Raw genomic sequence first — 57,295 nt, forward strand, 5'->3', positions numbered from 1 at the left:
CCGACGCCGTATTCAGCAGGCCCAGGAGACGGAAGTGCTGGATGCCTACAAAGAACTCAATGCCAAGCTCAAGGAAATGATCACTGCCGTAGAGAAGCGCATCGCCGCGCAGAGCGCACAAGTCGATGCCAAACTGATGGAGCGTCTTCGCTCGATCAAAGGGCTCGGCCCGGTGACGATCAGCAGCCTGTTCTGCTATCTGCCTGAGCTGGGTGATCTGAGTAGTGGCCAAGTGGCCGCGTTGGCTGGCGTGGCGCCCTACAACAATGACAGTGGGGCCAAACAAGGCATCCGACGGATCTACGGCGGAAGATCCAGACTACGTCGAGCGGTGTACATGACCGTGTTGGTGATGATCCGCTACAACGAAGATTTCAAAGCCCGTTACGCCCGCCTGCGGGCGAATGGGAAATGCGCAAAGGTTGCTTTGGTCGCGTGCATGCGCGTGTTGCTGGTCAGGTTAAATGCCATGGTCCGCACTGGCGAACCATGGAAAGACCAACTGGCCGTTGATCGAAGGGGGAGTTAAAGACAGTTGGCTCACTCCCATAGGTAAGCAGTCCACCGGTATCTGCTGTCAGGCCCTTTCTACTCCTTGTAAGCCGTCCCCTGCCGATCCAGCTCGCGAATCAGCGCATTCCAGTGACGCGCCACGCCAGGCCCGTTGCCGTCCTGAAAAACCTTGGCCTGTTCCTCGACCTTCTTCACCACTTCCTGGGGCGGGAAAATCAGCTCGGCATTGCCCGACGCCTGCGCGGCGATCTGGATGTTGCAGGCGTATTCCAGGTTATGCAGTTGCTTGAATGCGTGTTCGACACTGATACCCGCCGTCAACAAGCCGTGATTCCTCAGGATCATCACGCTCTTGTCGCCCAGATCCGCCACCAGCCGTTCACGTTCGCCCAGATCCTGAGCGATCCCTTCATAGCCGTGATAGGCCACGCGCCCCGAAAACCCCAACGAATGCTGGGAAATCAACAGCAGCCCGTTCTTCTGCGCCGACACCGCTACCCCATCCCGGGTGTGGGTGTGCAAGACCGCTTGCAGATCGGGGCGAGCAGCATGGATAGCGCTGTGGATCACATAGCCTGCGTTGTTGATGCCCAAACCGGTAGGGTCATCGACGATGGTGCCGTCGATGTCGACCTTGACCAGATTCGACGCGGTGATTTCGTCGAACAGCAAACCAAAGGCGTTGATCAAAAAATGCTCGTCAGGCCCCGGGACCCGCGCCGAGAAGTGGGTGTAGATGTGGTCGGTCCAGCGCTTGAGTGCGGCGATGCGATAGGCCGCCGCAAGCTTGACCCGCACCTCCCACTCTTCCGGGGTCACCCGATCGCGGACACTGCGGGTACTGGCTGGAACGGGCAAAGAACTGACACTGCTCATGCATGACTCCCTGACGGTCTCGACTAGACGAATCAGGGCAGCCTATGCGCGATGGAAAATGTTTAAAAAGCACATTTTCCTCTAAGCTAATTATCAATATTTTTTATTTAGCGCCGCGCCTGCTTCACGCCGCCTCGCGCGCCTGCCGTAACGCATCGGCCACCAGACGCCCAAAGGAAGCCACCGGGCCTTGTAAATTCCCGAGGAATCGTGGGTAGATCAGCCACAGGTCCATCACCGGTTTGAAGTCCTTGAGCGGCACTACCGCTAACTGATCATGGTGCACGCTGCGTTCGAATAAAGGCCGCGGCACCAGTCCTAATCCCATGCCGTCCGCCACCAGACCCAATTGAAGCTCAGTGCCGAAGGTCTCCAGATTGACCTTGAGCCCCAGGCCTTGATCGGCCAACGTGCGTTGCAACCCCGCACGAAAACCGCAACCGTCCGGGTTGAGAACGAAGCCCTGGTCGTAGCAATCCGCGAGTTTGATTGCCTTTTTCGGCTGATGCTCCTTGGCGCAGACCACCACCAACTCCATCTTGCCGATGGATTCGCCAATGATGCCTTCGGGGAAAATCTTGCCCGCCGGGAACAATGCGGCGGCGGCATCGAGCTCGCCGTTTTCGATCTTGCCGATCAGATGACTGCCCCACCCCGTGACGACCTGGGCACGCAATTCAGGGAACTGCCCGCGCAGATGCTTGAGCGCATCGAGCAGCACCACGTCGCCGATGGTTTGCGGCACACCCAAACGCAACAGGCCGCTGGGCGGGGTGTCGCTGGCAACGAGTTCACGCAACGAATCCATTTCCCGCAGAATCGCCAGACATTTCTGATACACCTGCACGCCCATGGCCGTCGGCTTGAGGGGCTTGGTATTACGGTCGAACAGCTCGACGCCCAAGGCCTGCTCGAAGTTCTGCACGCGACGGGTGATCGCAGGCTGTGTCAGGTCCAGGGTTTCAGCGGCATGGCTGATCGACTGGCAGCGAATCACCGCCACAAAGGCGTCGATGTCATCAATTTTCATTCGGTTCGCACATGAAAAACGGAGGGAAGATAGGCAAAAAGCATAATTCCAAATGTGCCGGATGGATACCCCGCGAATGTGCCGTGCGGTTATCAAATGCTTTTTCGTTATAACCTAATCATCAATAAATAGCATATTAAGCGCGGGCATTATGCTTATATTGTCTACTCAAACCTGCCGTGGAGCCTCTATGACTCAACCCCGACACCCCGAGCGCCTGCGGGAATTCATTGGCGCGCTCGCTGAATTGATCGACAGCAACCCACGCGAAGGTGACCTGCTGCACCGGGGTGGCAAACTGCTGGGTCAACTGGTGCGCTACGACGACTGGCTGCCGGATGAATTCGCCATCCCCGATCCTACGCGCTACCAGCAATTTCTGCTGCACGCCGATTCCCGTCAGCGTTTTTCCATCGTCAGTTTCGTCTGGGGGCCGGGTCAGAGTACGCCCATTCATGACCATCGCGTCTGGGGGCTGATCGGTATGTTGCGGGGCGCTGAATACTCGCAGGGCTTCGCCCGCAGCGCGGCGGGACGGCTGGAGCAGGAAGGCCCGGCGATTCGTCTCGAGCCCGGTCATGTCGAAGCACTGTCCCCGCGCAACAACGACATTCATCAGGTCAGCAACGCGTTCGATGACCAAGTGTCGATCAGCATTCATGTGTATGGCGCCAATATTGGTGCTGTTAAACGCGCTGTCTATCAACCGGACGGCAGCGAGAAACTGTTCATTTCCGGCTATTCAAATGCCTATCTCCCGAACATCTGGGACCTGTCCAAAGAGAACCACGCCCAATGACCCCTAGCACCCGATCATTCGCTGACATCCGCAACGCCTTGCTGAATAAAGAAGAAGTCGCGCTGGTGGACGTGCGCGAAGAAGCGCCTTTCGCCGAAGCTCACCCGCTGTTTGCGGCCAATATCCCGCTGTCGAAACTGGAGTTGGAAGTGTTGTCACGCATCCCACGCCGTGACACCGCAATTACCCTCTATGACAACGGCGAAGGCTTGGTGCAGCCGGCCCTCTCGCGCTTGTGGGACCTGGGCTACACCCACGTCGCGCTGCTCGAAGGCGGTCTGCAAGGCTGGCGCGAAGCGGGCGGCGAACTGTTCATCGATGTCAACGTCCCGAGCAAGGCTTTTGGCGAACTGGTCGAACATCACCGTCACACCCCGTCGCTGGCCGCCGAGGAAGTCAAAGCGCTGCTCGACAGCAAAGCCGACGTGGTGGTGCTGGATGCCCGCCGCTATGACGAATACCAGACCATGAGCATTCCCACCGGCGTCAGCGTGCCGGGCGCCGAGCTGGTGCTGCGCGCTCGCGAACTGGCACCGGACCCCAATACCCGCATCATCGTCAACTGCGCCGGACGCACCCGTAGCATCATCGGCACGCAGTCGCTGGTGAACGCAGGTCTGCCGAACCCGGTTTCCGCCCTGCGCAATGGCACCATCGGCTGGCTGCTGGCGGGCCAGACGCTGGATCACGGCCAGTCGCGACGCTTTGCCGAGGTCAGCGAGCAGACCTTGGCGGTCGCTCGCGAAGACGCTCGCAAGGTGGCCGACAAAGCCGGGGTAAAACGCGGCGAGCGTTCGAACCTGCAGACGTGGCAAGCCGAGGCCGCGCGGACGACATACCTGTTCGACGTGCGCACCCCCGAGGAATTCGAGAGCGGCCACTTGCCGGGCGCGCGTTCAACCCCGGGTGGCCAGTTGGTGCAGGAAACCGATCACTACGCCAGCGTGCGCGGGGCGCGCATTGTGCTGGTCGATGACGACGGCGTCAGGGCCAACATGTCGGCGTCATGGCTGGCGCAGCTGGGCTGGGAGGTCTACGTGCTCGACGATCTGCGCCCGCAGGATTTCAGCGAGAAAGGCGCCTGGAATGCGCCGATCCCGACGCCCTGGCAGGCCGAAGAAATCACCCCTGACACCCTCCGCCACTGGCAGGCGCACGGCAGCGTCGCGGTGCTGGATTTTACCGCCAGCGCCAATTACGTGAAGCAACATATCCCGGGCGCCTGGTGGACCTTGCGTGCCGACCTGTCAAACGCGCTGCGTAAAATCCCTGCCGCTGAGCAGTACGTCCTCACCTGCGGCAGCAGCAAGCTGGCGCGACTGGCCGTGCCGGAGGTCGAAGCGCTCACCGGCAAGCCGGTGTTTCTGCTCAAGGACGGCACTGCCAGCTGGGTCAACGCCGGATTCGAACTGGAAAGCGGTGAAACCCGCCTCGCCTCCCCGCGTATCGATCGCTATCGCCGTCCCTATGAAGGCACCGATGCGCCGCGCGAAGCGATGCAGGCGTATCTGGATTGGGAGTTTGGCCTGGTGGAGCAACTAGGCCGGGATGGCACCCATGGGTTCAAGGTGATTTAAACGGTACTGCCGTTCCGTAGGAGCGCGCCTGCCCGCGCGCTCCTGCGATCTGGCGTGCATGTTGAAACCACACTTAATTAAAATATTGCATATTAAAGACTTCGAAAATTACCCAATTACATAATTAGCATATAACCAAACGATTCTTCTCAAGCGTTTCTTATAGGCATAAGGTCATAACCCTGAGGCCGACCCCCTGCCAGGCGGAGGCAACGAACCCTTTCCGAGCCTGGAGACACGCTTCATGTCCGCCCCTATTTTCAAATCGCTGCACCTCAAAAAGCTCCTGTTGGGTGCGCTGTTGACGTTGTCTGTCGGTCAATACAGCCAAGCGGCCGACGCGTTGCAACCGCTGCTGGTCGCCAATCAGAAATCCGCACTGAAGGTCTTGCTGGAAGTTTCCGGCGAGCTGAAAAACGTGCCCTACGAAATCAAATTCTCCGAATTCCCGTCTGCCTCCCCCTTGGGTGAGGCTCTGAACGCCGGTGCGGTGGATGTCGGTGCTCTGGGCGATGCGCCCTACGTATTCGCGCTGGGGGCTGGCGGCCCGTTGAAGGTGATCAGCATTACCCACGTCGACGGCCGCTACACCACTGCACTGATCGTGCGCAACGACTCGCCGGTTAAATCCGTGGCCGACCTCAAGGGCAAACGTATTGTCACCGGCCGCGGATCGATTGGCCATTACCTGGCGATTCGCGCCCTCAACGAAGCAGGCTTGAAAACCGGCGACGTCAACTTCGTTTATCTGCTGCCAAGCGAGTCGCGGCTGATCCTCGACAACGGCGACGCTGACGCCTGGGCCACGTGGGCGCCCTACACCACCGTCGCCACGCAGAACGGCGCGCGCATTTTGCCCAATGGCCCGGACCTGCTGACCAATCATTCCTACCTCGCGGCTACCAGCAAGGCGATCAGCGAAAAACGCGCGCAGCTGGACGATTTCGTCGTGCGTCTCGATCGCGCCTACCGCTGGGTCAACGCCCATCCCAAGGAATACGCCGCCGCTCAGACCAAAGTCACCGGCCTGCCGGTCGAGGTCCATCTGGCGGTCAACCAAGACACCAAAATGGAGCGAGTCAGCATTGACGACAGCGTGATCAAGGGCCTGCAGAACACCGCAGACATCTACCAACGCGAGGGCATTCTCAACAAACACGTCGACGTGTCCCACGGTTTCGACTCCAGTTTCAACGCCATTCGCCTCGCCGCTGAACAGGCCGCCGAGAAAACCGATGCCCAGGCGGCGCGCTAAGCGACCGACATTCAGGAGAGCATTCCCATGAGCACACCTCGACAACTCAAATTCGGCGCCATGGTTCATGGCGTGGGTCATGGCTGGGGTGAATGGCGTCACCCCGATGCCCAGGCCGACGCCAGCACCAATTTCCAGTGGTACAAGGGCCAGGCGCGCCTGGCCGAAGACGCGAAATTCGACTTCGTGTTCATCGCCGATAGCCTGCACATTCACGAGAAATCCAGCCCGCATTACCTCAACCGTTTCGAGCCGCTGACGATCCTTTCCGCACTGGCCGCGACCACCTCGAAGATCGGCCTGGTGGCGACGGTCACCGTCAGTTATACCGAGCCGTTCCAGGTCGCTCGCCAATTCTCGTCGCTGGACCACATCAGCGGTGGTCGCGCTGGCTGGAACATCGTCACGTCGTGGCTCAGCGGCACTGCGGAAAACTTCAGCAAAAGCGAGCACCCACCCCATGCCGTGCGCTATCGCATCGCCAAGGAACACGTCTCGACGGTCAAGGGCCTGTGGGATTCCTGGGAGGACGACGCCTTTACGCGCAACAAACAGACCGGTGAATTCTTCGACCGCGACAAGCTGCATTCGCTGAATCACAACGGCGAGTTCTTTCAGGTCAAAGGCCCTCTGAACATCGCGCGGTCGCGTCAGGGTCAGCCGGTGCTGTTTCAGGCTGGCACCTCGGAAGACGGCCGTCAGTTCGCTGCTGAATATTCCGACGCCATTTTTGTCCACGCGGAGTCGTTTGAAGAGTCAAAAGCCTACTATGCCGACCTCAAACGGCGCGCCAAGGGCTTTGGCCGCAACCCTGACGCGCTGTCGATCCTCCCCGGCATTCGGCCGATCGTGGGCCGGGATGCAGACGAGGTGGAACGCCGCTATCAACAGGCCGTTGAATTGGTGAGCATCGAGGACGCTATCGTCGCGCTGGGTCGCCCGTTCAACGATCACGACTTCACTCAATACCCGCTGGACGCGCCGTTCCCTGACCTCGGCGACCTGGGGTCCAACAGCCAGAAAGGTGGCTCTGACCGCATCAAGCAGCAGGCGCGGGAGCACAACCTGACGTTGCGTCAGGTGGCGCTGGATTTTTCCCGGCCTCGTCGCGAATTCGTTGGCACACCGGAGCAGGTCGCCGACCAGATTCAGCACTGGTTCGAGAACGGCGCCAGCGACGGGTTCATCATCAATTCGCTGCTGCCCGATGGTTTGCAGTACTTCACCGAGCTGGTGATTCCGGTGCTGCAACAACGCGGGCTGCAACGCAGGGACTACGCGGGATCGACGCTGCGGGAACATCTCGGGCTGCAATTCCCGGTCAACCGCTACACCGCCGCACGTGAAGACGCCGCACAGCCCGCCCCATTGCCAAAAGCGCAGGCCTCGGCATGAGCGCAGGTCTGAATCGACAGGCAATCGCGGCGGACGTCGAGTCGGACGAGGGGTTTCGTGCACGCTTGCGCGACATCACTCAACGTCTGGCGCACACCGCCGCGCGTTATGACGAGAGTGGCGAGTTTCCACACGACAATTTCCGCTTGCTGCATGAGCACCATTTGCTCGGTCTCACCGTTGCGCAATCGCTGGGTGGCGGTGGCGCGGACCTGAAGCGGGCGCAGCAGGTGATCAGTGCCGTCGCCCGGGGTGAGCCGTCCACGGCGCTGATTCTGGTGATGCAATACCTGCAACATGCGCGGCTGCAAACGACCCCGAACTGGCCGGAGCACCTGCGTCGGCGAGTCGGGCTTGATGCGGTGAACAACGGCGCGCTGCTCAATGCCTTGCGTGTCGAGCCCGACCTCGGCTCGCCCTCGCGGGGCGGGTTGCCCGCCACCACCGCTCGGCGCACGGCAGAAGGCTGGCGGCTCAGCGGACAAAAGATCTACTCGACGGGCAGCCACGGCCTGACCTGGTTCAACGTCTGGGCGCGCAGTGACGACGAGGATCCGCTGGTGGGCGTCTGGCTGGTGCGCAAGGACAGCCCCGGCGTGACCATCGTCGAGGATTGGGACCACCTGGGCATGCGCGCGACCTGCAGCCATGAAGTGGTGTTCGACGACGTGCTGGTGCCCCTGGACCAGGCCGTCAACGTCAGCCCCGCCCGCCTGGTGCAACCGGAACTGGACGCCGCCGGGCTGCTGTGGATGTCGGTGTTGCTGTCATCGGTTTACGACGGCATCGCCCAATCAGCGCGGGACTGGCTGGTGGAATTCCTGGAGACCCGTACGCCCTCGAACCTTGGCGCCTCGTTGTCGACCTTGCCGCGTTTTCAGGAAGCCGTTGGCCACATCGACACGTTGCTGTTCGCCAACCGCACCCTGCTCGACGCCGCTACTCACGGCCTGACACCCGCCCACCACGCGGCGCAGATCAAATACCTAGTCACCGCCAACGCCATCCGCGCCGTGGAACTGGCAATCGAAGCCACCGGCAACCCCGGCCTGTCACGCAACAACCCGCTGCAACGGCACTACCGCAACGTCGTGTGTGGCCGGGTGCACATGCCGCAGAACGATGTGGTGTTGCAGGGGGTTGGCAAAGCGGTGTTTGCGAGAAGAAAGCCTCAGGTCTGATCGCACGGCTTGCCCCGTGCGTCGCCTGTGAAAATGAGTTTGCTCACGAAGGCTGTCTCTCAGACGCTGAAATGGCGGCGACTGCACTGGCGTCTTCGTGAGCAAGCCCCTGCGAGTTGCGCAGCGCAGGGGGCTCGGTGGCACCCGCTATAAACGCTGAAACCCTGACACCCCTAGAAGCCCTCAGCCCTCCAGCCCACCATGACCGGCGGCTCAAACGCCGTGATCTCCGGCACCGGCCCGCTCCATTTCTCGACCTCCACCGATGCCGTTTGGGCTGCGCAGCCTTGTGACAGGCTTGACGCGCCAACGTCTTCGGTCACGACGTTGGGATTGCCGTGCTTTTCCAGGCAGCCCGGCTGCGCTTTGTTCAGCGGGTCGAACCAGGCGCCGGTGGCGATTTGCGCCACGCCAGGCCGAATGTCATCGGAGACGATCACTCCCGCCAGAAACGCCCCACGCTGGTTCCAGACCTTGACCACATCACCTTCAGAAATGCCCCGCGCGTCGGCGTCTTGACGATTGAGGGTCAGCGGTTCTCGCCCTTGCACCTTCGAGGCCTGACTGTACGCCCCATGGTCGTACTGACTGTGCAAGCGGGTTTTCGGCTGGTTCGACAGCAGGTGCAGGGCGAACGGCGTGGCCGGTTTGTCGAGCCACACGGGGTGGCCAGGGCAATCGGTATAGCCGAAGCCGGCGATGCGCTCGCTGAAGATTTCGATCTTGCCTGAGGGCGTCGGCAGCCGGTGGTTCTCCGGGTCATCGCGAAACCCCTGAAGCAGCACGGTATCGTTCGGCGGGTAGTCGATTTCGAACAGCCCGTCGCGCCAGAACTGATCGTAGTCGGGCAGCGTAATGCCGAAGCTGTCGGCCCGCTGACGAGACTCCTCATACATGAAGCGCAGCCATTGTCCCGCATCGCGTCCTTCGGTGAAGACCTCCTCGAACCCCAGACGCCGGGAGAGGTCGGCGAGAATCGAATAATCGTCCCGCGATTCACCCACCGGTTCGATGGCCTGCTTCATGGCGATCATGTAGCGGTCCGACGCCGCGCTGCCAATGTCGTCACGCTCCAGCGCAGTCGTCGCGGGCAACACGATATCGGCGTACTTGGCCTGAGCCGTCCAGTATTGCTCGTGGACGATGATGGTCTCCGGACGCGCCCAGGCTTCCAGCAAACGATTCAGGTCCTGGTGATGATGAAAGATATTGCCCCCGGCCCAGTACACGAGGCGAATGTCCGGGTAATGCAGGCGCTGGCCGTTGTAGTCGAAGGGCATGCCGGGGTTGAGCAGCATGTCGGTGACCCGCGCCACCGGGATGAAATCCTTCACCGCATTCATACCTTGCGAGAAACGCGGACCGGAAAACGCCTTGCGTCCGCTGCCCGTGTTGTTCATGCAGCCATAGCCCAACCCGAACCCGCCGCCCGGCAGGCCGATCTGGCCGAGCATCGCGGCGAGGGTCACCGTCATCCAGAACGGCTGCTCGCCATGCACCGAGCGCTGCAGCGAATAGGCAACGTTGATCATCGTGCGCTTGCTCGCCATTTCCCGCGCCAGGGTGGTGATGCGTGCGGCCGTAATGTCTGTCAGCGCGGCGGCCCACTCCGGCGTCTTGGCGATGCCGTCCACGCGCCCTTGCAGGTAGTCGATGAAGCGCGCGTGGCCCACCGTATAGCGTTGTAAAAATCCTTCGTCGTGCAGCCCCTCCTCCACCAGCACCCAACATAGCGCCATCATCAACGCCGTATCGCTGCCGGGCCGCACGGCCAGCCATTCGTTGTGTTCAGGGCCCTGCAAATCGTCCCGCAACGGGCTGACATTGACGAACTTCACCCCGGCCTCGGCCATTCGCCGAATGCCGCCTTCGACCAGGTGATCGCTCGCGCCACCAGGGCTGCACTGGGCGTTTTTCACCGGCAGCCCGCCGAACGCGACAAACAGCTCGCACTGTTGCGCCAGGTTCTGCCAGGAGGTGTGCGCCGCCAGCAGCCAATCCATGTTGCCGACGATGTGAGGCATCAGCACCCGGCCGGCGCCGAGGCTGTAGCTGTCGACGCTGTACACGTAGCCGCCAAAGCCGTTGAGGAAACGGTGCAGTTGACTTTGTGCGTGGTGGAACCGCCCAGCGCTGCCCCAGCCGTAGCTGCCGCCGAAAATGGCCTTGTTGCCGTGCTCGCCCTTGACCCGCGACAGCTCGCTGGCGACCAGCTCTAGCGCCGTTTCCCACGGCACTTCGACGAACGCCTCCTGCCCACGTAGATGGGGGCTGCGCAGCGCCGGGTGATCGCCGAACCGTTCGAGAAAACTGCGACGCACCGCCGGACGACGAATCCGCGTAGGCGAATCGATGGCGCGTGGAATCGAGGCGCCAATGGGCGACGGGTCGGCATCCCACGGCACCGGCTCCATGGCGTCGAGTCGTCCATTCTCCACGCGCGGACGATAGGCGCCCCAATGCATCGACGTGAAACTCATGCCCCGAACACCCCCAAAGTCTGACCCCTCATCCAACGCATGACGCGGCACTAACGCTGCGCTTGTGCAGCGGCCGTCCCGGACGTCCCGAGTACGGCGCTGAACGAATCGTCGAACACAGTGGCAGCCGGATAGGATTTCGTCAGCCCTTCTTTGTTGAAAAAGTCGATGGTTTGCTGGGCCTGAACGATGGACTTCGGGGAGATGGGCTCGACCGTGGTGGCCGAACGCTCGAACCAGCCCCGCGCCACGTCAGGATCAGCCTTGCTCAACCCCGCCCAGGCGGTGGCGTAGGTATCGGTGTTTTGCTTGCTGGCGACCGACCAGGCGCGGGCTTTTTGCAAACGCTGGATGAAGTCGGTGATCTGCGCGCGTTTGTCTTTGATCGCTTTGTCGTTGGCGACAATGAAGCTCTGCGCGGGAATCAATGCAGTGGCCGTCGCCAGCACGTGCGCGCCCTGCCGCTCCTGTTGAATGACGTAGGGGTCCCACGTGGCGATGGCGTCCACTGAACCGCCATCCAGCGCGTGGGAGGCATCCAGCGCGCTCAAATAGCGGTACTCCACGGCGTCTCGCGGCACGCCGGCTTTGTCCAGCGCGGTGAGCATCAATTGCTGGCTCCATGAGCCTTTCCAGATTGCCAGGCGCTTGCCCTTGAGGTCGGCCACCGACTTGATCGTGGAATCCTTGCCGACGACGATGGCCACGCCGTCGAGATTCTGCCGAGAAATACCGATGACCTTGATCGGCGCTCCCAACGCGCCTAGGAACAGCACCGGCGCATCGCCGAGCAGGCCGACGTCCAGCGCGCCGACGTTCAGTGCCTCGGCCACCGGCGAACCGGCGGTGAATTGCTTCCACTCCAGCGTATAAGGCAGGTCGGTCAGCACCCCCGCCGCTTCCATGACCGTACGGGCGCCGTAACTCTGGTCGCCGACGGTCAAGTCAGCGGCGTGGGCGGACGCCAGGAAAGCGGAAAAAACAAGGGCGGGAAAGGCGTTACGCCGCAGCAGGGTTTTGATCGACACGAGCAATCTCCACAGAGGCTCCATTGGAACCGGTTCATCAATATGAGTACCGGTCCGCCTGTGCGGTCGCCGACTGTTCGCCCATGCCGAGCGCGATGCTCATGGGCGGTATAGAACCCTAACACCCGCTATAACATTCAATAAATTCATTAAAGTTATAAGTAAATATACCTATTCATCATTACGAATCGGCCTCCCACAAAACCATTGCGCACGGCGCTCTCTGGATTGCTGATCGACAAGACAGGGGGACTGAGGAAAAATGCCGCCTTTGTCTCGGGGCAGATTGTTTCCCCTGATGACCCATCGCTTCATGAGGTCTTGCATGCCCACGTCCGCTATCACCCCGGAACACATTCCCGATCACTGCATGGCGGTCCTGTTCGGATTGGTGACGGCGTTTCCCGGCAAAGGCGCAAGCTCACTGCTCAAGCTGCTGCGCGGGGCGGGCACACGCGATGACGACGGCCGCTTGCTGGACGCCGAAAGCCTGTCAGCGCTCCTTGAGTCGCTGATGCGTGAAGGTTGGGTCGAGGTGGAAGAGCGTCCTGAAGGGCGCTATTTCGCCGTCACCGCGGAGCGCCGAAATCGCGTATTGCTAAGCCTCTTGAATTCACCCGACTGCACCACCTGGCTGCAGGAAATTTTCGACAGCCTGCCGACGCTCAGCGCATGGCAGACCCCATCCAGGTCTCGAATCCTGCAGGACATGTGGTTTTTTCTACTGAGCGGCAACCCGGCTGACCTGGCGGAATCACTGCAGCTGGCGACCCCTTTATTCCTGCTACCCAAGTCGCCCGTGGAACACCCGATGTTTTCGTTGCAGCGCGACCCGGAAGGCCTGCAGGTTTTCGCCGAGCTCGGCGAAAGCATGCAACGGCTGCTGCTGGAGGATCATCTCAATCTGCTCAACGGCCACCTTGGCCCCGCCGGACGGGCGTACTCGATGGCGCTGCGTGAGATGGAGGTCCGGCCTGATCGGGCGTTGGCGGTGGAATTGTCATTGCAGGCCTTGTGGCGCGGTGACTGGGACACCCTCGAATACGTGGAAATGGAAGAGCTCGCTCTGCTGCATCAGACGATCCACCTGATGCTCCGCGGCCAGGTGAGCGACACCCTGATCCTGCTGCGCAGCTGGCTTGCGGAAATGCGCAGGCTCACCAAGAAACGCAAGGTCGATCTGCCCCCGGTTCTCAACGTCTTTTACTGTTTGGCCCTGTTTACCGAGAACGACCCGAAACAGCGCACCGCGCTCAAGCAAGCGATCGCCCATGGTGAAAAAGAACGTTTGGGGGACGCCTATAAGGTATTGCCCTCCCTGCTGGGGCAGTTGGCGGGGGAAAAGTCATTGCCCCTGGCCTCCTTCAACACCCTCACACTCAATGGGCTGGATGGCCTGCTGGCCGCCATCGCCTTGTACTGGCTAGACGCCTCGGTCACGCGAAGCGAAACGTGGCGCGTGCGGCTGGAAAGCTACCGCGATGAGCTTTTACGGGATGAATACCTGTGGCTGGCGGCGGAATTCGACGCCTTGATCGCCATGCAATTCGGCAAGCCCCGGCAACTCGCCGCGCTGCATCAGACCGCTGGTTTGCGTCCGTTGGTCACTCTCCTGCGTCGCCAGGAAGCCTGGGAGCATGCCCTCAGTGCGCTGGCCCAGCTTCGGCCAGGCAAAGCACCGAGCACACCCGCTCCCGCTGAGAAAACCACGCGACTGGCCTGGAGTCTGTTCCTCGATGACTACTGGGAAAAAATCGAGCCTCGGGAGCAGAAGCGCAGCGCCAAGGGGCTGTGGAGCAGCGGGCGGGCCGTTTCGCTCAAACGCCTGGTGGAAGATGGCCCGGCCATGGATTTCCTGTGCGAGCAGGACCGTCAGGCTATCAGCGCCATTCAGGTCAGCCATCACTACAGCCGACCTGATTACGAACTCCCCGCATCCAAGGCCCTACCCCGCCTGATCGGCCACCCGGCCGTGTATTGGCAAGACGCCCCCGACGTGCGCATCGACCTGCAGGCGGGGCAGGCCTCCCTGCATCTTCAAGCCAACGACGAGCAGATTCGCGTGCACCTGGAGCCGCAGGGTCTCCTTCAGGCCGGCGAAACCTTGGTGCAGAAGGAAACCACGACACGCCTGCTGATTTATTCAATCAATCGCGAACTGCGCAAAATCGCCGAAATCGTCGGTGACGGCCTGGTCGTGCCCACGTCGGCCAAGGAACAGTTGATCGAGGCCATCAGCGCCATCGCGCCGTTGTTACCGATCCATTCAGACATTCCGGAACTCACGGGCGACCTCGACCGGGAACCCGCCGACACTCGCTTGTACGCGCATTTGCTGCCCTTGGCCGAAGGCTTGCGCCTGCAACTGCTGGTGCGTCCGCTCGCCGACGGCAGTTGGTTCCGTCCTGGCCATGGGGCAGAAAACCTGCTTGGCGAACGCGATGGCAAGCCCCTGCAGGTGTCGAGGGATCTGGCCGGCGAGCGGCATACGCTGGAGCAAGTGCTGCAGGCCTGCCCCGGACTCGCCAACGCCGATACCGATGGCCAGGAGTGGCAGCTGGATCAACCGCAGCATGCTTTGCAATTGCTGAGCGAACTGCACGCGCTGGACGGCGAGCAACTGCACTGCATCTGGCCGGAAGGCGAACGGATGCGGATCAAGGCACGAACCGGGTTGCGGCAGCTCACGCTCGGCTTGCGCCAACAGGGCGACTGGTTCGTCGTTCAGGGCAACATCACCCTCGACGATGGCAAGGTGCTTCAACTGCGCGAGTTGCTGGAGCTGCTCAAGGCCAGTCCGGGGCGCTTCCTCAAGCTCAACGAGCGCGACTGGCTGGCCCTCGACGACAACCTGCGCAAGCGCCTCGATGAACTGGCGCACCTGGCTGACAAAATCACCGATCAGGGACTGCGCCTGAGCCCCTTGACCTCGCCGCTGCTGGCCAATCTGGCTCAGGAAGTGGGGCAATTCGAGGCCGACGCCAGTTGGCAGTCTCACCTTGAGCGGCTGCAATCCTTGCGTGACTACCAGCCACAGGTGCCCGGCACCCTGCAAGCCGAGCTGCGCGACTACCAACACGACGGCTTTGTCTGGCTCTCGCGCCTGGCCCATTGGGGCGTCGGTGCCTGTCTGGCGGATGACATGGGATTGGGCAAGACCGTGCAGACCCTCGCCCTGCTCTTGCAGCGCGCCAGCCTCGGGCCTCAGTTGGTCGTGGCGCCGACGTCGGTGACGCTGAATTGGCAGACGGAATGCCTGCGCTTCGCCCCGAGCCTTCGCGTGCGAGTCTATCAACAGCAACGCAGCCTCGCCGACCTCGGGCCGGGGGATCTGGTCGTCGTCAGCTATGGGCTATTGCAGCTGGACACCGAAGCCTTCACCGCGCAGCACTGGAACAGTGTCGTGCTGGACGAAGCGCAGGCGATCAAGAACGCTCAGACCAAACGCTCGCAGTCAGTCATGGCCTTGCAAGCCGACTTCCGCATGGTCGCCACGGGCACCCCGTTGGAAAACCATCTGGGCGAGCTGTGGAACCTGTTTCGCTTTATCAACCCTGGCTTGCTTGGCAGTCAGGAAAGCTTCGCCGCCCGCTTCGCCACCCCCATCGAGCAAGGTGACGCTGCGGCACGTCGGGCACTGAAAGCGTTGATCCAACCCTTCATTCTTCGTCGCCTGAAAAGCCAGGTGCTCGAAGAGCTTCCGGCCCGAACCGAAATTACCTACAAGGTGCCGCTGTCGGACGAAGAAGCGCATCAATACGAAGCGTTGCGGCGACAAGCCGTGGACAACCTGTCGCGCCTCGACCCGCAGGCCGGGAGATCCATGCAGGTGCTGGCGGAAATCACCCGCTTGCGCCGCTTCTGTTGCCATCCGTCACTGGTCCTGCCCGGCTCCTCACTGCAAAGCAGCAAACTGGAGGCCTTCAAGGAAATCGTCGACGAACTGCTGGAGAATCGCCACAAGGCCCTGGTCTTCAGCCAGTTTGTCGATCACCTCAGCATCGTTCGCAGCTGGCTCGATCAGCAGGGCATCGCGTATCAATACCTCGACGGCTCCACGCCCACCAAAGAACGGCAGAACCGCGTCAACGCTTTTCAGGCCGGTGTCGGTGACATCTTTTTGATCAGCCTCAAGGCCGGTGGCAGCGGTTTGAACCTGACAGCGGCGGATTACGTGATCCACCTCGATCCTTGGTGGAACCCGGCGGTGGAAGATCAGGCCAGTGACCGTGCCCATCGCATGGGCCAGCAACGCCCGGTGACGATCTACCGACTGGTGACCGAAAACAGCATCGAAGAACAGATCGTCGGCCTTCATGGGCAAAAGCGCGATCTGGCGGACAGCTTGCTGGACGGCGGGGAAATCAGCGCGAAGCTGGACGCAGATGCGCTGTTGGAGTTGCTGAAGGGCTAGTGGCGAACGTGAGGGCGGTCAGGTCTGCACCTACCTGACGGCCTCACCTGTTCGTGGCGTATAGAGGCGGGTGAAGGCGATGACCTGACCACCAAAACGCGCGCATAAAAAAACGCCGCTCTGGTGAGCGGCGTTTTTGAATTTGGAGCGGGAAACGAGACTCGAACTCGCGACCCCGACCTTGGCAAGGTCGTGCTCTACCAACTGAGCTATTCCCGCAAATGGCGTCCCCTAGGGGACTCGAACCCCTGTTACCGCCGTGAAAGGGCGGTGTCCTAGGCCACTAGACGAAGGGGACACTGCCTGAAACACCATGGTGTTGTGTTTCAGTTCCAGACTCACAGCCGAAGATGTGTTCTGGTTTCACTCAACCCTGCCCTTAGGCAAGGCTGCTTAAAATTGGAGCGGGAAACGAGACTCGAACTCGCGACCCCGACCTTGGCAAGGTCGTGCTCTACCAACTGAGCTATTCCCGCATTGGCGTCCCCTAGGGGACTCGAACCCCTGTTACCGCCGTGAAAGGGCGGTGTCCTAGGCCACTAGACGAAGGGGACACGCTACAACATTCACTCCCTGCTACGCGCCGCTGTGTGCTTTACGCTGCAAGTGGCGCGCATTCTATGGATGGTTAGAAGGGTCGTCAACCCCCCAATGAAAATTTATTCAAATCAATGACTTCGCCCTCTATTTCAGCCCACCATGGCCGATATCTACCGAGAAGAAAGCGCTTCTATATAAAGTGGCGCGACCAGCGCCCTTCCCGTGCCAGTGCATAGCCACTACACTCGCGCACAATCAACTAGATCGAGGTTTGTACGGTGACACCACTGATTATCACCCTGATGGTTGTAGCAGGCATCGTACTCTTGATCGCGATCGGCTACCTGAACCACGTCGCCGAGCAGAAAAAGGTCGAGCGCGCCCGCACCCTCGTCGAGCTCAACGATCGCCTGCGCCGCTGCAGCGAGTTGTCCGAAACCTTTCCCGGCCAACTCATGACCCCTGCCCTCAAACTGCTGCTCGTGCGGCTGGAATTGAACGTGGTCAAGCGCCTCATCGCCTTGGAGCGACGCCACAATCCGGCGATTCAGGAGCACGAAAAAGAATTGGAAGCACAGGTCGCCCAAGGCGACAACATCAAGATCAGCAACCCGACCAGCCCGATTCAGACCGAAGCCAAGGCCAAGGACGTGCGTTTCCTGCTCGAAGCGATGCACGGCCAGGTCACCCGCGCGGCCCACGACGGCTTCTTGCAAACGGCGGAAGCCAAGCATTGGGTGCGCGAGATTCGCAGCATGCTGGTCCTGCTGCATATTGAGTTCTTCAATAACCTGGGCCAGGCCGCATTGAACCAGGAACAGCCTGGGCAAGCGCGTCTGGCCTTTGAGCGCGGCGTTCAATACCTGAAGAATCAGCCAGAACCGGCTCCGTGGAAGACCCATCTGCAAGCGATGGAGCGCCAGTTGGCGCGTGCCAATGCCATGGTGCTCGACACCATCGCCCCGACGGAAGACGATCATAACGAATTGACCGAAGGGCTGAAGGCGGACGACGCCGATGCCGAATGGAAGAAGAAGGCCATCTACGACTGATGGCTGACGGCTCAGCGCATAAACGCGCGCTCACCGTTGAGCTGCGTCAGATGCCGTTTTAGGGGTGCCGCCACATTTATGTAGGAGCGAATGAATTCGCTCCTACAGGTGGATACGCGTCAGGCCCTGCTTCTCGCTTCCACAATCGAATGCATGTCAACGCCTAGCCAAAGCGCCGCCGCTCATCTCAGCAGTCAGTCAATCGCAGAAAAATCGCCGCCAATGCTTCGATCCCCGCCTGATCCGCTTCGCTGAAACGCGCCAGGCTTGGACTGTCCAGGTCCAACACCCCGATCAAACGCCCTTCCTTGACCAACGGCACGACCAGTTCGCTATTGGAGGCACTGTCACAGGCGATGTGGCCGGGGAATTGGTGCACGTCCAGCACGCGTTGGGTCTCGCGACTTTGGGCTGCCGTGCCGCACACGCCTTTGCCGAACGGAATCCGCACGCAGGCGATCTGCCCCTGAAACGGCCCCAGCACCAACTCCTCGTTACGGTTCAGGTAAAAGCCGGCCCAGTTCAAATCATCCAGCTGGGTATAAAGGAAGGCCGAAAACTGCGCGGCGTTGGCAATGAAATCGCGCTCGTCAGTCAGCAGCGATTCCAATTGCGCGGACAGCAGACGATAGCCCTCAAGGCCTTCGCCCGCCGCATTCAAATCAATCATGGATGTTGCTCCAGCATTTTCAAACCGACCCAATAACGGGCGAACTGATAGGCACAACGGCCATTGCGGTTGCCGCGCCCGGTCGCCCAGCGCACGGCCAGAATGTCGAGTTCATGGTCGCGCTGCCATTGCAATCCGGCCTTGGCCGCCAGTTCGCCGATCCAGTGTTCCACCACGTCCAGGAAATGCTCCTGAGTAAAGGGGTAGAACGACAGCCACAGCCCGAAGCGATCGGACAGGGCGATCTTGTCTTCCACAGCCTCGCTCGGATGGATTTCGCCATCGTCGCCGCGCTGCCAGTGGGCATTGTCGCTTTCTTTTTCCGGTACCAAATGGCGACGGTTAGAGGTGGCATAGAGCAAGACGTTGTCTGGCGCCTGCTCCAGTGAGCCGTCGAGTACGCTCTTTAGCACGCGGTAATCCCCCTCGCCGGACTCGAACGACAGGTCGTCGCAAAACAGCACGAAACGCTGCGGTAACTTCTGCAATTGCTCGACCACCCGCGGCAGGTCACCCAGGTGATCGCGTTCGATTTCAATCAGACGCAGACCGGCTTTGGCATGCTCGGCCAGCAACGCGCGCACCAGCGATGATTTACCTGTTCCTCGCGAGCCCCACAACAAGGCGTGGTTGGCGGGCAAGCCATCGATGAACTGCTGGGTGTTGCGGCCCAGCTGCTCGCGCTGCAGGTCGACCCCGATCAGATCGGAAAGGCGCATGTCCAGCGTCACGTCCAGGGGCATCAGGTAACCGCTGCGCCCTTCACGCACCCAGCGCGCGGCGAGCGATTGGCCCCAATCCACCGGTTCACGTACCGCTGGCAGCAACGGTTCGAGTCGCGCCAGCACCGACTCGGCGCGCTCCAGAAATGCGTTCAATCGAGAATCCACGACTTCTCCTTCATTTAGCGGGTTAAAGGCGTTGTGCGATCAGCTATGCTTGGCCCGCAATGGACACATGAAGTGCAAGTGCCCTATGGATCAAGCGCCCCTATGGATATCCGACTGACCCACCGTCTGTCATACAAACAAGTCCGTTTGACCGTTCTGGTCGGCTTTCTGTTGGGAACGCTGTTCAGCTTGGTGCAAATTGCGATCGATTATGCCAGCGAAGACGCCTCTATCGATCGTGAAATTCGCTCACTGCTGCAAATCAGCCACAACCCGGCCTCCCGCATCGCCTATAACATTGACGCCGAACTCGCGCAGGAATTGACCCTCGGCCTGCTGCATTCACCTGCTGTAGTCAGTGCGCGACTGACCGATAACAACAATCTGTTGCTGGCATCGGTCAAACGCCCCATGGCCGAAAGCCCGTATCGCATGCTGAGCGATGGGCTGTTCGGCAAGAGTCGACGGTTCGTCGACGTCCTGCACCTGGACCACATGCCCAACGAAGCCATCGGCACGTTAGTGCTGGAAGTCGATACGTTCGCCTTCGGCAGTCACTTTCTGCAGCGGGCGGAAATTACCCTGCTCAGCGGCTTTTTTCGCAGTCTGGTGTTCGCCGGGATTCTGATGGCGCTGTTTTACCTGACGCTGACAAAGCCCCTGACAGGGGTCATCCGGGCGCTGTCCAGCCGCGATTCGCGCAGCCCTGCACAAGCGCCCCTGCCCTACCCACCCGGCCATGAAAACGACGAAATCGGCGTGCTGGTGCAGGTCGCCAATCAGCAGTTCGAAAACGTCGCCAGCGAATTCAGCCGCCGCAGGGACGCGGAAAATCGCCTCACCGAACACCTCAACGAGCTGGAAAATGTGGTGTCGGCCCGGACCCAGGAACTTAAGTCCAGCAACGCGCGGCTCAGCCTGTCCAACGAAGAATTGCAAGTCGCCCGCAGTACGGCACTGGACATGGCCCATGCCCGTTCGGCGTTTCTGGCGCACATGAGTCACGAGATCCGCACGCCGCTCAACGGCCTGCTGGGCATGCTGGCCCTGTCGCTGGACGGCCCGCTGAGTGCGGAACAGCGTCAGCAACTGTCGATTGCCCATGACTCGGGCAAGGTACTGGTGGAATTGCTCAATGACATCCTCGACCTGTCGAAATTCGATGCCGGGCAACTGGAGCTGGAGTGCATCCCGTTCGACCTCGGCACCCTGATCGAAGACACCGCCAACCTGCTGTCCCAGAACGCTGCGCCCAATGTCGAGCTGACGTGCCTGATCGATCCAGGCTTTCCAGCGCTGGTGTCAGGCGATCCAACCCGAGTGCGGCAGATCGTCAGCAACCTGCTGTCCAACGCGCTGAAATTCACCCGAGCCGGTCGTGTCGACATGCGCCTGAGTCAACACGACGGCAATGTGCGCATTGAGGTGTGCGACACCGGTATCGGCATCCCGCAAGACGCGCAGGCGAGAATTTTCGAGCCGTTCACACAAGCCGAAGCGGCGATCACTCGACAGTACGGCGGAACGGGGCTGGGGCTGACCCTGACGCACAATTTGTGCAAAGCGATGCATGGCCAGTTGAACATCGAATCCAATCCCGGGGTCGGCAGCCGTTTCTATGCCGACCTGCCGCTTCCCGCTCACACCCCTGCGCCCGTATGGCCTGCGCTGAAGGGCCGCGTGGTGGTCGCCAGTCCCCAAGGCAGCGGCCTGACGGAACTGCTCAGCCGCCTGCTGCCGGAATGGGGCATCGACTACCGGCACTTTTCTGCCAACGAATCGCAGCCGGCTGTGCAGCCTGATCTGGTGATCACCGACTGCCCCGAGTGCCTGGTGGGCATGCGCCCCGGCACCGGGATTCCGATACTGCTGGTGACGGCGTATGGCAATTTCATGCCGGGCGAACAGGTCGTCGCCATGGCACCGCTGCAGCAACAGGCGCGTCCGTTATCACGTCAGGTCTTGCACCAGGCGCTGCGCAAGAGCCTGGACGTTGAAGGCATGCTGACCGGTGATCGCCTGCCGAGCCTGCAGCCAATACCCCACCGGGCGCGCATTTTGCTGGTTGAAGACAATCCGGTGAACCAGCTGGTGGCCAAGGGCATGCTGAGCAAACTGGGCTGCGAGGTGGTGGTCTGCAGCCACGGCGGCGAGGCACTGCAGCAATTGGAGCGCAGCCGATTCGACTTGGTGCTGATGGACTGCAACATGCCGGTGATGGACGGCTATGAAGCCACGCGGCTGATTCGTCAGAGCGGCAAGTGGCCAGACCTGCCCATCATCGCCCTGACCGCCAACGCCATGCCCGACGAGCGGGACCATTGCCGAAATGCGGGAATGAACGACTATCTGGCCAAGCCCTTTCACAAGGAAGAGTTGATTAACCTGCTGGATCAGTGGGCGGGCGCTTCGAGCGTCAAGCTTTGAGCGACAAGCTGATCAGCGCCTGGCTGGCTTGCCGCTTGAAGCTCAAGGCTCGTGGCGGCTTTATCCGAGCAACGCTTCGATGTCCGACTTCAAATCTTCCGGCTTGGTCAACGGGGCGTAACGCTTCACCCGTTTGCCGTCGCGGCCGACGAGGAATTTGGTGAAGTTCCACTTGATGCGCTCGGAGCCCAGCAGGCCTGGCGCTTGTTTCTTCAGCTGCACAAACAGCGGGTGGGCATTGCTGCCATTGACGTCGATCTTCTTGAACAACGGAAAACTGACCCCGTAATTCAGCTCGCAGAACTCGGAAATCGCGCCTTCGTTGCCCGGCTCTTGTTTGCCGAACTGGTTGCAGGGAAAACCCAAAACGACCAGCCCACGATCCTTATAGGTCTGCCACAGTTCTTCGAGGCCTTTGTATTGCGGGGTGAAGCCGCATTTGCTGGCCGTGTTCACCACCAGCACCGCCTTGCCTGCGTAATCGGAGAGGGTCTTTTGCTCGCCCTTGATCGTCTGCACCGGGATGTTCAGCAACTGTTCGCTCATGGCCACGCCTCGAAAGCAACAAACCGCTAAATTAGCGCGCCATTGGTTGGCGCGCCATCCAATTATTCTGCGTGATATCCCAGCATCAGGCCTCGCGAGGCACCAGGTCCAGGCACACCGAGTTGATGCAGTAGCGCAGCCCGGTCGGCGGCGGGCCGTCGGGGAAGACGTGGCCCAAGTGAGCGTCGCACTTGGCGCAGACGACCTCGGTGCGGATCATGCCGTGGCTCACGTCGCGCACTTCCACCACCGCACTGCCTTCAATCGGCGCATAAAAGCTCGGCCAGCCGCAGCCGGAATCGAACTTGGTGGTGGAATCGAACAGCGCTTCGTTGCAGCAGATGCAGTGATAAACACCGGCGGTCTTGGTGCTGTTGTACTTGCCGGTGAATGGACGCTCGGTGGCCTTCAGACGGCAGACTTGATACTGCTCTGGGTCGAGCATCTGTTTCCATTCTTCGAGGGATTTTTCCAGCTTGTCCACGGGTACACCTCCACCATTCAAAAAGCCCGATCTGTGTCTTTTCCACGGGTCGGGTGGCACGTATGATTGCGCCTTCGTTGGACGCCAGTCTGTCACCGGCCTTCAAGGCATACAAATTCATTTTTGCTGGCGTCGTGTTCTGCGGTTCGCGCTCCTTTCCTACAGCGAATCCTTTTTTCCAGGATCAATCACCATGCAGTTCAGCAAATCGAACAAGCTCGCCAACGTCTGCTACGACATTCGCGGGCCCGTGCTCAAGCACGCCAAACGCCTGGAAGAGGAAGGCCATCGCATCCTCAAGCTGAACATCGGCAACCCGGCGCCGTTTGGTTTCGAGGCGCCGGACGAGATCCTGCAGGACGTGATCCGCAACCTGCCCACCGCCCAAGGCTACAGCGACTCCAAAGGCCTGTTCAGCGCGCGCAAGGCCGTGATGCAGTACTACCAGCAGAAGCAGGTCGAAGGTGTTGGCATCGAAGACATCTACCTGGGCAACGGCGTGTCCGAGCTGATCGTGATGTCGATGCAGGCGCTGCTGAACAACGGTGACGAAGTGCTGGTGCCAGCCCCCGACTACCCGCTGTGGACTGCGGCGGTGGCGCTGTCCGGTGGCAGTCCGGTGCACTATTTGTGCGACGAACAGGCTAACTGGTGGCCGGATCTGGACGATATCAAAGCCAAGATCACGCCGAATACCAAGGCCATGGTGATCATCAACCCGAACAACCCGACAGGTGCCGTGTACTCGAAAGAAGTGCTGCTGGGCATGCTGGAAATCGCACGCCAGCACAACCTGGTGGTGTTCTCCGACGAAATCTACGACAAGATCTTGTACGACGATGCCGTCCACATCTGCACGGCATCCTTGGCACCAGACCTGCTGTGCCTGACCTTCAACGGCTTGTCGAAGTCATACCGCGTGGCGGGTTTCCGCTCCGGCTGGATCGCCATCTCGGGCCCGAAACACAACGCCCAGAGCTACATCGAGGGCATCGACATCCTGGCCAATATGCGCCTGTGCGCCAACGTGCCGAGCCAGCATGCGATCCAGACTGCACTCGGTGGCTATCAGAGCATCAACGACCTGATCCTGCCCCCGGGCCGTCTGTTGGAACAGCGCAACCGGACGTGGGAACTGCTCAATGACATCCCCGGCGTCAGCTGCGTGAAGCCGATGGGCGCACTGTATGCGTTTCCGCGCATTGACCCGAAAGTGTGTCCGATCCACAACGACGAGAAGTTCGCGCTGGACCTGCTGCTGTCCGAGAAACTGCTGATCGTCCAGGGCACAGCGTTCAACTGGCCATGGCCGGACCACTTCCGCGTGGTCACCTTGCCGCGTGTGGATGACCTGGAAGCGGCGATTGGCCGGATCGGTAATTTCCTCAAGAACTACAAGCAATAACCCTCACCTGTAGCAGCGCGCGTGTCCGCGATGAGGTTGTGTCAGGCGCCGAATGCGTCACAGACGCAGCCTTCGCGGGCCGGCGCGCTCCTACGGCTAGAGGTGAACATGAAGCCTGTCGCGCCCCAACGCTCTACCCTCTCCTTCGCGCCGATGGTCCAGAATCACCACGGCGGCGCAAAACGACACAGTTTGAAATAGTCGCCCGGTTGAATACCCACCCACATCACCTTATATACCCCGCAACGCGTTACACATTCTTCACGAGGAGAAATTCCACACCATGATGCGCATCTTGCTGTTTTTGGCCACTAACCTTGCGGTCGTGCTGATAGCCAGCATTACCTTGAGCCTGTTTGGCTTCAACGGGTTCATGGCGGCCAACGGGGTTGACCTCAACCTCAATCAGCTGCTGATTTTCTGCGCCGTGTTTGGTTTCGCCGGCTCGCTGTTCTCGCTGTTCATTTCCAAGTGGATGGCGAAGATGAGCACCGGGACTGAAATCATCACCCAACCTCGCACCCGCCATGAGCAGTGGCTGCTGCAAACCGTCGAACAGCTGTCTCGCGAAGCGGGTATCAAGATGCCTGAGGTCGGGATTTTCCCGGCGTACGAGGCTAACGCGTTCGCCACCGGCTGGAACAAGAACGATGCCTTGGTCGCGGTCAGCCAAGGTCTTTTGGAGCGCTTTTCGCCGGATGAAGTCAAAGCGGTGCTGGCCCACGAAATTGGCCACGTCGCCAACGGCGATATGGTCACGCTGGCACTGGTCCAAGGCGTGGTGAACACCTTCGTCATGTTCTTCGCGCGGATCATCGGCAACTTCGTTGACAAGGTGATTTTCAAGAACGAAGAAGGTCGTGGCATCGCTTTTTATATCGCAACGATCTTCGCCGAAATCGTCCTGGGCTTCCTCGCCAGCGCCATCGTCATGTGGTTCTCGCGCAAGCGTGAATACCGCGCTGACGACGCCGGTGCCCGCCTGGCCGGTACGGGCGCAATGATCAGCGCCTTGCAGCGTCTACGCTCCGAACAGGGCGTGCCGGTGCAAATGCCGGAGAGCCTTACCGCATTCGGCATCAACGGCGGTTTGAAACACGGTTTGGCCGGTCTGTTCATGAGCCACCCGGCCCTGGAAGACCGCATCGAGGCGCTGCGCCGTCGCGGTTGATCCACCTGACACAGGCACAAAAAAAGGGCGACTTCGGTCGCCCTTTTTGTTCCAGCAATCTAGCAGACAACATCGCTCATCAGTGGCGTGAGCGTGCTCGCGAAGATTCAGATCGCCCGCCCCCCTTGCGGCAGTCAAACTGCCTCCCTTAGCAGGCTCATTCCGAAAGAGCTATGAAGCCCGAAGTCAGGCATCAGCGGCGAAATAACCGGTACGCATACTCCATCAGCCACGTCGCTCCGGCCTGTTTGAATTTGGGGCTCTGCTCCAGCACGTCCTCCTCACCTACCCTTTTTACCCGCCATTCCGGCGACAGCAGCTGCTGCACTTCGTCTTCGTCAACCGAGAACGGTGGGCCAGGGATTCGCGACTGCTCGTAATCGAGAGTGATCAGCAGTCCCCGGGAATCCTCAGCCAGCAGCCGATTCAACTGTTCCACATAACGCCAGCGCATCTCCGGCGGCAACGCGATCAATGCAGCTCGGTCATAAAACGCCGTGCACAGGCCTATATCGCCGGGTTTGAGCGCAAAATAATCGCCGCACCAGATTTCATGATTTGGGTCGCGATAGACGGTGAATGCACCTTGGATTTCGACCCGAGGCACGATGTTGCGCTCGCTGAAGTAGGCCTTGACCGCTTTTTCAGACAGCTCTGCACCGACCACGTGCAGGCCCTGTCGCACAAGCCAGCTCATGTCGATGGTCTTCCCGCACAGCGGCACAAATACCCGCTCCCCCGGCTTGACCCCCAACTCGTGCCACAGCGTCGCCAGATACGGATTCACCTCTGATTGATTGAAACCAATCTGATCGATCGCCCAACGCTCATGCCAAAACTGCGGCTCCATACACGCTCCTGATATTTCGATCAAATGGCACGAAAACTTATATTAGATTTAGATCATTGATCTGCCTGATCATGGCGCTCATCTTATACGCACAGGACGCCTGACATGCTCCCTAGCCTGTTCATTTCTCATGGCTCCCCCATGCTTGCACTCGAACCTGGCAAAAGCGGCCCGGCATTGCAACGTCTGGCGGGATCCATACCTCGACCGAAAGCCATCGTGATCGTCTCCGCGCACTGGGAAAGCAACGATTTAAGGGTCAACGGCAACCCGAATCCGGAAACCTGGCATGACTTCGGTGGCTTTCCCCCTGCCCTGTTTGCCGTGCAATACCCTGCCCCGGGCCATCCGGAGGTGACGCGTCGTGTGCTGGATTTGCTGGCGGCCGCTGATTTGCCGGCCAACCTGGACAGCCGTCGACCCTTCGACCATGGCGTCTGGGTGCCGCTGTCGTTGATGTACCCCCAGGCTGACATCCCGATCGTGCAGGTTTCATTGCCATCTCGCTTTGGCCCAGCATTGCAGACCCGTGTCGGCCATGCGCTAAGGCAATTGCGCGAGGAAGACGTGCTGGTGATCGGCTCGGGAAGCATCACCCACAACCTGCGTGAACTGGACTGGCACGCGGGACCGGAAAGCGTCGAGCCCTGGGCGTTGGCGTTCCGTGACTGGATGGTAGAAAAGCTGGCCGCGAATGACCAAGACGCATTGCACGACTACCGCCGTCTGGCACCGAATGCCGTGCGCAATCATCCGACGGATGAACACCTGCTGCCGCTGTTCTTCGCCCGCGGTGCAGGCGGTGAATTCAGCGCTCCGTATCAGGGTTTCACCATGGGCGCGTTGGGGATGGATATCTATCGGTTTGGCTGAAGCACACCCACGCTCCTACAGACAAACTTTCCTCAGCGCGAAAAAATCCCCGAACCAGTCGGGGATTTTTTTGTTCAGACGATCAGCTCAGTGCCAATCAGTCTTCGCGATAGCGACGCAGCTTCAACTGCTTGCCCGCAACGCGGGTGTCTTTCAGCTTGGCCAGCAGACGCTCAAGACCGTCTTCCGGCAGCTCGACGAGGCTGAAGCTGTCACGCACCTGGATGCGACCGATCGCTTCACGGGCCAGACCGCCCTCATTAAGAATGGCGCCCAGCAGGTTTTTGGCAGCGATACCGTCACGCGCACCCAGCGCGGTACGGCAACGCGCACGGCCTTCAGCCAGTGGCATCGGCGCACGACGCTCGCGGTCGCCGCGATCAGGACGGTCGCCCGATGGACGATCGGCACGATCACCCCGTGGCGCACTGTTTGGCACCAATGGGCGTTCTTTCTCGATGGCGGCCAGAGTCAGCGCCTGACCATTGGTGGCCTTGCGCAGCAGTGCAGCAGCCAGTGCACGCGGCGTGCAACCGATGTCGGCGGTGAGACGGTCCAGCAAGTCGCCATGGCTGGCTTCGGCATCGGCCACCAGTGGCGCGAGGCTGTTGGTCAGTTTCTTGATGCGGGCATCGAGAACGGCCTGGGAGTCTGGCAGGCGAACTTCGGCAACCTTCTGACCGGTCACACGCTCGATCACTTGCAGCATGCGGCGCTCACGTGGCGTCACCAGCAGCAACGCGCGGCCTTCGCGACCGGCACGGCCCGTACGGCCGATACGGTGAACGTAGGATTCCGGATCGTACGGCATGTCGACGTTGAACACGTGAGTGATGCGCGGAACGTCCAGACCACGGGCAGCGACGTCGGTTGCGACGACGATGTCCAGACGGCCGTCTTTCAGCGAGTCGATGACGCGCTCACGCTGGTTCTGGGCGATGTCGCCGTTCAGCGCGGCTGCCTTGTAGCCTTTGGCTTCCAGTGCGCTGGCCAGGTCCAGAGTGGCCTGCTTGGTGCGGACGAACATGATCAGGGCGTCGAAATCTTCGACTTCCAGCAGGCTCAGCACGGCCGAGGTCTTCTGGTCAGCGTGAACCAGCAGGTGAGCCTGCTCGATCGCGGTGACGGTCTGGGTCTTGCTCTGAATCTTGACGTGTTTCGGGTCTTTCAGGTGACGCTCGGCGATCGCACGGATCGACTGCGGCAGCGTGGCCGAGAACAGAACGGTCTGACGCGACTCCGGCATGGCCTTGAAGATGACTTCGAGGTCGTCCATGAAGCCCAGCTTCAGCATTTCGTCGGCTTCGTCGAGGACCAGGTGGTTCACGGTCGCCAGGACTTTTTCGTCACGACGCAGGTGATCGCACAGGCGGCCCGGGGTGGCGACGACGATTTGCGCGCCGTTACGGATGGCTTTCAACTGTGGGCCCATCGGCGCACCGCCATAGACGGCCACGACAGTAACGCCGGGCATCTGTTTGGCGTAGGTTTCGAACGCAGTGGCCACTTGCAGGGCGAGTTCGCGGGTCGGCGCGAGGATCAGCGCTTGCGGCTCGCGTTTGGCCGGGTCGATGCGGTTCAGGATAGGCAGGGCGAAGGCCGCGGTTTTACCGGTACCTGTCTGCGCTTGGCCGATCATGTCGTGACCGGCGAGGATGATTGGGATCGATTGCTGCTGAATCGCGGAAGGCTCTTCGTAGCCGGTAGCGATAACGGCGGCAACAATATTCGGATGAAGGTCGAGAGCGGCGAAGCCGCCGGTTTCCTGGGTCATGGGTCTGCCTCTGAGTGCATCCGCAAAGACCCATGCTTCAAAGCTGCGCGTGCCGTGTAAGACCCTAGAGTCACCCTGGCTGCTTTGTCGGCGGGGATTTGCGAAAACGTATTGATGAATGGATCGTCAAGGATAGTTCGTGTTGGAACCAGCCTGCGAAGAAGGCTTCGCAAACCCATACCGTGACGAGGGCCCTATGAAAGGCCGGCGCGCACTATACCGGAATTACTGGAAAAAGTGAGGATTTTTTTCAGTCAAAGAAGCCCTTACGTTCAACGGGCACGGGCGCGGCGTCTAGCATCGACAGCGATGACGCGCTCGGACGCGGCCCGGCGCGCCGCTCAAGCTTAAACGATTCACCTAATCTGTCACTCATGTCGCCGGACGCACGGTCTTGATCAACGACAGCAGCGAGTAACCAAGCTGCGGCGCCAGCGCTTCGGCGCGTTCGGTCAGCGCGTCCATGTCCAGCGTCTGGTCCAGGTCGGACGGGACGATGAGGATCACGTTGCCCTCCTTCACTGGTAATTCCCAGTAGTGGCGGTGATAAAGCCCACGCAGCAAAGCCGCCCCCAGCGGTTTGCCATCGTCAGAAGCCCACTGATTGATGATCAGCCATCCGCCAGGGTTGAGGCGCTGCTGACACTTTTCCAGAAAGCCCCACGCCAGATGCCCTACTGCCGGACCCGTATCGGTGTAGAGATCGACAAAGATCAGGTCGGCGCTTTCAGCGGTGGGCAGCAATTCCAGCGCATCGCCGATGCGGATATACAGCCGCGGATCGTCCGCCAGCCCCATGTATTCCATGGCCAGCCGCGGCACGTCGGGGCGCAGCTCGATGGCTTCGACGTCGTCCAGCGGTAGAAACTTGAGGCATGCCTGGGTCAGGGTGCCGGCGCCGAGGCCCATGAACAGCGCGCTCTCGGGTGCTTCGTGGCACAGCGCGCCGATCAGCATCGCGCGGGTGTAGTCGTATTCCAGCCACGCAGGGTCGGCGGTAAACGTGCAACTCTGCTCGATGGCGTCGCCGAACTCCAGGAAGCGGTAATCCGCCACTTCCAGCACGCGGATCATGCCGAAGTCATCGTGGACTTCCGCCAGCACGCGCTCTACACGCTCCTCGGTCATTGCAGCTCTCTCGGTCAATCGGATTGGGCGCGCGGATTGTCGGCCAAGCGCCCCCTACAGGTCACGCAAATTATCCGGACGAACTGCTAACATAGCCGCCCGATTGCCCTGACTTCGAGTTCACCATGAGCCAACCCTGGAGCCCCGACAGCTGGCGGAGCCTGCCTATCCAGCAACAACCTCAGTACCCGGACGCCGATCACGTGCGGCGCGTCGAACAGTCGTTGGCCAGTTTTCCGCCTCTGGTGTTTGCCGGTGAGGCTCGCGAGCTGCGTCGGCAGTTTGCCGAAGTCACGCAGGGTCGCGCGTTTCTGTTGCAGGGTGGCGACTGCGCCGAAAGCTTCTTTGAATTCTCGGCGGCCAAGATCCGCGACACCTTCAAAGTACTGCTGCAAATGGCGATCGTCATGACCTTCGCAGCAGGCTGCCCCGTGGTCAAAGTCGGTCGCATGGCAGGGCAATTCGCCAAGCCGCGTTCGTCGAACGATGAGACTGTCGACGGCGTAACGCTACCTGCGTACCGCGGCGATATCGTCAACGGCATCGGTTTCGACGAGAAGAGCCGCGTGCCGGACCCGGATCGTTTGCTGCAGGCCTATCATCAGTCGACCGCGACCCTGAACCTGCTGCGCGCCTTCGCTCAAGGCGGCTTCGCGGACTTGCACCAAGTGCATCAGTGGAACCTCGATTTCATTGCCGGATCTGCCCTGTCGGACAAATACAGCCAGTTGGCCGATCGCATCGACGAAACCCTGGCGTTCATGCGCGCCTGCGGCATGGACACCTCGCCACAACTACGCGAGACCAGCTTTTTCACCGCTCACGAAGCCCTGTTGCTGAACTACGAAGAAGCCTTCGTGCGCCGCGACAGCCTGACCAACGATTTCTACGATTGCTCGGCGCACATGCTGTGGATCGGCGACCGCACTCGACAATTGGGCGGCGCTCACGTCGAGTTCTTGCGTGGAGTGAAGAACCCGATCGGGGTGAAAGTCGGCCCGAGCATGAACACGGATGACTTGATTCGGCTAATCGACATTCTCAACCCGGACAACGACCCTGGCCGGCTGAACCTGATCGCGCGCATGGGCGCCAACAAGGTCGGCGATCATTTGCCGGGCCTGATTCGTGCGGTCGAACGCGAAGGCAAACAGGTGCTGTGGAGTTCAGATCCGATGCACGGGAATACGATCAAGGCCAGCAGCGGCTACAAAACCCGCGACTTCGCCCAGATCCTCGGCGAGGTGAAGCAGTTCTTCCAGGTGCATCAGGCCGAGGGCACGTACGCGGGCGGGATTCATATCGAGATGACCGGCCAGAACGTTACCGAATGCATCGGCGGCGCCCGTCCGATTACCGAAGATGGCTTGTCGGACCGTTACCACACCCACTGCGATCCGCGGATGAATGCGGATCAGTCGCTGGAACTGGCGTTTTTGATCGCTGAGACGTTGAAGCAGGTTCGGCGGTAGATCGATCCGATTGCCCCGCACGCAGATTTGCCTGAGCGGAGAGTCACTGTGGGAGATTCTATGCTCGCTGGCAAACCGCATTCGCCAGCGAGCCGGCTCCCACAGGGGTCATGCATAGGTCATAAAATCTGCGACCGACATCGTATCCGTGGGAGCCGGCTTGCTGGCGAATGCGGAAGATCAGTGACGAATCAGGTGACTGGTCCACCGCTTTCGCCAGCTAGCCGGCTCCTACAGTAAGACCGGCACCAGCCGCCGACATGGCGTCAATCCGTCAGACGCGTCGCAACTCTACGTCGACAAACGCCACCCGCAAGCGCGCCGCACTGGCGCGCTGACAGTTGATCAACACTTCCGGTAACCCCAGCCAGTCCGCCAGGCGCCTCAGATTGGCCGCCAGTGCAAACATCCCCTCTTCATCCAGACCCGGTTCCTCTTCGTGAACCGCGTGCACGGCCAGTCGTCCCGCCGCCCGTTCGGCGCGTAGATCGATACGCGCAGCGATGCGTTCGTTGTGCAGGAACGGCAGCACGTAATAGCCGTAAACCCGCTCGTGGGCCGGGGTGTAGATCTCCAGCCGGTAGTGAAAATCGAACAGCCGCTCAGTCCGCGCCCGCTCCCAGATCAGCGAGTCGAAGGGTGACAGCAAAGCGCTCGCCGTGACTTTTTTTGGCACCGTGAACTCAGGCAGCACATACGCAGGCTGTTTCCAGCCCTTGACCTGAACCACCTCGATGGCGCCCTCTTCCACCAGTTCAGCGAGGCCCGCCTTGGCAGGTGCCGGGTCCTGGCGGAAATAGTCGCGAATGTCCTTCTCGGTGCCGACCCCCAACGCCTTGACCGCATGCACGAGCAAACCGCGCTGGGCATCCGCCTCGCTCACCTCCGGGTGATTGATGATCGACGATGGCAGCACCCGCTCGGGCAAATCGTACAGACGCTCGAAGCCACGACGCCCGGCGACAGTGACTTCGCCTGCGGCGAACAGCCATTCCAGCGCGTGCTTTTCATCGCTCCAGTCCCACCAGGGCCCAGCGCGCTCCTGGCGCGTATTCAAGCTACCGGCGCCCAAAGCGCCTTGATCGCGCACGGCCTGCAACACGCGAGCGATGGTGGCCTGCTGCTCGCGACCGAACTTGGCCATCTGTTGATAAATGCCCTCGCCCAGGGATGCCCGCCGCATCCGCCAACGCATCAGCGGATACAACTCGATGGGCAGCAGCGATGCCTCATGCCCCCAATATTCGAACAACGTGCGATGCCGACCCTGGCTCCACGCGGCCTGGTCCAGCAGCTTTTGCGGGTAGTTGCCCAAGCGTGAATACAGGGGCAGGTAATGCGAGCGCACCAGGGCGTTGACCGAGTCAATCTGCAGCACCCCCAAGCGTTCGATCAGTCGCGTCACATGGCGAGCGGTGATGGTCGCGGGCGGCTGGCGGCCGGTGAATCCTTGAGCGGCGAGCGCCAGACGGCGGGCTTGCTTGATAGACAGCTGTTGGGAAATCGGCGGTTCTGCAGGCATTCAAGACCTCCTGGACGAACCGCCAACCTACCTCATCCTGCCTCGCGCTGTCAGTGCTTGAGTGGATCGTCCCAGAACGGCTTTTCGATCTCTTCAAGGACATCGGCTCGCGACAGGCCGATGTCTTTGAGCGCGTCGTCGCTCAGACTCGCCAGTTGGATCCGCTCATGATGCAGCGTACGCCAGCGGGCGACACGGCCCGCGACGGCACGCCAGGCGCGTTCGATCACGGAGTCGTGGGACAGGGTTTTCAGTACCAGTACGTAACCTTTTTGACATTTCATCGTCTTGCCCTCCAAGTGGGGATGACGAGAGTGTCTGCCCAGGCTTAAGATCAATCCAACGAATGTTTCTTATGCAAAGCATCTGGGAGATTGATGTAATGGCGACTTACCCCAGTATTGACAGCGAGCTGTTGCGCACCTTTGTCGCCATCGCCGATCAGGGCGGCTTCACCAAGGCTGGCGAGGTCGTGAACCGTACGCAGTCGGCGGTCAGCATGCAGATGAAACGGCTGGAAGACGACGTGGTTCAACGCCCGCTATTTCAGAAAGACGGCCGTGTGCTGAACCTGACGGCCGAAGGCCAAGTGCTGCTGGGCTACGCGCGGCGCATCCTCAAGCTGCACAGCGAGGTGTTCAACACGCTGCGTGAACCGCACATGGTCGGCACTGTGAAGATCGGCACACCCGATGATTACGTGATGCGGTTTCTGCCCGGCATCCTGTCTCGGTTTGCTCAGGCTTATCCGCTGGTTCAGGTGGAGGTGCATTGCGAATCCTCGGCCCAGTTGCTGCAACGTCAGGATCTGGATCTGAGCATTGTCACCCGTGAGCCGGGGAAAGAAATCGGCCAGATTCTGCGTCAGGAACGTTTCGTGTGGGCCGAAGCCGTGGGTTTCTGCCCCCATGAACGCACGCCCATTCCGCTGGCGATGTTCAACAGCGATTGCTTCTGCCGGTTGTGGGCGAGCAATGCGCTGGACGCCGCGGGTCGCGAATACCGCGTGGCCTACACCAGCGCAAGCCTGGCAGCGATCATGGCGGTGGTCAGCGCGGGGCTAGCGGTGACGGCCCAGTTGGAAAGCCTGATTACCTCGGACCTGCGCGTGCTCGGGGAAGCCGACGGCCTGCCCCAGTTGCCGTCAGCGAGCATTGTTCTACTGCGCAATCCGAATAACCCGTCGCCGATCACCGAATGCCTTGCCGACCACATCGCCGAGGGCTTCAAGCTGTAAGCCGTTTCTCGACGGGCTACACCCGGAAGCACAGCATGATGGCGCAGATCACCAGAAACACACAGAACAGCGCGCGCAGCAGCCGCTCGGGCATGCTGTGCGCGAGGGCCACGCCCCAACTGATGCTGGCCAGTCCGCCGATGGCCAGCGGGAGGCCCATCAGCCAGTTCACATGACCGTGCAAGGCGTAGGTGGCCATGGTGATCAGCGTTGCGGGGGCCGCTAACGCCAATGCCAGGCCTTGGGCCGCCACTTGGGTCGCGCCGAAGATGCCGGTCAGGATCGGTGTCGCAATCACTCCGCCGCCAACGCCAAACATACCCGCAGTAACACCCGAACCCACCCCCAGCACCCACAGCCATCGGCCGTGACGCAACTCGGCACCGGCATTGCCTTTGTGCCAATACATCTGGATCAGGTTGAACAGGGTCAACACCATGAGAAACCCGACGAAGCCGAGCCGCATGCTTTGGGGATCGATCCGCACCGCCCACAGCGACGTCAGCCAGGAAACGACGAAGCTTGGCACGATCAACATCATGGCGTTGCGTACAGAAATCCGGTTGCGCTGGTGATAGCGCCACAGCGCCAATAGCACGTTGGGCAGCACCATCAACAGCGCGGTCCCCTGGGCCAACTGTTGATCGAGGCCGAACAACACGCCCAACGCGGGGATCGCCACCAACCCGCCGCCGATACCGAACAGCCCCCCCAACGTGCCCATGGCCGCGCCCAGCAACAGATACCCCACCACCTCAACGATCACATCCGATCCTCTCTTTCGATTCTGCGCGCATGCTACTCAGTCAGAGGACGGGAAGAAATCCGCAGATGCTTATTAGCGTTAACGGGCCGTGATGAGTCGATTCACGAAACGTGTTCGGTCAGCCATACGCTGTCGATAGCAAAACTGCTGGTCACTGATTGACCAATTTATCTGGTGCATTAAAGATCGGGGCACTAAATTGGGGACATTTCCGACCGACCGAGGACGTATCTATGAACGCCAACGATAGCCCTTCCACGGCAGGCGCTGGCAGTTGCGACGAGTTGCTGCTGGACAATCAGCTGTGTTTTGCCTTGTATTCCACGTCGCTGATGATGACCAAAGTGTACAAGCCGCTGCTTCAGGAGTTGAATCTGACATACCCGCAGTACCTGGCGATGCTAGTGCTGTGGGAAAAGGATGGATTGACGGTAGGAGACGTCAGCACGCGCTTGCTGACGGACCCCGGCTCATTGACCCCGCTGCTCAAGCGTCTGGAGGCCGAGGGATTGATCAGCCGCACGCGCAGCAAAGAGGACGAACGGGTCGTGCTGCTGCATCTGACCAAACAGGGCAAAGCCTTGCACGACAAGGCCCGGAAGATCCCTCACTGCATCCTGGCCGCTAGCGGCATTTCAGTGGAACAGCTGCAAGCCCTGCAGAGAGATTTGCTGGGATTGCGTGGGAATCTCAACGGCGCGTTGTAGGGCCTTTTCAAACGTCAGGGCTGCGAGGGGTCGGTACTGCCTGTCATGCACACATCTGGGTCATGAGCGACATAACATGTTATGGAATGTCGCTCATTGATCATCCCTAAGATCCGCATCGGTTTTTTCCCCGGACACCCTTACCGATGCCAGCTTCGATTCGCTCCCTCTCTTGCGCGCTGGGCCCTTGCCTGCTTCTCGGCACTACCCTCGCCTGCGCTTCAACCGTCCTGCCCGAACTCGAAATCCACTCGGACGCAGATGCCGATGACCCTCGGGTCAAAGAAGTCAGCACCGCGACGCGGACTGCCACGGCGGTTCGCGACGTGCCCCAGACCATCGACTCGGTCAAGACCGGCGATCTGACCCGCTACGGCGTCTCAGATCTGGCCTATGCGTTGACGGGTCTGCCCAACGTCAGCGATGGCGCCGACACGCGGTTCGACAGCCTACGGATACGGGGTTTCGACGCCAGCTACGACTTTTATCTCGACGGCATTCGCGACGACAGCCAGTACAAACGAGACCTGCACAACATCGAGCGTATCGAAGTCCTCAAAGGCCCTGCGGCCGTTCTCTACGGGCGCGGGAGCCAAGGCGGCATTGTCAATCGCATCAGCAAGACGCCGACCGTCGGCCAGCGCTCCACCTTGCAGGCGCAGGGTGGAAGCAATGACCTGCGCAGCCTGTATGCTGACCTGAACGCGGACGCCGCCGACACACTCAGCCTGCGCCTGAACCTGGGTAACGAGCACCGCAACAGCTTCCGCGATGGGGTGAGCAGTGATCGACAGTTATTCGCACCGTCGATGAGCTGGCAATTGCACCCGGATCTGAACTGGTTGCTGCAGTACGAGTACGGCCGCCACCAGCGCATCCCGGATCGCGGCATTCCTGGCGTCGGGGGCAGGCCTGCCAAGTTGAGCCGCGCTACCACCTACGTCGCCGACGGCAGCTTCAGCGACGACAGAACCCAGTCGTTACGTTCGAGGCTCAGCTACGCACTCGATGACGACTGGCAACTGCGTCATACCCTGGGCATCTTCAGGCTCGACAGCGATTTCGATGACACCTTTCTCACGGGCTACAACGATCAGACAGGCGCGGTGTCCCGCAGCCGATGGCAGCAGGATCTGACCACGCGTAACCTGTTCAACACCATTGAACTGGAGGGCCGATTTGACACGGGTGGACTGGAGCATCAGGCATTGACGGGAGTCGAAGTCGGCCGCCAACGTCGCGATCCGACGCTTTATACCTTTGTGAAGGAAGGTGCAGGTGCCAGCGGCGTGCCCGCGCTAGACCTCGTGAACCCTGACCGCCGCTTGCGTCACACCGGAAAGATGGCCCTCAGCGCCAACAACCATACCATCGTCGAAAGCCTTGGCATCTACGTGCAGGACCACATCCGGTTGAATGATCAATGGCAGCTGTTGGCCGGTGTGCGCCGTGATCAATTCGAGGTCGAAAGCCTGCACGCAGTGAAGGGCCTTTCGGCGACGCGGGCCAGCAGCAGCATCAGCCCGCGCCTTGGCGCTGTGTGGTCGCCAGTCCCCCATCACGCCTTTTACGCCTCCTGGACGAAAAGCTTCTCCCCGGTTGGCGGCGGCCTGATCGGCATCAACCCGGGCGCATCGGATAACAGCAATGACCTGAGTCCGGAACTCACCCGTCAGAGAGAAATTGGCCTGAAAAGTGACTGGATGGACCAGCGCCTCAGTACGACCCTGGCTGTTTACGAGCTGGAACTCTATAACCGTAAAACTCAGGATCCAGAAGATCCCAATGTGATCCTCATGACCGGTTTGCAACGCTCACGTGGCCTTGAATTGACCCTGACCGGCACCCTTGCTGACCACTGGTATATCCGCGCAGGGCTGGGTATGCAGCGTGCAACCGTGGTGAAGGACACCAACGGTTTTGAAGGCAAGCGTGTGAACAACGTTGCGGAGCGCAACGGCAGTCTGTTTCTGACCTGGAAACCCGCAGTGGGCTGGTACGCCGAGAGCGGCTTGACGCTTGTCGGCCAGCGCTATGCGGACAAGCACAACACGACGACGCTGCCCGGGTATGCACGATGGGACGCTTCTCTGGGCTACCGCGAGAAGGACTGGGACCTCGGCGCGTCACTGAACAACATCAACGATAAGGTCTATTACGCCTCCGCGACGAGCGCTTCGCAAATTCAACCCGGAGCGCCGCGCAATCTGGTGGTATCGGCCACGTACAACTTCTGAGAACGCTACGGCCAGGTAGCAGAAGGCAGGTCGAGCTAGCGGTGGGGATACATACCAACACTGACGTGTCCCCTGCGTCTGGCCCCAGCAGCGCTTCCTGAAATTGCAGCGGGATTAATTTCTCGAAAATTCAGGGGCTTAACCCATCACTGTCTGCGCAGCTTGAGACTGGCCAAAAAATAAATAGAAATTTATCTTGCGCGCTAAACATTAGCGCATTACATTTCACTTCACTTGCTTAGCGCACAAGCATTTAGCGCAAAGCTCAACGGCTTCAGCCAACATCATCAAGTGAGGAATTACCATGCAAGCGCTCTATACCGCAGTCGCAACCGCAACCGGCGGCCGAGATGGCCGTGCTGTCTCCAGCGACAAGATTCTTGACGTGAAGCTGGCCACGCCTAAAGAACTTGGCGGTGCTGGCGGTGAAGCGACCAACCCGGAGCAACTGTTCGCCGCGGGCTACTCGGCCTGCTTCATCGGTGCGCTGAAATTCGTTGCAGGCCAAAGCAAACGCAGCATTCCTGCCGACGCCTCGATCACTGCTCACGTCGGCATCGGCCAGATTCCTGGCGGTTTCGGTCTGGACATCGACCTGCACATCAGCCTGCCCGGTCTGGAACACACCGACGCACAGTCGCTGGTCGACGCCGCTCACCAGGTTTGCCCGTACTCCAACGCCACCCGTGGCAACGTTGACGTCCGTCTGCACGTGACTGTCTAACCCGACCGCTCGCCAAGGAGAAAAACATGAACACGTTCGGCAAGATTCTGGCTGGCTCGCTCCTCGCGTTGTCCATCGGTAACGCCTTCGCGGCCACCGACACCGGCATCGAGCACAACACCCAAGCGTTTCTCGATGCCCTGAATGCGGGGACGGGTAAACCGATCGAGCAACTGTCGCCCAAAGACGCGCGTGCGGTGCTGACTGGCGCTCAGTCGGGAGTCAAACTGACCCTGCCGAAGGCCGATGTCAGCCAGAAGACCATTACGGTCGACGGCCAGAACATCAGCCTGACCATCGTGCGGCCATCGGGCGTGAAAGGCACCCTGCCTGTGTTCATGTATTTCCACGGCGGCGGTTGGGTATTGGGCGACTACCCGACCCACGAGCGGCTGGTGCGCGACCTGGTGGAGGGATCCGGTGCAGTGGCGGTGTTCGTCAACTACACCCCTTCGCCAGAGGCGCACTACCCGACGGCCATCAACCAGGCCTACGCGGCGACCCAATGGGTGGCCGAACACGGCAAGGAAATCAATGTCGACGGCAAACGCCTGGCTGTGGCAGGCAACAGCGTTGGCGGCAACATGGCGGCAGTCGTCAGTCTGATGGCCAAGGACAAGGGCACCCCGGCGATTCGTTATCAAGTCCTGCTGTGGCCCGTGACCGACGCCAACTTCGATACCGGCTCCTATGAGCAGTTCGCCGAGGGCCACTTCCTCACTCGCAACATGATGAAGTGGTTCTGGGACAACTACACCACCGATCCGAAGCAACGCGCCGAGATCTACGCCTCGCCACTGCGGGCGACGACGGATCAATTGAAAGGCCTGCCGCCTGCGCTGGTGCAGACCGCTGGGGCCGACGTGCTGCGCGACGAAGGCGAAGCCTACGCCCGCAAGCTGGATCAGGCAGGGGTGCCCGTCACGGCGGTGCGCTACAACGGCATGATTCACGACTACGGTTTGTTGAACGTGGTCAGCCAGGTGCCGGAAGTGCGCTCGGCGATGTTGCAGGCGTCGCAAGAGTTGAAGGTTCACCTGAAGTAAAACGACGCAGGCCGGATAGATCCTTGGTGTTTTATCCGGCCCCATCGCGAGCAAACTCACTCCTACAGCGTCACGCGTCGTCTGTAGGAGTGAGCTTGCTCGCGATGAGGCCGGTGCATTCAACCCCTATCGATGCATAGGTGATTCTCATGAACTGGTAACCAGACGCCCACAAAAAAGCCCGACTCGATGGTCGGGCTTTTCGTGTCCAGCGTTACAAGCGCAATGCTTATTTAGCACGGCCTTTGTAGGAACCGCCTTCACGGGTGTCGATCTCGATCATGTCGTCGATTTCGATGAAGTCAGCCACTTGCAGCTCAGTGCCGTTGGCCAGCTTCGCAGGCTTCATGACCTTGCCGGAAGTGTCGCCGCGAGCGGAGCCTTCGGTGTAGTCAACGCGACGCACGATAGTGGTCGGCAGTTCAACGGAAACCAGACGGCCTTCGAAGAAGACGGCTTCACAGACGTCGGTCATGCCTTCTTCAATGAAAGGCAGGACGCTTTCGATGTCTTCAGCGTTCAGCTCGTACATGGTGTAGTCGGTGGTGTCCATGAACGTGTAGGAGTCACCGCTGATGAACGACAGGGTGGCTTCTTTACGGTCCAGGATCACGTCGTCCAGCTTGTCATCGGCAAAATAGACAGTTTCAGTCTTGTAGCCGGTCAGCAGGTTTTTCAGCTTGGTCTTCATGATCGCGCTGTTACGGCCCGACTTGGTGAATTCAGCTTTCTGAACCAGCCAAGGATCGTTGTCGATACGGATCACGGTGCCGGGTTTAAGCTCTTTACCAGTTTTCATTACGAATATCCGAATTTGGATTGAAGTTCTTTCTAAGCCCTGTACGAAAAGCCACTTTTCGTACAGGGCTTACTACAAGGGCGCGTATCATAGCCAATTTCGATAAAACCTTACCAGCGCAGTCGTCAGGTCGTCTTGCAAGGCCTGTTCCAGACACCAGCGCTCAGCGTGACTGGTCAGTTCGCCCCAATGCTTTTTCAAGGTATTCCAGCACTGTGTCATGTCATGCCCGGCATTCCAGTCGCGCCAGACGTGGGTCAACGCCTGCCCCGTTTCGTCGGGCAACCCTGCCAGATACAACTCCAGAAACGCATCGAGTTTGGCCCAATGCGCATCGTCGTCCTGTTCATAGATGTGCCAGATCAACGGCCGCCCGGCCCATTGCGCCCGGACGAACGAATCTTCGCCGCGCACCACATTGAACGCGCAGCACCAGAGCAGCAGGTCATAGTCTTCCTGACGCACGAAGGGCAAAACTTGAATCGTCAGGTGGTCGCGCGCGTGCAAGGCACCGGGCTCCAGGCCCCCGACACCCAACCACCGCTCGACATCCCCGATGATCCGCCCTTCCGGCACGAGCAAATGTGTCGGCTGCTGATCCTGAGCCAGGCAGGTCAACCACGACCCCAAGCCTTCATGTTCATAAGCAAACAGTGAGATCAGGCGCGCGCCTGGCTGCGGATCAATCCCCAGCGTGGCCAGAAACCTCCGTTGGGCCGCCGGGTCCTGCTCGAACCCGTGGCGCCGTTCGATCAGCCCGGCTTCACGCAACAGACCGCCCGTGGTGTCCCTGAATCCGGGAAAGAAGAAAAACTTTTGAATGCCGCTCGATTGCAGCGAGGGCAGACCATGGCAACCAGTGACCCATTCTTCCGCGCTGAGGTATTCGAGGTTCAGCCACAGGGGACGCTGGCTGCGGGCTTTCATGGCGTCGATCTGCGCCGGTGGCAGATGACACCCGAACGCTTCGATCACGACGTCGGCGGGCTCGACCGGCTGCCAGTCCTTGGGCCAGAAACACACACGGACCCCGTCACACCACTGCTGCGGCGCCTCGGCATCCGCGCCCGGGCACAGGCGGGCGAACGCCGACAAATCATCGATCCACAGCCGCACGTTCATGTCGTGTTCAGCGACCAGCTGCCGCGCCAAGCGAAAGGTCACGCCGACGTCGCCAAAGTTATCCACAACCGTACAGAAAATATCCCAAGAGGCTTTCATCCCGGCTCCTTGAGGATGTTCAAAAAAACGGATTGTCCTTTATAACGACGCAGAATCGCCACCCCCGGTCGTGCGACAATCCGCCCACGTTCAACGCAAGTAGGGAAGTCTGCCATGTACGTCAATCATCGCGAACTGTCTGTCACGCTCCGTCCCTTGAAGCTCATTCTTTCCATCGCTGTCGGGATCTGGTTGGGCTTTCTGGCGGTAGTGCTTACCGCCTGGTTGATCTACAAAGCGCTGCCCCCCGAGCAGGCGCAAGCGGTGAACAGCGCCGCGACGCAGCTGACAACCCCGTCGGCGGCCAAACCCAAAGCGGACAGCGACAACCCGATGTTCGATCAATACCGGCAGATCCTGCGCGACAGCGAAGCCCGGCAGGCTCAAGAAGCCGAACAGGCCGAGCGGCAACGCAGCTTCAATGGCCCGAAATGCCAGTTCTGGATGCAACAGAACCAGACCGCCCCCAGTGAAAAGAGCCGTGCGGCGATCTATCAGTTCTGCGGTTGATCCTTCGATGAGACTTTACGCCGACATGACAAAGCAACAGGTCCTACAGGGGATCATCGACAAACTCACGATCGATTTGGACATCGCGACTCGGGCCGCCCAAACCGCCTACGAAACCGCGACCCACGAGGAAAACATCGCCGAAAACAAATACGACACGTTGGGCCTTGAAGCTTCGTACCTGGCGGCAGGGCAGGCGCGACGGGTGGAAGAGATTCGTCAGGCGCTGCTGGCGTATCAAAAGCTGAACCTCAAACCCTTCGATGAGGCACGGGGCATTCAGTCTGGTGATCTGGTGACGCTCGAATCTGCCAGGGGCGTCGAGCAGCACCTGTTTCTGGGGCCGGACGCAGCGGGGCTGAAGGTGAACGTCGATGACACCTTGATCACAGTGATTACCCAACGTGCTCCGCTGGGGCAGAGCCTGGTGGGCAAGCTCGATGGCGATGATCTGGACATCAGCGTCAATGGCAGTCGTCAATCCTTCGAGATCACACGCGTACTGTGATCCGTTGATCATTTGCAGGGTTGAAGGCTCCGACTTTTTATGGGTATGGTGCGTTGTCGCACGACAAATGGTAAGCCCGGAATATGGAGCCGGGCACACGGATTTAACCAAGGAGATATTTCATGACGAACGTCATCACTTTCCCTGACGCCCATGAACGTGATCGCCTCAAGTCCAGTGACCACAAAGGTGTCAGATACCTGAATAAAAAAGAGCGACAACTGATCGATTGCCTGCGCATGACCAGCCACGCAGGCCGCCAGTATGTGTACGACTACGCGAATATCATGCACAGGTCCAAACCGTTGTACCCCGATCAGGACGACTGACCGATCAGGGTGTTCAGCGCAGGTTCAGTACAACGCTCACCGACGCGGGCCTATAGTGGGCTTCCTCCCTTAGCCTGCGAGAACGCCCCATGCCTGCCGCTGCGCCCGAATCCCCTAGCCCTGCCCCCATCGTCCAGGCCACACCGCCGAAGGTCGATCACCTGCGTTTTCACAAAGCCCATGCGCATCTCGGGCCGACTTTTGGTAATGACGCCTTTGCCCTGAAGGCCGAAGCGTTCGCGCGGTTCTTTGGCACGCCGACGTTTCTGGGCGCGCAAACCCTCATCGTATTGCTTTGGGTGGGTGCCAACCTGAGCGGGTTGGTGACGTTCGACGTGTACCCGTTCATCCTGCTCAATCTCGCGTTCAGTCTTCAATCGGCGTACGCCGCGCCCCTGATCCTGCTCGCTCAGACGCGTCAGGCGGCCCGTGACAAAGCCAGTGCCGACGCCGATGCGCTGCATCGTGAAGCATTGGCCAAGGCAAACGAAGAGCGAATGACTCGCGCGACGCAGAACACGGCGCAGTTGCTGGAGCTGATGGAGCAGAACACTCGCCTGACCGAAATGACCAAAGCGCTGACCGAGCGGGTGGAGGCGTTGACCGCCGACATGCACAAACACTTCGTTAAAAGAGACGGCAACGCTTGACTGGCAGTTTCGGGCAGCGGCTGGACATTTATGGTATTGCGATCGTCATGGAAGCGACGGATTATGAGCATAATTTTTTCCCAACCGACAATCCGTCGACTGTTTCCCGGAGCGTAGCCCATGCACAATCCTTCTCGCGAAGAAACCCTGGCCCGTTGGCACTCTCAGGAAGAAGCCATCCGCGCCCGCCTGGGCAAATCCGGCAGCATGGACCTCGCGGAGGTGGCACAGCTCACGCCTGAAGAGTTTTTCGACGGCATCGGCAATGGCGTTTACCCGCATCCCCCCATCGGCGAGTTGATGGATTTCGTGCCCATCGACTGGACGCCGGGCACGTTCATTTTTCAGGGCACCCCCGGCCCGCAACACTACAACCCGCTGGGCATCGTGCACGGAGGGTATGCCGCGACGCTGCTGGACTCGTGCATGGGCTGTTCGATTCACACGCAATTGAAGAAAGGTCAGGGCTACACGACGCTGGACCTGCGCATCAGCTACATCCGCGCGCTGACCAGCAAGACCGGCCCGATTCGCGCCGAAGGCACGGTGGTGCACTTGGGCCGCTCGACGGCGCTGGCCGAAGGCAAGATCTACGACGCAGACGGCCGGCTGTTCGCAACCGGGACGACCACCTGTCTGATCATGGACATGAACCGTTAACCCGTCGCACCGGAGCTTTTTTTCGCGCATGGATGCGCTGCTGCAGAAAATGCCACTGCCTGCACTTGTGCAGCTGCACCCGGACCCGGACCCGGACCCGGACCCGGACCCGAGCGTGGTTCAGTCCCCGATATCCGACTGAACAAACGCGCCCCACTACCCCTCTATCTTTCCAGCGCATTCATGCCGCCCAGTCAAAACGCCCTTGCGCAACCTGCGGTTTTTCTGCCGCAGACGCATCGGGATACTGGGCGCCACCCGTTCCCTTCGCACTGGAGTATTCCATGACTGTCCCTGCATTTGGCCTCGGCACGTTTCGTTTGAAAGACCAGGTCGTGATCGACTCGGTGAGCAACGGCCTCGAACTGGGCTACCGCGTCATCGACACCGCGCAGATCTACGGCAATGAGGCCGAAGTCGGCGAGGCGATCGCGCAAAGCGGTGTGCCACGTGACGAGCTGTTTATCACCACCAAGATCTGGACCGATAATTTCGCCGCCGACAAGCTGATCCCGAGCCTGAAAGAAAGCCTCGCCAAACTGAAGACCGACCATGTGGACTTGACCCTGATCCACTGGCCATCGCCAGGCGGCAAAGTGCCGGTGGCGGAATTCATGGGTGCATTGCTGGAAGCCAAAAAACAGGGCCTGACCCGCGAGATTGGCGTGTCCAATTTCACCATCGCGCTGATGAAAGAGGCCATCGCCGCCGTAGGCGCGGAGAATATCGCCACCAATCAGGTGGAACTGCACCCCTATTTGCAGAACCGCGTCGTCGCGGAGTTCGCCAAACAGCACGGCATCAAGATCACGTCGTACATGACCCTGGCCGTGGGCGAAGTGTTGAAAGACCCGGTGATCGAAGCCATTGCCAAGCGTCTCAACGCGACCCCTGCGCAGGTCACGCTCGCCTGGGCAATGCAACTGGGCTACGCGGTGATTCCGTCATCGACCAAGCGCGCCAATCTGGAGAGCAACCTCAAGGCCGTGGACCTTACGCTCAGCGACGAGGACATGCAGAAGATCGCCGACCTTGATCGCGGCCATCGCCTGACCAGTCCGGCGAGCCTGGCGCCGCAGTGGGATTGACCGAATGCGCAGATGAATTGCGCTGATAAATCCGCCTCGCCAGCGGGTGTTCGTTGCACATCACCACCGCTGGCACGCCGCACCCGTACCTCCCGGCGTTGGAGCGACGCCCAATAACGAGGCGCCTGAACCATAATCAGGCACCCCGTTAACATCCCGCAAAAATTGGTTCGCTTAGCCCCCGAACCAATTGCCACGATCTCTGCGGACCAGCTTTCGAACCATTAGCGATTGGCCCACCGCCTCCTGACGCCTTGCCGCTTGCCGTCCGTGCGACCTCTTACGACACCCGAACCAATTTCGATTGGCATCGCTATTGCACCCGCCCTGCTACCGCCCTCGTGATCGAATAGCACGGTGGGCATGGTGCTTTCATCCTGTCATGTGAGATCACGATGGAAAGGTTCGAGACCGATGCGCTCCACGACACCTCGTCAAAGATGGCCTTGGACGCCCTGCGCCAAATGGTCGCGCAACAGACGGCTTTCCCCCAGCGGCCGTTGCCCACCGAGCGCGAGCTGGCGCTGGATTTCGGTGTCAGTCGCAGGGCAATTCGCCGCGCGCTGTCAGTGCTGGAAGCCGAAGGTCAGATCTGGCGTCGTCAGGGCAAAGGCACCTTCGTCGGCCCGACCCCGCCCAGCGTCGCAATGAGTTTCGCCAAACTGTCGAGCCGGACCAATTTCAGCGAAATCATGGAGGCGCGGCTGTATCTGGAGCCTGCGCTGGCGTCCCTGGCCGCTTTGCGGGCCAGCGGGGAACAGATGGCGATCCTGCGTCGCCTGACTGAACGCACCAGCCGTCAGCAGCACGCCAGCGAAATCGACGCCGAGGGCATCGAGTTGTGGGACAGCGCCCTGCATCGCGGCATTGCCGAAGCGGCGGGTAACCGGCTGATGCTGGACATCTTCGAAATGCTCGACGCCATCCGCCTCGACCCCGCGTGGCGGGATCTGCGCCAGCGCGCACGCAACGCCGATCGACTGAACACCTACAGCCACGACCATGACGACATCGTCAGCGCTATCGAAACCCGCGACCCGGTCAAAGCCGCTACTGCGATGCGCGGGCATCTGCGCGCTTTGCAGCAGGCGCTGGACCACGTCATGCAACAAGACCTCGAGGCCAGCGTATGAGCGACACACCGTGCAATCCGAACCCCGCCGTGCTGAGCGTCAGCGACCTGACCGTGCGCTTCAAGGATGCCCCGGCCAATGTGGTCGATGGCGTGTCATTTTCGATTCACGCGGGCAAGACGCTGGCGATCGTCGGTGAATCCGGCTGCGGCAAGAGCGTCACCTCCATGGCCCTCATGGGCCTGTTGCCGGACACCGCGCAAGTCAGCGCCCGAGCCTCGAGCCTGCTGGACGAGCCACTGTTGGGCATGCCCGACGAGCGTCTGCTGGATGTGCGGGGCAATCGCATGGCGATGATTTTTCAAGAACCGATGACCTCCCTCAACCCGGTGTTCACGATCGGCGAGCAGATTGCCGAAAGCGTCACGCGGCATCAGGGTGTCTCCGCCAGTGCGGCAAGGCAACGAGCGCTGCAGATGTTGGAAAAGGTCCGCGTGCCCGATGCCGCGCAGCGTTTGGACGCCTACCCCCACGAACTGTCTGGCGGCATGCGCCAACGGGCGATGATCGCCATGGCCCTGGCGAACGACCCGGCACTGATCATCGCCGACGAGCCGACCACCGCGCTGGACGTGACCATTCAGGCGCAGATTCTCGCGCTGGTCGCCAGCCTGCAGGCCGAGACGGGCACCTCCATGATTCTGATCACCCATGACTTGGGCGTGGTCGCGGAAGTCGCCGACGACGTGATGGTGATGTACGCCGGGCGCGTCGTCGAAAGCGGGCCGGTGAAAACCCTCTTCGACGACCCGCAACACCCATACACCATCGGTCTGATGGGTTCGATGCCGTCAGTGGGGCCGCGCGAAGGCCGACTGGCGACGATCCATGGCCGCGTACCGACGCCTGGCGAAATGCCCGGCGGTTGCCGATTTGCCAGCCGCTGCCCATTCGTGATCGAGGCCTGTCGCCAGGACCGCCCACCGTTGCTGGAAATCTCTGCGGGTCACTTCGCGGCCTGTATTCGCGCGCCACTGGAACAGCACCTTGGAGTCAGCGCATGAATACCCCCCTCAATCGCGTCGCCGAGCCGAAGGAGGTCGAAAGACCGATCCTGGAAAGCATCGCCGTGAGCAAACATTTCCACAGCGAAACCGGACTTTTCCAGCGCAAGAAACCGCCGGTGCAGGCGGTCAACGAGGTGTCGCTGGCGGTGCGCCGTGGCGAGACCCTGGCGCTGGTGGGTGAATCGGGTTCTGGCAAGTCGACCCTGGGCCGGGTGCTGCTGAATTTGCTCAGGCCCACTGCCGGCGACGTCATTTATGAGGGCCGCAATCTGGGCAACCTGCCCGCCGACAGGTTGCGGCAGGTGCGCCGTGACCTGCAGATCATCTTTCAAGACCCGTTCGCCTCACTCAACCCGCGCATGAGCGTCGAAGCGATCATCGGCGAGCCGATCTGGCTGCACCGCGACGATTCGCGCAGCGCCCGTCAAGACAAAGTCGCCGAGTTGCTGCGCACGGTCGGCCTGGCCCCCGAGCACGGCAGCCGTTTTCCCCACGAATTCTCCGGCGGCCAACGTCAGCGCATCGGCATCGCCCGCGCTCTAGCCTCGGACCCTCGGCTGATTCTCGGTGACGAGCCGGTCTCCGCGCTGGACGTGTCGGTGCAGGCGCAAGTGGTCAACCTGCTGGAAGACCTCAAGCATCAGTTCGGGCTGACCTTGCTGATCGTTGCCCATGGTTTGGCAGTCATCCGGCACATGAGCGACCGCGTCGCCGTGATGTACCTGGGTGAAATCGTCGAGCTGGCGCCCGTCAACGCGTTGTTCGAAACCCCGTTTCACCCTTATACCCAGGCGCTGATGGCCGCCGTGCCGGTCAGCCACCCCGATTTGCATCGCCCGCGCCCGCTGCTGGGCGGCGATATGCCGAGCCCCAGCAAACCGCCTTCAGGGTGCCGCTTCCATACCCGTTGCCCCCACGCCAAAGCGCTGTGTCGCGAGCTGAAGCCTATTTTCGAAACCGTCGAACCGGGCCGCCAAGTGGCCTGCCATTACTGGCGCGACATCGCCAACGCCGGTGCAGGTTCGTTGATCGTGCCAACCCCCAGCGCGGCCTACAGCCAGCGGCTGCATCTGTTCAAAACCCATCAAGCCCATTCTCTGGAGAGTCAGCCATGAAGTTCGCCCCTCTGATGACCACCGCGCTGTTGCTGCTCGCCGTGAACTCGGCCTTTGCCGACACCACGCTGCGCATCGGCATCCAGGACGATCCTGACGTGCTCGACCCGCATCGCTCGCGCACCTACTCCGGGCGCCTGGTGTACACCGCGCTGTGCGATAAACTGGTGGACGTCAGCCCCGACCTGACCTATGTGCCGCAGTTGGCCACCGCCTGGAACTGGAGCGAAGACGGCAAGACCTTGACCATGACCTTGCGTGACGGCGTCACTTTCCATGATGGCGAAGCGTTCGACGCCGCCGCCGTTAAATTCAACCTCGATCGCGCGCGCACCCTGCCCGACTCGCTGCGCAAAAGCGAGCTGGCCTCGGTGGAGAGCGTCGAGGTGATCGATGCCAAGACTGTTGCCATCAAGGTGAAACAGCCAGACGCCACGTTGATTTCGCAACTGTCGGACCGCGCCGGCATGATGCTCGCGCCCAAGGCGTCGGCGACGGACGTCGGCGCCAAACCGGTGTGCTCCGGGCCTTATAAATTCGTCCAGCGCGTCCAGCAGGATCGCATCGTGCTGGAGCGCTTCGACCACTACTGGAACAAGCAGGCGTATCACTTCGACAAGGTGATTTTCCTGCCGATTCCTGACACCTCGGTACGCCTGGCCAACCTGCGCTCGGGTGATCTGGACATCATCGAACGCGTTGCCCCCACTGACGTGAAAACCGCCAGGGCCGACAGCCACGTGCAGCTGTTCAACACCCCGGGGCTGGGCTACATGCAGCTGATGTACAACACCCACAATGGCGACAAGGCCAATAATCCGCTGGGCAAGGACAAGCGCGTGCGCAAGGCCTTCGAACTGGCCATCGACCGTGACGCCATCAATCAGGTGGTGTTCGAAGGTCTGTACGCACCGAGCGCGCAACCGTTCCCGAAAAACAGCCCCTATTACGACAAAGACCTGCCGATGCCAGCCCGCGATGTCGAGGCCAGCCGAAAACTCCTGGCTGAAGCGGGCGTCAAGACGCCGGTCAATGTGGAGCTGAAAGTCGCCAACAACCCGATCGCCCAGCAAGTCGGCCAGATCATTCAGGCGATGACCGAGGAAGCGGGCTTCAAGGTCAATCTGATCGCCACCGAATACGCCACATTGCTCAGCGAACAGCAGGCCGGCAACTTCCAGATCGGCATGAGCGCCTGGTCCGGTCGTCCTGATCCGGATGGCGACATTCACTCGTTCGTGACCTGCAAGGGCGGCCAGAACGACGGGCATTTCTGCGACGCGAAACTCGACGATCTGCTGAACAAGGCGCGTACCGTGAACGACCAGGCGCAGCGTCAGGCGCTGTACTTCGAAGCCCTGCGCCTGCTGGCCGAAGACGTGCCCACCAGTTACCTGTACTTCGATCCGCGGATCATCGCCATGCGCAGCAACCTCACCGGTTTCGTGCCCAACCCTGATGGCCTGATCCGCTTGACCAACGTTGCCTTCAAATGATCAGCGACCCTGTGGACAGCGGTCTCGGCCGCGAGGAATCGTCATGCTGACTTTCATTTTGCGACGCCTGCTCAGCGCCATCCCGACACTGATTCTGGTCTCGCTGTTCGTCTTCACCCTGCAGAAACTACTGCCGGGGGATCCGGTGCAGGCCATGGCCGGTGAGGAACGCGACCCGGCCGTGATGGAGTACCTGCGTGAAAAATACCGGCTCAACGATCCGGTGCCGGTGCAGTACGTCCATTGGGTCGGCAACGTGTTGCAAGGGGATTTCGGCACCTCACTGCGCACCGAGCAACCGGTGACCACGCTGCTGGTCTCCAAGCTGCCAGTGACCATCGAGCTGGCGGTGCTGGCGCTGATTATCGCCTTGCTGATCGGCATTCCCACCGGCGTGATTTCAGCGGTGCGCAAGGGCACCGCCACCGATTACGCGGCCAACGTGTTTGCCCTTTCGGGAATCTCCATTCCGCACTTCTGGCTAGGGATTCTGCTGATCATGATCTTCGCCGTGAAGCTGCAATGGCTGCCCGCGTCCGGTTACGTGCCGCTGGGCGAAGACGTCGGGCAAAACCTCAAGACCCTGGTCCTGCCGGCCTTCGTCCTCGGCGCCGGGTTGTCTGGCGTGCTGATGCGTCACACCCGCAGCGCCATGCTGGAGGTGCTGCGCGCCGATTACGTGCGCACCGCACGAGCCAAGGGTCTGTTCCCGCGCACGGTGATCCTCAAGCACGCATTGCGTAACGCGCTGATGCCGATCGTGACCCTCACCACCTTGCTATTCGGCGAATTGCTCGGCGGCGCCGTACTCACCGAGCAAGTCTTCAGCATTCCCGGCTTCGGCAAGATGATCGTCGATGCCGTGTTCAACCGTGACTACGCCGTGGTGCAGGGCGTGGTGCTGTGTGTCGCCATCGGCTTCCTGCTGCTCAATCTGTTGGCGGACGTGCTTTATCGCCTGATCAACCCGCGCCTGAGGACGGCCCGATGACCTCGATTGCCTTGAACCCCGCATTGCCCCTCAAAGAGCCGCTGAAGCCACGGACCCGCTCGCCGTTCGTGAAGAAATTCCTCGCCAACAAAGGCGCGGTGGTCGGCGCTCTGGTACTGATTCTGTTTATCCTCGCGGCACTGCTGGCCCCGTGGATTGCCCCCTACGACCCGCTCAAGGCCAATTTCCTGGCCGTGCGCAAGGCACCTTCGCTGATGTATTGGCTGGGCACTGACGAACTGGGTCGGGACCTGTTTTCCCGACTGCTATGGGGTGCGCGCAGTTCGTTGCTGGCCGGGGGTGTTTCAGTGGCCATTGCCATGCTCATCGGCGTGCCGCTGGGGCTGTTGGCCGGCTACTTCGGCGGCAAGCTGGACGCAGTGATCTCGCGAATCATGGAGGCGCTGCTGTCGTGCCCGTTTCTGGTGTTGGCGATCGCGCTAGGGGCATTTCTTGGCCCGAGCCTGAGCAACGCGATGATCGCCATCGGGCTGTCGGCAATGCCGATCTTTTCGCGACTGACCCGCGGCCAGGTGCTGGCGATCCGTCACGAGGATTACCTGGAGGGCGCCCGCGCCATCGGCCTGCCGGACCGCTGGATCATCCTGCGCTATGTCTTGCCCAACGTGTTGTCGCCATTGGTGGTCCAGGCAACCCTCACCATCGCTTCGGCCATCCTCGCCGAAGCCAGCCTGTCGTTTCTCGGGCTGGGCCAACAGCCGCCTTCGCCGTCCTGGGGCTCGATGCTCAACACTGCGAAAAATTTCATGGAGCAAGCACCGTGGATGTCCATCGCGCCGGGGGTGGCGATCTACATCACCGTGCTGTGCTTCAACTTGCTGGGGGATGGTTTGCGCGACGCCCTCGACCCCAAAAGCTGACGCCCCCGCTCACTCAGCGCCTTTCAACGCCGATCCACTGCCGAAGAGAAAACGTCATGTTCGATGATCTGGATTACAGCCAACCTTACGCGTCCGCCCGCTCGCCGGTGATGGGCAACAACATGGTCGCCTGCTCGCAACCACTGGCCGCGCAGGCCGGACTCGACATGCTGCGTCGAGGAGGCAACGCGGTGGACGCCGCCATTGCCGCCGCCATGGTGCTCACCGTGGTCGAACCGACCGGATGTGGCATCGGCAGCGATGCCTTCGCCATCGTCTGGGACGGCAAGCAATTGCAAGGCCTGAATGCGTCGGGCCGCGCGCCGCAGGCCTGGACGCCCGAGCATTTCGCCGGGCAGACAGCCATGCCCGAGCGTGGCTGGGGCGCCGTGACCGTGCCCGGCGCTGTCTCCGCCTGGGTCGCACTCTCCGATCGCTATGGCAAACTGCCCTTCGCCACCCTGGCCGGCCCGGCCATTGGCTATGCCCGTGACGGCTATCAGGTCACGCCAATCATCGCCGAGCTCTGGCGTCGTGGCGCAGCCTTGCTCAAGGATCAGCCAGGGTTTTTCGAGTGCTTTCTGCAGGGCGGCCGAGCGCCTAAAGCAGGCGAAAAGGTCAAACTCGCCGATCACGCCAAGACCCTGGAATCAATTGCTGAAACCAAGGGCGAGTCGTTTTATCGCGGTGAGCTGGCACGCGCCATCATTGCCCATGCCAACGCCAATGGCAGCGTCATGAGCCTGGACGACCTGGCCAATCACAGCGTCGACTGGATCGATACCTTGTCGGTCCCTTACGCCGGGGCCGTCGTGCACGAGTTGCCGCCCAATGGCCAGGGCATCGCCACCCTGGCGGGGTTGACGATGCTCGAAGCGCTCGGCGTTGGCGATCACCCGGTGGACAGCGTCGACACCGTGCACCCTGTGCTGGAAGCGATGAAACTGGCGCTGGCCGATCTCAATCAACACGTCACCGACAACGCCCACATGCGCGTGGCCTCCGAGCACCTGCTCGACCCCGACTATCTGAAAGGGCGCGCGGGCCTGATCACCGATCAGGCCGCCGACCCACTGCACGGCTCGCCCAAGGCGGGGGGCACGGTGTACCTGTCTGCGGCCGATGAAAGCGGCATGATGGTCTCCTTCATCCAGTCCAACTACATGGGTTTTGGTTCCGGCGTGGTGGTGCCCGGCACCGGGATCAGCCTGCAGAATCGAGGGGCGGGTTTCAGCCTCGATCCTGAACACGTCAACCTCGTCGCACCGCGCAAGCGCCCGTTCCACACCATCATCCCCGGCTTCGTCATGAATGACGACGGTACGCCGCTGATGTCGTTCGGCCTGATGGGTGGACCGATGCAGGCTCAGGGTCATCTGCAGATGATGATGCGCATCCTGCGCTACAAGCAGAACCCGCAAGCTGCCGCCGATGCGCCGCGCTGGCGGATCGAGGCCGGTCTGAACGTGGCGGTGGAGCGTTCTTTCGACCCGTTGGTGATTGCCGGACTGCGCGCCAAGGGGCATGAAGTGGCCGTTGAAGACCCCAGCGGGGTGTTCGCCTTCGGCGGCGCGCAAATCATCCAGCGTACGGCTCACGGCTACGTAGGTGGGACAGACCCCCGCAAGGACGGGTTAGTCGCGGCGTACTGATCTGAGGGTTACCCACGAGGGAGTCGCCACTCTCTCGGCCTTGGATCGTCGGATGACCACTCCCGAAGCCGGACGCTCACCTCACCGGTGGCGTCCGACTCGGGCAGTGCCACGGGCAAGTTCCAGCTCAGCCGAATCCAACGGCGACGAGCCCCGTCGCACTGAGCACAATGACCGCCCCGCCCAGCACCACGACCTCCCGAAGCGGCGCGGGGATGCGCTCTTGTTTCAGGCCTTTGCTGCTCTTGCGATAGCGTGCATTGAGGGCGATCTGGATCAGCAGCGCCGCCATCAATGAGAAGAAAATGGGCAGCACGGCCATCAGCCCGAAACGCGGGATCCAGCGCAGAAAGAGCGTGCACACCACCAGCAGCGTCATCAGTGTCCGGCGCCATGCCAACAGCGTACGCTCCGGCTGCAACCCGGGATCGTCGTGCCTCAGTGACAGAGGCTCGCGACGCCTCATGGGGCGCCGTAGATCAGGAAAACGATCAGCCCTGTCGCCACCAGCGCACCGCCCAGTGACAGAATCGGCACCAGCACTGGCAATGGCAGCGGCTTGCGCTGCCGCATCGCCCGCTCGACCTTCAACCAACGCAGGCACGCACTGGCACTGACCAGCATCGCCAGCACCAGCAACGACAGGGCCACGGCACGTCGCAGACCAGGCGTGAACACATCGCCAGTAAACGCTTCGACGGCGATACCGCCTGCCAAGAACGCGAGCGCGGTGCGGATCCAGGCCAGAAAGGTGCGCTCATTGGCCAGCGTGAAACGGGGATCAGGCTCGCAGCCGCCACCCAGCAGGGAGGCAGACAGACGATCGCGATCAGGAGAAGGCGGCTTGCTGGAGTCCGGAGAATTCATGTCGCACCGTGGTCGGGTAGAGGCCCCGATCATACCGGTCGTGCCGTCGAAAGACCCGTGTTGGCAGCGACACGGGAATGTCCATGGCCGAAGGCGATCGGGTAATTCGATCTCATGAGCAACCGGGTGATGGCTTTTAAATGAGTCAATGCACGCGCGAGTAGGTGAGTGCCTACAAAAAACAGATCACACACAACAATTTTTCCCTTCAAAATCCCCGACTTGTCCTACGCTACGTGTCAGACGGTCACAGTTGCGATACCGGATTAGATGAAGAATGGAGAATTCGTCACGACGGTATGTCTTAAACCGTAGACGTCAGCGAGGATGGGGCTTGAGACAAGTAGATGGGACAGTCTTCAACGCCAGGCACCGGCGTCTGAAGCGTATGCCTGTGCTGTGGCTGGCGGGTTTCTTCACCGTCTTGGTGTGCTTCTCTATTACCAGCATTACGTTGTGGCAACTGCGCCAATCCCGTAATCACGAACTGGACATTGCCGACACCACTGCCGCCAACCTGTCACGGTCCATGGCACAGCAGGCGGAGGACACCTTCGATCAAGCCGACATTCCGGTGGCAGGCATTGTCGAGCGGTTGAATTTCGACGGCTTCGGCGCAGCGACCAGTTCGCGCATGCACGATTACTTGAGGGCGACGGCTGCCGGGGTCGAACAGATTCAGGGGCTGTTCATCTACGACAAGGACGGCGCCTGGGCGGCGACTTCGCTGAATCGCATGCCTGCTAACGCCAACAACGCCGATCGAGAATATTTCCAGTTTCACAAGACCTACGACAGCACGCTTCCCCACATTGGCCAACCCATCCAGAGCCGCACCACGGGGGATTGGATCATTCCTGTGTCCCGTCGCGTTAATGACTCGAATGGGCATTTTGCCGGGGTGGTGCTGGCGACCATCGAGCTCGCGTACTTTGATCGCTTCTTCGACCGCTTCGATATCGGCAAGCGCGGCGTCATCACACTGGCCATGGCAGATGGCACCGTCCTGGCCCGCCGTCCGACGCTGCAGAACGTTCGCGGTGCGTCCATTGCCGACGGCGAACTGTTTCGCACGTACTTGAAAGAGCATTACGAAGGCACCGCGACGGTCCGCTCGGTCCTCGATCATGAGCTGCGTCTGTATGGCTATAAACGTCTCGACCGCTACCCGCTGGTGGTGCTGGCGGGGCTGTCGGAGCAGGAAGTACTGGACGAGTGGCGGCAGTACGCGTGGCGCTCCCTGGCCATCATTATTTGCGTGGTGATCGCCAACCTGTTGTTCGGCGTACTGTTGTTCCAACAGATACGCTTCGGCCTCAACGCCGAATCGCAGTTGCGCATCGCCAGCCACTCACTGGAAAAACTGGCGCTGCAAGACGGCCTGACCGGGCTCGCCAACCGTCGCCACTTTCAGGAAATTCTCGGACTGGAGTTCGTCGCCGGTCAGGCCAACCTGCACCCGCTGAGCCTGATCATGATCGATATCGACTATTTCAAGAGCTACAACGACAACTACGGGCACGTGGCGGGCGACAAATGCATCGTCGCGGTGGCCGAGTGCATCCGCAGCAACCTGAATCGGACAGGGGACCTGGCTGTGCGCTACGGCGGGGAGGAAATGGCCGTGTTTCTGCCTTACAGCGATGGCCAGGGAGCGTTCGCGCTGGCAGAGAAAATCCGTCTGGCGGTGCTGGCCCGTGCCCTTGAACACAAAGGCAATCCCAACGGCGTCGTCAGCATCAGCCTGGGCGTCTACGGCTGCGCGGCGCACCAATGTCCGACCATGGAAGCGTTCGTCGAACGGGCTGACACCGCCCTCTACGCCGCCAAACACCAGGGTCGCAATCGGACGGTGATGGGCTGAACGCGGGCAAGATTCATCAGGCTGATGGGTAGGCGGTCAGCTTGAGGAGGCCACCACGATCTGCGCCACTTGACCCCGGAACAACGCCAACCGGTCTTCCGGCGCGTCCTCCTCGACCACCAATGCGCCGACGTCCTCGCAGGCCGCCACTTGATAGTGCGCAATACTTGCCAGCTTCTCGTTGATCACCGCCACAGCGACCTGCCCGCTGCGCGCGACCACGGCCCGTTTGAACTCAGCCACTTCCATGTCAAACGCCGTGACCCCCTTGACGGCGTCCAGCGCACAGGCGCCGAGAAAGCACAGGTCGAAATTGAAATGGCTCAATTGCTGGATTGTGGTGAAGCCGTACGCACTGCCCGCCACCGGACTCAACCGCCCGCCAAGGAGGATGACTTCGACCTTGGGCAGCTTCATCAACTCCACGGCAATCAATGGCGCATTGGTCGTGACCG

General features: G+C 60.8%; 51 protein-coding genes and 4 tRNA genes (1 of these 55 cut by a window edge). 32 read left to right on the top strand and 23 right to left on the bottom strand.

Annotated features, from left to right (window positions below):
- Positions 1-529, top strand: a 529-nt coding sequence (locus tag B3N48_RS10535; RefSeq protein WP_296183092.1) for a transposase, incomplete at its 5' end; no start/stop codon positions are given.
- Between the two features lie 59 nt (positions 530-588).
- On the opposite strand, the gene B3N48_RS10540 is transcribed toward B3N48_RS10535, so the two are convergent.
- Together B3N48_RS10540 and B3N48_RS10545 are read right to left on the bottom strand one after the other, a co-directional pair.
- Complete coding sequence (locus B3N48_RS10540) at positions 589-1,389, bottom strand: class II aldolase/adducin family protein (RefSeq protein ID WP_296183094.1); 801 nt, start codon at positions 1,387-1,389, stop codon at positions 589-591.
- A 124-nt stretch (positions 1,390-1,513) separates the two neighbouring features.
- Positions 1,514-2,419, bottom strand: a complete 906-nt coding sequence (locus tag B3N48_RS10545) for a LysR family transcriptional regulator (protein WP_296183097.1) — start codon at positions 2,417-2,419, stop codon at positions 1,514-1,516.
- Positions 2,420-2,609: 190 nt separating this feature from the next.
- Between B3N48_RS10545 and B3N48_RS10550 the strand changes: the two genes are divergently transcribed.
- From B3N48_RS10550 to B3N48_RS10570, 5 genes are all read left to right on the top strand, one after another.
- Positions 2,610-3,218 carry a cysteine dioxygenase gene (locus tag B3N48_RS10550; protein ID WP_296183102.1) on the top strand — a complete coding sequence of 203 codons (609 nt, stop codon included), beginning with the start codon at positions 2,610-2,612 and terminating at the stop codon, positions 3,216-3,218.
- Complete coding sequence (locus B3N48_RS10555; protein WP_296183104.1) at positions 3,215-4,795, top strand: rhodanese-related sulfurtransferase; 1,581 nt, start codon at positions 3,215-3,217, stop codon at positions 4,793-4,795. The genes B3N48_RS10550 and B3N48_RS10555 overlap by 4 nt, the downstream gene beginning before the upstream one ends.
- A 244-nt stretch (positions 4,796-5,039) precedes the next feature.
- The gene (locus tag B3N48_RS10560) at positions 5,040-6,050 is read left to right on the top strand and encodes an ABC transporter substrate-binding protein (RefSeq protein ID WP_296183106.1); all 1,011 of its coding nucleotides are present in this window, start codon (positions 5,040-5,042) and stop codon (positions 6,048-6,050) included.
- A 27-nt stretch (positions 6,051-6,077) separates the two neighbouring features.
- A complete protein-coding gene (locus tag B3N48_RS10565; RefSeq protein WP_296183108.1) occupies positions 6,078-7,445 on the top strand; it encodes an LLM class flavin-dependent oxidoreductase in 1,368 nt (455 codons plus the stop codon).
- Positions 7,442-8,626 (top strand): acyl-CoA dehydrogenase family protein, encoded by a 1,185-nt coding sequence (locus B3N48_RS10570; protein ID WP_296183111.1) that lies wholly within the window; start codon positions 7,442-7,444, stop codon positions 8,624-8,626. The genes B3N48_RS10565 and B3N48_RS10570 overlap by 4 nt, the downstream gene beginning before the upstream one ends.
- 173 nt (positions 8,627-8,799) lie before the next feature.
- Here B3N48_RS10570 and B3N48_RS10575 read toward each other — a convergent pair whose 3' ends face one another.
- Both B3N48_RS10575 and B3N48_RS10580 read right to left on the bottom strand, forming a co-directional pair.
- A complete protein-coding gene (locus tag B3N48_RS10575; RefSeq protein WP_296183115.1) occupies positions 8,800-11,106 on the bottom strand; it encodes a molybdopterin guanine dinucleotide-containing S/N-oxide reductase in 2,307 nt (768 codons plus the stop codon).
- A 50-nt stretch (positions 11,107-11,156) separates the two neighbouring features.
- Positions 11,157-12,128, bottom strand: a complete 972-nt coding sequence (locus tag B3N48_RS10580; RefSeq protein ID WP_296183562.1) for an ABC transporter substrate-binding protein — start codon at positions 12,126-12,128, stop codon at positions 11,157-11,159.
- A 331-nt stretch (positions 12,129-12,459) separates the two neighbouring features.
- Here B3N48_RS10580 and B3N48_RS10585 point away from each other — a divergent pair, with 331 nt between their 5' ends.
- The gene (locus B3N48_RS10585; protein WP_296183117.1) at positions 12,460-16,548 is read left to right on the top strand and encodes a DEAD/DEAH box helicase; all 4,089 of its coding nucleotides are present in this window, start codon (positions 12,460-12,462) and stop codon (positions 16,546-16,548) included.
- A gap of 143 nt (positions 16,549-16,691) precedes the next feature.
- Here the strand turns inward: B3N48_RS10585 and B3N48_RS10590 are convergent.
- The 4 genes from B3N48_RS10590 to B3N48_RS10605 all read right to left on the bottom strand — a co-directional run bounded on the left by B3N48_RS10590 (position 16,692) and on the right by B3N48_RS10605 (position 17,102).
- Positions 16,692-16,767: transfer RNA gene (locus B3N48_RS10590), tRNA-Gly, on the bottom strand.
- Between the two features lie 3 nt (positions 16,768-16,770).
- Positions 16,771-16,846: transfer RNA gene (locus tag B3N48_RS10595), tRNA-Glu, on the bottom strand.
- A gap of 102 nt (positions 16,847-16,948) precedes the next feature.
- A tRNA-Gly gene (locus tag B3N48_RS10600) sits at positions 16,949-17,024 on the bottom strand.
- Between the two features lie 2 nt (positions 17,025-17,026).
- Positions 17,027-17,102 (bottom strand) — tRNA-Glu (locus B3N48_RS10605).
- Between the two features lie 264 nt (positions 17,103-17,366).
- On the opposite strand from B3N48_RS10605, the gene B3N48_RS10610 reads away from it, so the two are divergent.
- A complete protein-coding gene (locus tag B3N48_RS10610; protein ID WP_296183119.1) occupies positions 17,367-18,140 on the top strand; it encodes a hypothetical protein in 774 nt (257 codons plus the stop codon).
- 187 nt (positions 18,141-18,327) lie between these two features.
- Here B3N48_RS10610 and B3N48_RS10615 read toward each other — a convergent pair whose 3' ends face one another.
- Complete coding sequence (locus B3N48_RS10615) at positions 18,328-18,810, bottom strand: GAF domain-containing protein (protein WP_296183120.1); 483 nt, start codon at positions 18,808-18,810, stop codon at positions 18,328-18,330.
- Positions 18,807-19,700 carry an ATP-binding protein gene (locus B3N48_RS10620; protein WP_296183122.1) on the bottom strand — a complete coding sequence of 298 codons (894 nt, stop codon included), beginning with the start codon at positions 19,698-19,700 and terminating at the stop codon, positions 18,807-18,809. Before B3N48_RS10620 ends, B3N48_RS10615 begins: the two co-directional genes overlap by 4 nt.
- A gap of 102 nt (positions 19,701-19,802) precedes the next feature.
- Between B3N48_RS10620 and B3N48_RS10625 the strand changes: the two genes are divergently transcribed.
- Entirely contained in the window at positions 19,803-22,127 is a 2,325-nt protein-coding gene (locus B3N48_RS10625) for a hybrid sensor histidine kinase/response regulator (protein WP_296183125.1), read from the top strand.
- Between the two features lie 60 nt (positions 22,128-22,187).
- Here the strand turns inward: B3N48_RS10625 and B3N48_RS10630 are convergent, their stop codons facing one another.
- Together B3N48_RS10630 and msrB are read right to left on the bottom strand one after the other, a co-directional pair.
- Positions 22,188-22,673: a glutathione peroxidase gene (locus tag B3N48_RS10630; RefSeq protein ID WP_296183128.1), complete on the bottom strand. Its 486-nt coding sequence runs from the start codon at positions 22,671-22,673 to the stop codon at positions 22,188-22,190.
- A gap of 85 nt (positions 22,674-22,758) precedes the next feature.
- The gene (gene msrB, locus B3N48_RS10635) at positions 22,759-23,157 is read right to left on the bottom strand and encodes a peptide-methionine (R)-S-oxide reductase MsrB (RefSeq protein ID WP_296183129.1); all 399 of its coding nucleotides are present in this window, start codon (positions 23,155-23,157) and stop codon (positions 22,759-22,761) included.
- 193 nt (positions 23,158-23,350) lie between these two features.
- Between msrB and B3N48_RS10640 the strand changes: the two genes are divergently transcribed.
- A complete protein-coding gene (locus tag B3N48_RS10640) occupies positions 23,351-24,562 on the top strand; it encodes a pyridoxal phosphate-dependent aminotransferase (protein ID WP_296183132.1) in 1,212 nt (403 codons plus the stop codon).
- 283 nt (positions 24,563-24,845) lie between these two features.
- Positions 24,846-25,733, top strand: a complete 888-nt coding sequence (htpX, locus tag B3N48_RS10645) for a protease HtpX (RefSeq protein WP_296183133.1) — start codon at positions 24,846-24,848, stop codon at positions 25,731-25,733.
- Positions 25,734-25,926: 193 nt separating this feature from the next.
- On the opposite strand, the gene B3N48_RS10650 is transcribed toward htpX, so the two are convergent.
- On the bottom strand, positions 25,927-26,583 hold the full coding sequence (locus tag B3N48_RS10650; protein WP_296183135.1) for a thiopurine S-methyltransferase: 657 nt from the start codon (positions 26,581-26,583) through the stop codon (positions 25,927-25,929).
- A 105-nt stretch (positions 26,584-26,688) separates the two neighbouring features.
- Here B3N48_RS10650 and B3N48_RS10655 point away from each other — a divergent pair, with 105 nt between their 5' ends.
- Positions 26,689-27,456: a DODA-type extradiol aromatic ring-opening family dioxygenase gene (locus B3N48_RS10655; protein ID WP_296183137.1), complete on the top strand. Its 768-nt coding sequence runs from the start codon at positions 26,689-26,691 to the stop codon at positions 27,454-27,456.
- A 97-nt stretch (positions 27,457-27,553) separates the two neighbouring features.
- Here B3N48_RS10655 and B3N48_RS10660 read toward each other — a convergent pair whose 3' ends face one another.
- Positions 27,554-29,230: a DEAD/DEAH box helicase gene (locus B3N48_RS10660; protein ID WP_414704224.1), complete on the bottom strand. Its 1,677-nt coding sequence runs from the start codon at positions 29,228-29,230 to the stop codon at positions 27,554-27,556.
- A gap of 372 nt (positions 29,231-29,602) precedes the next feature.
- A complete protein-coding gene (locus B3N48_RS10665) occupies positions 29,603-30,358 on the bottom strand; it encodes a spermidine synthase (RefSeq protein ID WP_296183140.1) in 756 nt (251 codons plus the stop codon).
- Between the two features lie 125 nt (positions 30,359-30,483).
- Between B3N48_RS10665 and B3N48_RS10670 the strand changes: the two genes are divergently transcribed.
- Positions 30,484-31,830 carry a class II 3-deoxy-7-phosphoheptulonate synthase gene (locus B3N48_RS10670; protein ID WP_296183142.1) on the top strand — a complete coding sequence of 449 codons (1,347 nt, stop codon included), beginning with the start codon at positions 30,484-30,486 and terminating at the stop codon, positions 31,828-31,830.
- Positions 31,831-32,104: 274 nt separating this feature from the next.
- Here B3N48_RS10670 and B3N48_RS10675 read toward each other — a convergent pair whose 3' ends face one another.
- Together B3N48_RS10675 and B3N48_RS10680 are read right to left on the bottom strand one after the other, a co-directional pair.
- Entirely contained in the window at positions 32,105-33,352 is a 1,248-nt protein-coding gene (locus tag B3N48_RS10675) for a winged helix-turn-helix domain-containing protein (RefSeq protein WP_296183144.1), read from the bottom strand.
- A 50-nt stretch (positions 33,353-33,402) separates the two neighbouring features.
- Entirely contained in the window at positions 33,403-33,636 is a 234-nt protein-coding gene (locus B3N48_RS10680; protein WP_296183147.1) for a DUF1127 domain-containing protein, read from the bottom strand.
- Between the two features lie 98 nt (positions 33,637-33,734).
- Here B3N48_RS10680 and B3N48_RS10685 point away from each other — a divergent pair, with 98 nt between their 5' ends.
- A complete protein-coding gene (locus B3N48_RS10685; protein ID WP_296183564.1) occupies positions 33,735-34,589 on the top strand; it encodes a LysR substrate-binding domain-containing protein in 855 nt (284 codons plus the stop codon).
- A gap of 16 nt (positions 34,590-34,605) precedes the next feature.
- On the opposite strand, the gene B3N48_RS10690 is transcribed toward B3N48_RS10685, so the two are convergent.
- Complete coding sequence (locus tag B3N48_RS10690) at positions 34,606-35,352, bottom strand: sulfite exporter TauE/SafE family protein (RefSeq protein WP_296183566.1); 747 nt, start codon at positions 35,350-35,352, stop codon at positions 34,606-34,608.
- Between the two features lie 236 nt (positions 35,353-35,588).
- Here B3N48_RS10690 and B3N48_RS10695 point away from each other — a divergent pair, with 236 nt between their 5' ends.
- The 4 genes from B3N48_RS10695 (at position 35,589) to B3N48_RS10710 (ending at position 40,069) form a co-directional block, all read left to right on the top strand.
- On the top strand, positions 35,589-36,062 hold the full coding sequence (locus B3N48_RS10695; RefSeq protein ID WP_296183149.1) for a MarR family winged helix-turn-helix transcriptional regulator: 474 nt from the start codon (positions 35,589-35,591) through the stop codon (positions 36,060-36,062).
- A gap of 146 nt (positions 36,063-36,208) precedes the next feature.
- Positions 36,209-38,299 (top strand): TonB-dependent receptor, encoded by a 2,091-nt coding sequence (locus tag B3N48_RS10700; protein ID WP_296183152.1) that lies wholly within the window; start codon positions 36,209-36,211, stop codon positions 38,297-38,299.
- Between the two features lie 304 nt (positions 38,300-38,603).
- A complete protein-coding gene (locus B3N48_RS10705) occupies positions 38,604-39,023 on the top strand; it encodes an organic hydroperoxide resistance protein (RefSeq protein ID WP_296183153.1) in 420 nt (139 codons plus the stop codon).
- Between the two features lie 26 nt (positions 39,024-39,049).
- On the top strand, positions 39,050-40,069 hold the full coding sequence (locus B3N48_RS10710) for an alpha/beta hydrolase (RefSeq protein WP_296183156.1): 1,020 nt from the start codon (positions 39,050-39,052) through the stop codon (positions 40,067-40,069).
- 229 nt (positions 40,070-40,298) lie between these two features.
- Here the strand turns inward: B3N48_RS10710 and B3N48_RS10715 are convergent, their stop codons facing one another.
- Together B3N48_RS10715 and earP are read right to left on the bottom strand one after the other, a co-directional pair.
- Positions 40,299-40,868 (bottom strand): elongation factor P, encoded by a 570-nt coding sequence (locus B3N48_RS10715; RefSeq protein WP_274132254.1) that lies wholly within the window; start codon positions 40,866-40,868, stop codon positions 40,299-40,301.
- 87 nt (positions 40,869-40,955) lie between these two features.
- The gene (gene earP, locus B3N48_RS10720) at positions 40,956-42,089 is read right to left on the bottom strand and encodes an elongation factor P maturation arginine rhamnosyltransferase EarP (protein ID WP_296183163.1); all 1,134 of its coding nucleotides are present in this window, start codon (positions 42,087-42,089) and stop codon (positions 40,956-40,958) included.
- Between the two features lie 114 nt (positions 42,090-42,203).
- Between earP and B3N48_RS10725 the strand changes: the two genes are divergently transcribed.
- The 13 genes from B3N48_RS10725 to B3N48_RS10785 all read left to right on the top strand — a co-directional run bounded on the left by B3N48_RS10725 (position 42,204) and on the right by B3N48_RS10785 (position 54,109).
- On the top strand, positions 42,204-42,599 hold the full coding sequence (locus tag B3N48_RS10725) for a hypothetical protein (protein ID WP_296183166.1): 396 nt from the start codon (positions 42,204-42,206) through the stop codon (positions 42,597-42,599).
- A gap of 25 nt (positions 42,600-42,624) precedes the next feature.
- Positions 42,625-43,107, top strand: a complete 483-nt coding sequence (locus B3N48_RS10730; RefSeq protein WP_296183167.1) for a transcription elongation factor GreAB — start codon at positions 42,625-42,627, stop codon at positions 43,105-43,107.
- Between the two features lie 122 nt (positions 43,108-43,229).
- A complete protein-coding gene (locus B3N48_RS10735) occupies positions 43,230-43,436 on the top strand; it encodes a hypothetical protein (protein ID WP_296183170.1) in 207 nt (68 codons plus the stop codon).
- Positions 43,437-43,525: 89 nt separating this feature from the next.
- Complete coding sequence (locus B3N48_RS10740) at positions 43,526-44,086, top strand: DUF1003 domain-containing protein (RefSeq protein ID WP_296183172.1); 561 nt, start codon at positions 43,526-43,528, stop codon at positions 44,084-44,086.
- A gap of 120 nt (positions 44,087-44,206) precedes the next feature.
- Positions 44,207-44,746, top strand: a complete 540-nt coding sequence (locus B3N48_RS10745; protein WP_296183174.1) for a PaaI family thioesterase — start codon at positions 44,207-44,209, stop codon at positions 44,744-44,746.
- 284 nt (positions 44,747-45,030) lie between these two features.
- The gene (dkgB, locus tag B3N48_RS10750; protein WP_296183177.1) at positions 45,031-45,834 is read left to right on the top strand and encodes a 2,5-didehydrogluconate reductase DkgB; all 804 of its coding nucleotides are present in this window, start codon (positions 45,031-45,033) and stop codon (positions 45,832-45,834) included.
- Positions 45,835-46,229: 395 nt separating this feature from the next.
- Positions 46,230-46,967, top strand: a complete 738-nt coding sequence (locus tag B3N48_RS10755) for a FadR/GntR family transcriptional regulator (RefSeq protein WP_296183179.1) — start codon at positions 46,230-46,232, stop codon at positions 46,965-46,967.
- Positions 46,964-47,971 (top strand): ABC transporter ATP-binding protein, encoded by a 1,008-nt coding sequence (locus B3N48_RS10760; RefSeq protein ID WP_296183183.1) that lies wholly within the window; start codon positions 46,964-46,966, stop codon positions 47,969-47,971. The genes B3N48_RS10755 and B3N48_RS10760 overlap by 4 nt, the downstream gene beginning before the upstream one ends.
- Positions 47,968-49,089: an ABC transporter ATP-binding protein gene (locus B3N48_RS10765; RefSeq protein ID WP_296183185.1), complete on the top strand. Its 1,122-nt coding sequence runs from the start codon at positions 47,968-47,970 to the stop codon at positions 49,087-49,089. Before B3N48_RS10760 ends, B3N48_RS10765 begins: the two co-directional genes overlap by 4 nt.
- Positions 49,086-50,585, top strand: coding sequence for an ABC transporter substrate-binding protein (locus B3N48_RS10770; RefSeq protein WP_296183187.1), 1,500 nt, complete (start codon positions 49,086-49,088; stop codon positions 50,583-50,585). Before B3N48_RS10765 ends, B3N48_RS10770 begins: the two co-directional genes overlap by 4 nt.
- A 43-nt stretch (positions 50,586-50,628) precedes the next feature.
- Positions 50,629-51,576 carry an ABC transporter permease gene (locus B3N48_RS10775; protein ID WP_296183189.1) on the top strand — a complete coding sequence of 316 codons (948 nt, stop codon included), beginning with the start codon at positions 50,629-50,631 and terminating at the stop codon, positions 51,574-51,576.
- On the top strand, positions 51,573-52,457 hold the full coding sequence (locus B3N48_RS10780; protein WP_296183191.1) for an ABC transporter permease: 885 nt from the start codon (positions 51,573-51,575) through the stop codon (positions 52,455-52,457). Before B3N48_RS10775 ends, B3N48_RS10780 begins: the two co-directional genes overlap by 4 nt.
- A gap of 56 nt (positions 52,458-52,513) precedes the next feature.
- Complete coding sequence (locus B3N48_RS10785) at positions 52,514-54,109, top strand: gamma-glutamyltransferase family protein (protein WP_296183194.1); 1,596 nt, start codon at positions 52,514-52,516, stop codon at positions 54,107-54,109.
- Between the two features lie 127 nt (positions 54,110-54,236).
- Here the strand turns inward: B3N48_RS10785 and B3N48_RS10790 are convergent, their stop codons facing one another.
- Both B3N48_RS10790 and B3N48_RS10795 read right to left on the bottom strand, forming a co-directional pair.
- Entirely contained in the window at positions 54,237-54,575 is a 339-nt protein-coding gene (locus tag B3N48_RS10790; RefSeq protein ID WP_296183197.1) for a DUF202 domain-containing protein, read from the bottom strand.
- Positions 54,572-54,976 carry a YidH family protein gene (locus B3N48_RS10795; protein ID WP_296183199.1) on the bottom strand — a complete coding sequence of 135 codons (405 nt, stop codon included), beginning with the start codon at positions 54,974-54,976 and terminating at the stop codon, positions 54,572-54,574. Before B3N48_RS10795 ends, B3N48_RS10790 begins: the two co-directional genes overlap by 4 nt.
- A gap of 334 nt (positions 54,977-55,310) precedes the next feature.
- On the opposite strand from B3N48_RS10795, the gene B3N48_RS10800 reads away from it, so the two are divergent.
- Entirely contained in the window at positions 55,311-56,840 is a 1,530-nt protein-coding gene (locus B3N48_RS10800; protein WP_296183202.1) for a sensor domain-containing diguanylate cyclase, read from the top strand.
- Between the two features lie 36 nt (positions 56,841-56,876).
- Here the strand turns inward: B3N48_RS10800 and B3N48_RS10805 are convergent, their stop codons facing one another.
- On the bottom strand, positions 56,877-57,295 hold the 3' portion of the coding sequence (locus tag B3N48_RS10805) for a DeoR/GlpR family DNA-binding transcription regulator (protein WP_296183205.1). The gene runs 361 nt beyond the window's last position; 419 of the gene's 780 nt are visible here — the last part of the coding sequence; the start codon falls outside the window, past its right edge; its stop codon occupies positions 56,877-56,879.

This window comes from Pseudomonas sp. UBA1879 (genome assembly GCF_002338065.1).
GTDB lineage: Bacteria > Pseudomonadota > Gammaproteobacteria > Pseudomonadales > Pseudomonadaceae > Aquipseudomonas.

Bases quoted from the DNA above. Each gene is read 5' to 3' on its own strand.
- B3N48_RS10540 (WP_296183094.1), bottom strand. From the start codon at position 1,389: ATGAGCAGTGTCAGTTCTTTGCCCGTTCCAGCCAGTACCCGCAGTGTC.
- B3N48_RS10545 (WP_296183097.1), bottom strand. From the start codon at position 2,419: ATGAAAATTGATGACATCGACGCCTTTGTGGCGGTGATTCGCTGCCAG.
- B3N48_RS10550 (WP_296183102.1), top strand. From the start codon at position 2,610: ATGACTCAACCCCGACACCCCGAGCGCCTGCGGGAATTCATTGGCGCG.
- B3N48_RS10555 (WP_296183104.1), top strand. From the start codon at position 3,215: ATGACCCCTAGCACCCGATCATTCGCTGACATCCGCAACGCCTTGCTG.
- B3N48_RS10560 (WP_296183106.1), top strand. From the start codon at position 5,040: ATGTCCGCCCCTATTTTCAAATCGCTGCACCTCAAAAAGCTCCTGTTG.
- B3N48_RS10565 (WP_296183108.1), top strand. From the start codon at position 6,078: ATGAGCACACCTCGACAACTCAAATTCGGCGCCATGGTTCATGGCGTG.
- B3N48_RS10570 (WP_296183111.1), top strand. From the start codon at position 7,442: ATGAGCGCAGGTCTGAATCGACAGGCAATCGCGGCGGACGTCGAGTCG.
- B3N48_RS10575 (WP_296183115.1), bottom strand. From the start codon at position 11,106: ATGAGTTTCACGTCGATGCATTGGGGCGCCTATCGTCCGCGCGTGGAG.
- B3N48_RS10585 (WP_296183117.1), top strand. From the start codon at position 12,460: ATGCCCACGTCCGCTATCACCCCGGAACACATTCCCGATCACTGCATG.
- B3N48_RS10615 (WP_296183120.1), bottom strand. From the start codon at position 18,810: ATGATTGATTTGAATGCGGCGGGCGAAGGCCTTGAGGGCTATCGTCTG.
- B3N48_RS10625 (WP_296183125.1), top strand. From the start codon at position 19,803: ATGGATATCCGACTGACCCACCGTCTGTCATACAAACAAGTCCGTTTG.
- B3N48_RS10630 (WP_296183128.1), bottom strand. From the start codon at position 22,673: ATGAGCGAACAGTTGCTGAACATCCCGGTGCAGACGATCAAGGGCGAG.
- B3N48_RS10640 (WP_296183132.1), top strand. From the start codon at position 23,351: ATGCAGTTCAGCAAATCGAACAAGCTCGCCAACGTCTGCTACGACATT.
- htpX (WP_296183133.1), top strand. From the start codon at position 24,846: ATGATGCGCATCTTGCTGTTTTTGGCCACTAACCTTGCGGTCGTGCTG.
- B3N48_RS10650 (WP_296183135.1), bottom strand. From the start codon at position 26,583: ATGGAGCCGCAGTTTTGGCATGAGCGTTGGGCGATCGATCAGATTGGT.
- B3N48_RS10655 (WP_296183137.1), top strand. From the start codon at position 26,689: ATGCTCCCTAGCCTGTTCATTTCTCATGGCTCCCCCATGCTTGCACTC.
- B3N48_RS10660 (WP_414704224.1), bottom strand. From the start codon at position 29,230: ATGACCCAGGAAACCGGCGGCTTCGCCGCTCTCGACCTTCATCCGAAT.
- B3N48_RS10665 (WP_296183140.1), bottom strand. From the start codon at position 30,358: ATGACCGAGGAGCGTGTAGAGCGCGTGCTGGCGGAAGTCCACGATGAC.
- B3N48_RS10670 (WP_296183142.1), top strand. From the start codon at position 30,484: ATGAGCCAACCCTGGAGCCCCGACAGCTGGCGGAGCCTGCCTATCCAG.
- B3N48_RS10675 (WP_296183144.1), bottom strand. From the start codon at position 33,352: ATGCCTGCAGAACCGCCGATTTCCCAACAGCTGTCTATCAAGCAAGCC.
- B3N48_RS10680 (WP_296183147.1), bottom strand. From the start codon at position 33,636: ATGAAATGTCAAAAAGGTTACGTACTGGTACTGAAAACCCTGTCCCAC.
- B3N48_RS10685 (WP_296183564.1), top strand. From the start codon at position 33,735: ATGGCGACTTACCCCAGTATTGACAGCGAGCTGTTGCGCACCTTTGTC.
- B3N48_RS10695 (WP_296183149.1), top strand. From the start codon at position 35,589: ATGAACGCCAACGATAGCCCTTCCACGGCAGGCGCTGGCAGTTGCGAC.
- B3N48_RS10700 (WP_296183152.1), top strand. From the start codon at position 36,209: ATGCCAGCTTCGATTCGCTCCCTCTCTTGCGCGCTGGGCCCTTGCCTG.
- B3N48_RS10705 (WP_296183153.1), top strand. From the start codon at position 38,604: ATGCAAGCGCTCTATACCGCAGTCGCAACCGCAACCGGCGGCCGAGAT.
- B3N48_RS10710 (WP_296183156.1), top strand. From the start codon at position 39,050: ATGAACACGTTCGGCAAGATTCTGGCTGGCTCGCTCCTCGCGTTGTCC.
- B3N48_RS10715 (WP_274132254.1), bottom strand. From the start codon at position 40,868: ATGAAAACTGGTAAAGAGCTTAAACCCGGCACCGTGATCCGTATCGAC.
- earP (WP_296183163.1), bottom strand. From the start codon at position 42,089: ATGAAAGCCTCTTGGGATATTTTCTGTACGGTTGTGGATAACTTTGGC.
- B3N48_RS10725 (WP_296183166.1), top strand. From the start codon at position 42,204: ATGTACGTCAATCATCGCGAACTGTCTGTCACGCTCCGTCCCTTGAAG.
- B3N48_RS10730 (WP_296183167.1), top strand. From the start codon at position 42,625: ATGACAAAGCAACAGGTCCTACAGGGGATCATCGACAAACTCACGATC.
- B3N48_RS10735 (WP_296183170.1), top strand. From the start codon at position 43,230: ATGACGAACGTCATCACTTTCCCTGACGCCCATGAACGTGATCGCCTC.
- B3N48_RS10740 (WP_296183172.1), top strand. From the start codon at position 43,526: ATGCCTGCCGCTGCGCCCGAATCCCCTAGCCCTGCCCCCATCGTCCAG.
- B3N48_RS10745 (WP_296183174.1), top strand. From the start codon at position 44,207: ATGCACAATCCTTCTCGCGAAGAAACCCTGGCCCGTTGGCACTCTCAG.
- dkgB (WP_296183177.1), top strand. From the start codon at position 45,031: ATGACTGTCCCTGCATTTGGCCTCGGCACGTTTCGTTTGAAAGACCAG.
- B3N48_RS10755 (WP_296183179.1), top strand. From the start codon at position 46,230: ATGGAAAGGTTCGAGACCGATGCGCTCCACGACACCTCGTCAAAGATG.
- B3N48_RS10760 (WP_296183183.1), top strand. From the start codon at position 46,964: ATGAGCGACACACCGTGCAATCCGAACCCCGCCGTGCTGAGCGTCAGC.
- B3N48_RS10765 (WP_296183185.1), top strand. From the start codon at position 47,968: ATGAATACCCCCCTCAATCGCGTCGCCGAGCCGAAGGAGGTCGAAAGA.
- B3N48_RS10770 (WP_296183187.1), top strand. From the start codon at position 49,086: ATGAAGTTCGCCCCTCTGATGACCACCGCGCTGTTGCTGCTCGCCGTG.
- B3N48_RS10775 (WP_296183189.1), top strand. From the start codon at position 50,629: ATGCTGACTTTCATTTTGCGACGCCTGCTCAGCGCCATCCCGACACTG.
- B3N48_RS10780 (WP_296183191.1), top strand. From the start codon at position 51,573: ATGACCTCGATTGCCTTGAACCCCGCATTGCCCCTCAAAGAGCCGCTG.
- B3N48_RS10785 (WP_296183194.1), top strand. From the start codon at position 52,514: ATGTTCGATGATCTGGATTACAGCCAACCTTACGCGTCCGCCCGCTCG.
- B3N48_RS10790 (WP_296183197.1), bottom strand. From the start codon at position 54,575: ATGAGGCGTCGCGAGCCTCTGTCACTGAGGCACGACGATCCCGGGTTG.
- B3N48_RS10795 (WP_296183199.1), bottom strand. From the start codon at position 54,976: ATGAATTCTCCGGACTCCAGCAAGCCGCCTTCTCCTGATCGCGATCGT.